At 43.1% G+C, this 57,671-nt stretch carries 49 protein-coding genes and 6 tRNA genes (2 of these 55 cut by a window edge); 42 read left to right on the top strand and 13 right to left on the bottom strand.

The window, feature by feature from the left end; all coding sequences use genetic code 11:
• The 19 genes from G6R11_RS20420 to G6R11_RS20510 all read left to right on the top strand — a co-directional run.
• Window positions 1-295, top strand: the final stretch of a protein-coding gene (locus tag G6R11_RS20420) for an efflux RND transporter periplasmic adaptor subunit (protein ID WP_163134953.1). It extends 1,007 nt beyond the left edge of the window; 295 of the gene's 1,302 nt are visible here — the last part of the coding sequence; its start codon lies beyond the left edge, outside the window; the stop codon is at window positions 293-295.
• Complete coding sequence (locus G6R11_RS20425; protein WP_163134954.1) at window positions 288-3,398, top strand: efflux RND transporter permease subunit; 3,111 nt, start codon at window positions 288-290, stop codon at window positions 3,396-3,398. Before G6R11_RS20420 ends, G6R11_RS20425 begins: the two co-directional genes overlap by 8 nt.
• A gap of 101 nt (window positions 3,399-3,499) precedes the next feature.
• Window positions 3,500-4,120: a Holliday junction branch migration protein RuvA gene (ruvA, locus tag G6R11_RS20430; protein WP_163134956.1), complete on the top strand. Its 621-nt coding sequence runs from the start codon at window positions 3,500-3,502 to the stop codon at window positions 4,118-4,120.
• Window positions 4,121-4,134: 14 nt separating this feature from the next.
• Complete coding sequence (ruvB, locus tag G6R11_RS20435; RefSeq protein ID WP_163134958.1) at window positions 4,135-5,142, top strand: Holliday junction branch migration DNA helicase RuvB; 1,008 nt, start codon at window positions 4,135-4,137, stop codon at window positions 5,140-5,142.
• 173 nt (window positions 5,143-5,315) lie between these two features.
• The gene (gene ybgC / locus G6R11_RS20440) at window positions 5,316-5,714 is read left to right on the top strand and encodes a tol-pal system-associated acyl-CoA thioesterase (RefSeq protein WP_163134960.1); all 399 of its coding nucleotides are present in this window, start codon (window positions 5,316-5,318) and stop codon (window positions 5,712-5,714) included.
• Complete coding sequence (gene tolQ, locus G6R11_RS20445) at window positions 5,704-6,387, top strand: protein TolQ (RefSeq protein WP_163134962.1); 684 nt, start codon at window positions 5,704-5,706, stop codon at window positions 6,385-6,387. The genes ybgC and tolQ overlap by 11 nt, the downstream gene beginning before the upstream one ends.
• A gap of 11 nt (window positions 6,388-6,398) precedes the next feature.
• Window positions 6,399-6,836 (top strand): protein TolR, encoded by a 438-nt coding sequence (tolR, locus tag G6R11_RS20450; protein WP_163134963.1) that lies wholly within the window; start codon window positions 6,399-6,401, stop codon window positions 6,834-6,836.
• 13 nt (window positions 6,837-6,849) lie between these two features.
• Window positions 6,850-7,842 carry a cell envelope integrity protein TolA gene (tolA, locus tag G6R11_RS20455; RefSeq protein ID WP_163134964.1) on the top strand — a complete coding sequence of 331 codons (993 nt, stop codon included), beginning with the start codon at window positions 6,850-6,852 and terminating at the stop codon, window positions 7,840-7,842.
• A 17-nt stretch (window positions 7,843-7,859) separates the two neighbouring features.
• Entirely contained in the window at window positions 7,860-9,212 is a 1,353-nt protein-coding gene (gene tolB, locus G6R11_RS20460) for a Tol-Pal system beta propeller repeat protein TolB (RefSeq protein ID WP_163134965.1), read from the top strand.
• A 30-nt stretch (window positions 9,213-9,242) separates the two neighbouring features.
• Complete coding sequence (gene pal, locus G6R11_RS20465; RefSeq protein ID WP_163134966.1) at window positions 9,243-9,806, top strand: peptidoglycan-associated lipoprotein Pal; 564 nt, start codon at window positions 9,243-9,245, stop codon at window positions 9,804-9,806.
• Between the two features lie 25 nt (window positions 9,807-9,831).
• Window positions 9,832-10,611 carry a tol-pal system protein YbgF gene (ybgF, locus tag G6R11_RS20470; protein ID WP_163134967.1) on the top strand — a complete coding sequence of 260 codons (780 nt, stop codon included), beginning with the start codon at window positions 9,832-9,834 and terminating at the stop codon, window positions 10,609-10,611.
• Between the two features lie 196 nt (window positions 10,612-10,807).
• Window positions 10,808-10,883 (top strand) — tRNA-Lys (locus G6R11_RS20475).
• A 29-nt stretch (window positions 10,884-10,912) separates the two neighbouring features.
• Window positions 10,913-10,988, top strand: a tRNA-Lys gene (locus tag G6R11_RS20480).
• Between the two features lie 19 nt (window positions 10,989-11,007).
• Window positions 11,008-11,083: transfer RNA gene (locus G6R11_RS20485), tRNA-Lys, on the top strand.
• 17 nt (window positions 11,084-11,100) lie between these two features.
• Window positions 11,101-11,176, top strand: a tRNA-Lys gene (locus G6R11_RS20490).
• Window positions 11,177-11,209: 33 nt separating this feature from the next.
• Window positions 11,210-11,285 (top strand) — tRNA-Lys (locus G6R11_RS20495).
• Window positions 11,286-11,311: 26 nt separating this feature from the next.
• A tRNA-Lys gene (locus tag G6R11_RS20500) sits at window positions 11,312-11,387 on the top strand.
• 109 nt (window positions 11,388-11,496) lie between these two features.
• Window positions 11,497-12,555 carry a quinolinate synthase NadA gene (gene nadA, locus G6R11_RS20505; RefSeq protein WP_163134969.1) on the top strand — a complete coding sequence of 353 codons (1,059 nt, stop codon included), beginning with the start codon at window positions 11,497-11,499 and terminating at the stop codon, window positions 12,553-12,555.
• A gap of 148 nt (window positions 12,556-12,703) precedes the next feature.
• Entirely contained in the window at window positions 12,704-13,753 is a 1,050-nt protein-coding gene (locus tag G6R11_RS20510; protein WP_163134971.1) for a GMP reductase, read from the top strand.
• Between the two features lie 54 nt (window positions 13,754-13,807).
• On the opposite strand, the gene G6R11_RS20515 is transcribed toward G6R11_RS20510, so the two are convergent.
• Together G6R11_RS20515 and gap are read right to left on the bottom strand one after the other, a co-directional pair.
• Window positions 13,808-14,656, bottom strand: coding sequence for a D-hexose-6-phosphate mutarotase (locus tag G6R11_RS20515; RefSeq protein ID WP_163134973.1), 849 nt, complete (start codon window positions 14,654-14,656; stop codon window positions 13,808-13,810).
• A 65-nt stretch (window positions 14,657-14,721) separates the two neighbouring features.
• The gene (gap, locus tag G6R11_RS20520) at window positions 14,722-15,717 is read right to left on the bottom strand and encodes a type I glyceraldehyde-3-phosphate dehydrogenase (RefSeq protein WP_016403289.1); all 996 of its coding nucleotides are present in this window, start codon (window positions 15,715-15,717) and stop codon (window positions 14,722-14,724) included.
• Between the two features lie 11 nt (window positions 15,718-15,728).
• Here gap and G6R11_RS20525 point away from each other — a divergent pair, with 11 nt between their 5' ends.
• The 5 genes from G6R11_RS20525 (at window position 15,729) to msrB (ending at window position 23,150) form a co-directional block, all read left to right on the top strand.
• A complete protein-coding gene (locus G6R11_RS20525) occupies window positions 15,729-15,953 on the top strand; it encodes a hypothetical protein (RefSeq protein WP_163134975.1) in 225 nt (74 codons plus the stop codon).
• A gap of 80 nt (window positions 15,954-16,033) precedes the next feature.
• The gene (malQ, locus tag G6R11_RS20530) at window positions 16,034-18,232 is read left to right on the top strand and encodes a 4-alpha-glucanotransferase (RefSeq protein WP_163134977.1); all 2,199 of its coding nucleotides are present in this window, start codon (window positions 16,034-16,036) and stop codon (window positions 18,230-18,232) included.
• 169 nt (window positions 18,233-18,401) lie between these two features.
• On the top strand, window positions 18,402-20,612 hold the full coding sequence (glgB, locus tag G6R11_RS20535; RefSeq protein ID WP_163134979.1) for a 1,4-alpha-glucan branching protein GlgB: 2,211 nt from the start codon (window positions 18,402-18,404) through the stop codon (window positions 20,610-20,612).
• 49 nt (window positions 20,613-20,661) lie between these two features.
• Window positions 20,662-22,761 (top strand): glycogen debranching protein GlgX, encoded by a 2,100-nt coding sequence (gene glgX / locus G6R11_RS20540; RefSeq protein WP_163134980.1) that lies wholly within the window; start codon window positions 20,662-20,664, stop codon window positions 22,759-22,761.
• Window positions 22,758-23,150, top strand: a complete 393-nt coding sequence (gene msrB / locus G6R11_RS20545) for a peptide-methionine (R)-S-oxide reductase MsrB (protein ID WP_163134982.1) — start codon at window positions 22,758-22,760, stop codon at window positions 23,148-23,150. The genes glgX and msrB overlap by 4 nt, the downstream gene beginning before the upstream one ends.
• A gap of 7 nt (window positions 23,151-23,157) precedes the next feature.
• Here msrB and G6R11_RS20550 read toward each other — a convergent pair whose 3' ends face one another.
• Window positions 23,158-23,985 (bottom strand): DUF2989 domain-containing protein, encoded by an 828-nt coding sequence (locus G6R11_RS20550; RefSeq protein WP_163134984.1) that lies wholly within the window; start codon window positions 23,983-23,985, stop codon window positions 23,158-23,160.
• Between the two features lie 168 nt (window positions 23,986-24,153).
• Here G6R11_RS20550 and G6R11_RS20555 point away from each other — a divergent pair, with 168 nt between their 5' ends.
• Window positions 24,154-24,435: a YeaC family protein gene (locus G6R11_RS20555; protein WP_163134986.1), complete on the top strand. Its 282-nt coding sequence runs from the start codon at window positions 24,154-24,156 to the stop codon at window positions 24,433-24,435.
• On the opposite strand, the gene ansA is transcribed toward G6R11_RS20555, so the two are convergent.
• Both ansA and sppA read right to left on the bottom strand, forming a co-directional pair.
• Window positions 24,432-25,442: an asparaginase gene (gene ansA, locus G6R11_RS20560; RefSeq protein WP_163134988.1), complete on the bottom strand. Its 1,011-nt coding sequence runs from the start codon at window positions 25,440-25,442 to the stop codon at window positions 24,432-24,434. The genes G6R11_RS20555 and ansA overlap by 4 nt on opposite strands.
• Window positions 25,443-25,525: 83 nt before the next feature.
• Complete coding sequence (sppA, locus tag G6R11_RS20565) at window positions 25,526-27,352, bottom strand: signal peptide peptidase SppA (protein ID WP_255494636.1); 1,827 nt, start codon at window positions 27,350-27,352, stop codon at window positions 25,526-25,528.
• A 156-nt stretch (window positions 27,353-27,508) separates the two neighbouring features.
• Between sppA and G6R11_RS20570 the strand changes: the two genes are divergently transcribed.
• The 3 genes from G6R11_RS20570 to G6R11_RS20580 all read left to right on the top strand — a co-directional run bounded on the left by G6R11_RS20570 (window position 27,509) and on the right by G6R11_RS20580 (window position 30,901).
• Window positions 27,509-29,530, top strand: coding sequence for an FAD-dependent oxidoreductase (locus G6R11_RS20570; protein WP_163134992.1), 2,022 nt, complete (start codon window positions 27,509-27,511; stop codon window positions 29,528-29,530).
• Window positions 29,531-29,740: 210 nt separating this feature from the next.
• Window positions 29,741-30,280, top strand: a complete 540-nt coding sequence (locus G6R11_RS20575; RefSeq protein ID WP_163134994.1) for an NAD(P)H nitroreductase — start codon at window positions 29,741-29,743, stop codon at window positions 30,278-30,280.
• Between the two features lie 6 nt (window positions 30,281-30,286).
• A complete protein-coding gene (locus tag G6R11_RS20580; RefSeq protein ID WP_163134996.1) occupies window positions 30,287-30,901 on the top strand; it encodes a DsbA family protein in 615 nt (204 codons plus the stop codon).
• Here the strand turns inward: G6R11_RS20580 and G6R11_RS20585 are convergent.
• The gene (locus G6R11_RS20585) at window positions 30,898-31,578 is read right to left on the bottom strand and encodes a DUF3334 family protein (protein ID WP_163134998.1); all 681 of its coding nucleotides are present in this window, start codon (window positions 31,576-31,578) and stop codon (window positions 30,898-30,900) included. The two genes, G6R11_RS20580 and G6R11_RS20585, sit on opposite strands and share 4 nt — an antisense overlap.
• A 191-nt stretch (window positions 31,579-31,769) precedes the next feature.
• Complete coding sequence (gene asnS, locus G6R11_RS20590) at window positions 31,770-33,170, bottom strand: asparagine--tRNA ligase (RefSeq protein WP_163135000.1); 1,401 nt, start codon at window positions 33,168-33,170, stop codon at window positions 31,770-31,772.
• A gap of 154 nt (window positions 33,171-33,324) precedes the next feature.
• On the opposite strand from asnS, the gene G6R11_RS20595 reads away from it, so the two are divergent.
• Window positions 33,325-33,696 (top strand): hypothetical protein, encoded by a 372-nt coding sequence (locus G6R11_RS20595; RefSeq protein WP_163135002.1) that lies wholly within the window; start codon window positions 33,325-33,327, stop codon window positions 33,694-33,696.
• Here the strand turns inward: G6R11_RS20595 and bioA are convergent.
• Window positions 33,686-34,957: an adenosylmethionine--8-amino-7-oxononanoate transaminase gene (gene bioA / locus G6R11_RS20600; RefSeq protein ID WP_163135004.1), complete on the bottom strand. Its 1,272-nt coding sequence runs from the start codon at window positions 34,955-34,957 to the stop codon at window positions 33,686-33,688. The two genes, G6R11_RS20595 and bioA, sit on opposite strands and share 11 nt — an antisense overlap.
• 97 nt (window positions 34,958-35,054) lie before the next feature.
• On the opposite strand from bioA, the gene bioB reads away from it, so the two are divergent.
• The 7 genes from bioB (at window position 35,055) to G6R11_RS20635 (ending at window position 43,356) form a co-directional block, all read left to right on the top strand.
• Window positions 35,055-36,107: a biotin synthase BioB gene (bioB, locus tag G6R11_RS20605; RefSeq protein ID WP_163135006.1), complete on the top strand. Its 1,053-nt coding sequence runs from the start codon at window positions 35,055-35,057 to the stop codon at window positions 36,105-36,107.
• Window positions 36,108-37,283: an 8-amino-7-oxononanoate synthase gene (gene bioF / locus G6R11_RS20610; RefSeq protein WP_163135008.1), complete on the top strand. Its 1,176-nt coding sequence runs from the start codon at window positions 36,108-36,110 to the stop codon at window positions 37,281-37,283. It abuts the gene before it with no gap.
• The gene (bioC, locus tag G6R11_RS20615; RefSeq protein ID WP_163135010.1) at window positions 37,270-38,046 is read left to right on the top strand and encodes a malonyl-ACP O-methyltransferase BioC; all 777 of its coding nucleotides are present in this window, start codon (window positions 37,270-37,272) and stop codon (window positions 38,044-38,046) included. The genes bioF and bioC overlap by 14 nt, the downstream gene beginning before the upstream one ends.
• Window positions 38,039-38,728 carry a dethiobiotin synthase gene (gene bioD / locus G6R11_RS20620; protein WP_205472986.1) on the top strand — a complete coding sequence of 230 codons (690 nt, stop codon included), beginning with the start codon at window positions 38,039-38,041 and terminating at the stop codon, window positions 38,726-38,728. Before bioC ends, bioD begins: the two co-directional genes overlap by 8 nt.
• A 90-nt stretch (window positions 38,729-38,818) precedes the next feature.
• Window positions 38,819-39,691 (top strand): protease HtpX, encoded by an 873-nt coding sequence (gene htpX / locus G6R11_RS20625; RefSeq protein ID WP_163135014.1) that lies wholly within the window; start codon window positions 38,819-38,821, stop codon window positions 39,689-39,691.
• Window positions 39,692-39,899: 208 nt separating this feature from the next.
• A complete protein-coding gene (locus G6R11_RS20630; protein ID WP_255494637.1) occupies window positions 39,900-40,877 on the top strand; it encodes an ABC transporter substrate-binding protein in 978 nt (325 codons plus the stop codon).
• A 16-nt stretch (window positions 40,878-40,893) separates the two neighbouring features.
• Window positions 40,894-43,356 carry a bifunctional diguanylate cyclase/phosphodiesterase gene (locus G6R11_RS20635; protein ID WP_163135018.1) on the top strand — a complete coding sequence of 821 codons (2,463 nt, stop codon included), beginning with the start codon at window positions 40,894-40,896 and terminating at the stop codon, window positions 43,354-43,356.
• A gap of 14 nt (window positions 43,357-43,370) precedes the next feature.
• Here the strand turns inward: G6R11_RS20635 and G6R11_RS20640 are convergent, their stop codons facing one another.
• A complete protein-coding gene (locus G6R11_RS20640; protein ID WP_163135020.1) occupies window positions 43,371-45,509 on the bottom strand; it encodes an FAD-dependent oxidoreductase in 2,139 nt (712 codons plus the stop codon).
• 52 nt (window positions 45,510-45,561) lie between these two features.
• The gene (gene mobB, locus G6R11_RS20645; RefSeq protein WP_163135022.1) at window positions 45,562-46,086 is read right to left on the bottom strand and encodes a molybdopterin-guanine dinucleotide biosynthesis protein B; all 525 of its coding nucleotides are present in this window, start codon (window positions 46,084-46,086) and stop codon (window positions 45,562-45,564) included.
• A gap of 113 nt (window positions 46,087-46,199) precedes the next feature.
• Here mobB and G6R11_RS20650 point away from each other — a divergent pair, with 113 nt between their 5' ends.
• The 4 genes from G6R11_RS20650 to G6R11_RS20665 all read left to right on the top strand — a co-directional run bounded on the left by G6R11_RS20650 (window position 46,200) and on the right by G6R11_RS20665 (window position 53,643).
• Window positions 46,200-47,900: an autotransporter assembly complex family protein gene (locus tag G6R11_RS20650; RefSeq protein WP_163135024.1), complete on the top strand. Its 1,701-nt coding sequence runs from the start codon at window positions 46,200-46,202 to the stop codon at window positions 47,898-47,900.
• The gene (locus tag G6R11_RS20655; protein WP_163135026.1) at window positions 47,897-51,685 is read left to right on the top strand and encodes a translocation/assembly module TamB domain-containing protein; all 3,789 of its coding nucleotides are present in this window, start codon (window positions 47,897-47,899) and stop codon (window positions 51,683-51,685) included. The genes G6R11_RS20650 and G6R11_RS20655 overlap by 4 nt, the downstream gene beginning before the upstream one ends.
• A 41-nt stretch (window positions 51,686-51,726) precedes the next feature.
• Window positions 51,727-52,059, top strand: a complete 333-nt coding sequence (nrtS, locus tag G6R11_RS20660) for a nitrate/nitrite transporter NrtS (RefSeq protein ID WP_163134870.1) — start codon at window positions 51,727-51,729, stop codon at window positions 52,057-52,059.
• Window positions 52,060-52,272: 213 nt separating this feature from the next.
• Window positions 52,273-53,643 carry a glycoside-pentoside-hexuronide (GPH):cation symporter gene (locus G6R11_RS20665; RefSeq protein ID WP_163135028.1) on the top strand — a complete coding sequence of 457 codons (1,371 nt, stop codon included), beginning with the start codon at window positions 52,273-52,275 and terminating at the stop codon, window positions 53,641-53,643.
• A 69-nt stretch (window positions 53,644-53,712) separates the two neighbouring features.
• Here the strand turns inward: G6R11_RS20665 and G6R11_RS20670 are convergent, their stop codons facing one another.
• Window positions 53,713-54,570, bottom strand: a complete 858-nt coding sequence (locus G6R11_RS20670) for a tetratricopeptide repeat protein (protein WP_163135030.1) — start codon at window positions 54,568-54,570, stop codon at window positions 53,713-53,715.
• 146 nt (window positions 54,571-54,716) lie between these two features.
• On the opposite strand from G6R11_RS20670, the gene G6R11_RS20675 reads away from it, so the two are divergent.
• Window positions 54,717-55,511, top strand: a complete 795-nt coding sequence (locus G6R11_RS20675) for a response regulator (protein WP_163135032.1) — start codon at window positions 54,717-54,719, stop codon at window positions 55,509-55,511.
• Window positions 55,512-55,523: 12 nt separating this feature from the next.
• Here the strand turns inward: G6R11_RS20675 and G6R11_RS20680 are convergent, their stop codons facing one another.
• Complete coding sequence (locus G6R11_RS20680; protein ID WP_205472988.1) at window positions 55,524-55,808, bottom strand: HlyU family transcriptional regulator; 285 nt, start codon at window positions 55,806-55,808, stop codon at window positions 55,524-55,526.
• Between the two features lie 257 nt (window positions 55,809-56,065).
• Between G6R11_RS20680 and G6R11_RS20685 the strand changes: the two genes are divergently transcribed.
• Window positions 56,066-57,334, top strand: coding sequence for a DNA recombination protein RmuC (locus tag G6R11_RS20685; RefSeq protein WP_240352517.1), 1,269 nt, complete (start codon window positions 56,066-56,068; stop codon window positions 57,332-57,334).
• A 2-nt stretch (window positions 57,335-57,336) separates the two neighbouring features.
• Here G6R11_RS20685 and malZ read toward each other — a convergent pair whose 3' ends face one another.
• A protein-coding gene (gene malZ / locus G6R11_RS20690) for a maltodextrin glucosidase (RefSeq protein WP_163135036.1) crosses the window boundary here: on the bottom strand, window positions 57,337-57,671 show its 3' end. The gene runs 1,501 nt beyond the window's last position; the window shows 335 of its 1,836 coding nt (coding positions 1,502-1,836); the start codon falls outside the window, past its right edge — the gene reads right to left on this strand; it ends in the stop codon at window positions 57,337-57,339.

The following is a 57,671-nucleotide window of genomic DNA, read 5'->3' on the forward strand; positions in this document are numbered from 1 at the left end:
CATGGACTTAGCGCAACAAATTCCTCTTACCAAAGGCATGTATGTTCAAGCCACTATAAAGGGTTATCCGCAGCAACACTTTGTAGTGCCAGAAAGGGCATTGCACGGCAGCAATATTTACCTAATGGACGGCGAAAATAAGCTGAACATTATTCCGGTGACAGTGATATTTAGAACCGAGCAGGGTGTAGCAATCAGTGGTGATATTAGCAGTGGTCAGCAGCTGATTCTTAATGATCTTATTCCAGCGGTAGAGGGAATGAGTCTGCGAGTAGAGGAAGCGCCAAATGCTTAATTTCTTTATTCGCCATCCTACTTTAGCAAACTTGGTTATGGTGAGCTTTTTACTACTTGGCTTTAGTAGTTTAGGTACTTTGAAGCGGGAAACTTTTCCTGAATTTACCAATCCCTTCATTATCGCAACTGTGGTTTATCCGGGTGCTTCACCCAGTGAAGTAGAAGAAAGCCTATGTATGCGTATGGAAGATGCTGTAGATGGCTTGTCGAGCATTGAAGAAACGCGTTGTGAAGCGGTTGAGGGGCTAGGTTCGTTAGTTGTAAAACTCGATGGTAACGCAGACGTAGGCCGAATGCTGGTTGATATTCAAACTGAAATCAATGCCATTAAGGATTTTCCAGAGCAAATTGAACCGCCAGTTGTTAAAGAAATGGACTGGGCAGAACCCGTTGTAGATATTGCTATTAGTGCACCTGCGACTTGGCCTGATTTGAAAGCCTACGCAGAGGAGTTAAAACATAGCCTAAAGGTTGATTACGGCGTAGCGATGGTGACTGTTAGTGGCTTCTCAGATCATCAGTTGCGCGTAGAATTAGACCATACCGCGCTACGAAGGTTAAACCTAAGCGTTAACGATGTAGCCAATACCATTAGCCAGCAAAACATTAATTTGCCGGCGGGGACCATAGAGCTTACAGATAAAAACTTATTGATTCGTTTTGATCAGCGTAAGCGCGATCCTCTTGCCTTAGCCAAAACGGTAATTGCATCAGATAACAATGGCAGCGTGGTGTACTTAGGAGATATCGCCAGCATCAGCGACAGGTTCGAATTAGATGAAGAGAAAATTCTATTCAACAATCTTCCTTCTGCAGTACTCAAAATTAGCAAAAATAAAGCCGATGATGCTTTAAGAATTAAACAATCGGTACAGCAGTTTGTCGACGACCAAAGGCTTATTACCCCTGAAGGTGTCAGTTTAACCCTCACCAATGACATGTCTTCGCTATTAAGCGATCGCTTAAACATGATGCTAAAGAATGGTTGGCAAGGGATTATCTTGGTGTTTTTGAGTATGTGGCTGTTTTTCTCGTTGCGATACTCTTTTTGGATAGCTGCAGGCTTACCAGTTGCCTTTATGGGTGGTTTGTTCCTGATGTCGGTATTTGGGCTGTCGATAAACATTATGACGCTGGTGGGCCTGCTTATGGCTATTGGCATCATGATGGATGATGCGATTGTTATTGCGGAATCGATTGCCGCTCATCTAGAGCGAGGGCTAAGCGCCGACCAAGCAGTGGTTAAAGGGGTTAAAAAAGCTGCGCCTGGGGTTATCTCGTCGTTCTTCACCACCATTTTTGTATTGGGCAGTTTAATGTGGCTAGACGGGCAAATGGGCGCGGTATTAAGCGTGGTGCCCATGGCTTTGTTATTGGTACTTTGTATTAGCTTGGTAGAAGCGTTTTTGATCCTGCCTAACCACCTTCGTCATACCTTGCAGCACCAAGGTATTGAAAGGCCCACAAGTGGCTTTAAAGCAAAATTTCTAGATGCTTTCGAAAGTTTTCGACTAAACAAACTTGTTCCAGCCGTTACCTTCGTAGTGAAGTGGCGTTACATCTCACTTGGTGCAACTTTGGGTTTGTTGCTGTTGTCGTTCTCTTTGGTGATTAGCGGATTAGTTAAATTCACCGCGTTTCCAGAATTAGACGGTGACATAGCAGAAGCCAGAATTATCCTACCGCCAGGCTCTAGTTTGAGCCAAACCGAAGCCTTGGTTACGGAAATTGTTAATGCAGCGCAGCTGGTTGGGGAAGAGTTCACCAACAATAACAACGAGCCGCAAACGCTGATCCACGATATAACCGCGCAATACAATTTTAATGCTGATGCCGGTGAGTCTGGCCCTCACGTGGCTACCGTGCGCCTAGATCTGCTTTCTGCAGAGGTCCGCAATAGTTACATAGAAGATTTCATCGCTGCTTGGCGGGAACAGGTAGGTGATCAAGCATTGCCTTTAGCTTTAGCCTTTACCCAACCGACAATGGGCCCAGCAGGGCGGGCGATTGAAGTGCGTTTACAACACTCTAATCTTGATACTTTAAAATCTGCATCGGTTGAGTTGCAGGCTTATCTAGGTAAGTTCCAAGGTGTGAACAGCATTCTAGATGACATGCGTCCGGGTAAAGAAGAGGTGGTAATTTCACTTCGAGGAGGGGCGGAGTCGTTTATGGTTAATGGCCAAATGGTGGCGGAACAATTACGTGCTTCTTACCAAGGAACCATTGCAGATGAGTTTCAGATTGGTCCAGAGAACATGCAAATTGATGTAAGGCTAAACAAGCAACAGTCGGGAAGCTTACAAGCATTAGCTAACTTTCCGATTGTACTGGCGGATGGCCAACAAGTACCTCTATCTTCCATCGCAAACATTGAATATCAACGTGCTTATGTTCGCATCCAACGCATTAATAGCCTGCGTACAGTAACTGTAATGGCAGATGTTGATACTAGGACTGCTAATACCAATGAAGTAATGCAATTGGTACAAAGGAGTTTTCTGCCAGAGCTTCAAAAGCAGTTTCCTGGTCTGCGTGTTGATTTTGAAGGAGAGGCTAAAGAAAGTGCCAAAGTAGGGGCTTCATTAAGTAAAAGCTTTGCCATTGGTATTTTTGGGGTGTTTGCTATTTTGAGCTTTCAATTTAGAAGCTACTTAGAACCTGTGGTCGTGCTTACAGTGATTCCCATGGCTCTAATAGGCGTATTGTGGGGCCACTTTTTGTTAGGCCATAACTTAAGCATGCCGTCTATTTTAGGTTTTATTTCCCTAGCGGGCATTGTTACCAATGATTCGATATTGCTGGTGCAGTATATCCGGCATCACTTGGATGAAGGTGACGACGTTTATCAGGCTGTTGTTAACGCGAGTAAAGAGCGTTTTAGAGCGGTGTTTTTAACCTCCTTAACCACTGCTGCTGGTTTACTGCCGCTTTTACTCGAAACCAGCTTACAGGCTCAAGTGGTGCAGCCTATTGTGGTATCGATAGTGTTTGGGATTATTGCATCTACCATGATGGTGTTGTTTATTATTCCAGCAGCTTATGCGGTACTAGCGGATTGGAACTTGGTCCATAAACATAAATCATTGCAGCAGGAGTAAGGCTTAAGCTCGTGACTCCTCACATAATTTAACTGTAAAAGACTGGATGTATATCCAGTCTTTAGGTTAAGCTAAGCGCAGTTAGTTTAGGAGTCTATGCAGTGATCGCTACCATTAAAGGTACCTTAGAAGAAAAAGTCCCACCGTTCGTTCTAATTGACGTAGCCGGAGTTGGCTACGAGATTCAATTACCCATGAACTGTTTTTATCAATTACCTGAACTGGGTGAGTCAGTGCGCTTATTAACTCACTTTATCGTGCGTGAAGATGCTCAGTTACTTTATGGCTTTCATGATAAAGCTTCTCGCTCATTATTTAGAGAATTGATAAAGGTAAATGGTATTGGTCCTAAAGTAGCCTTAGCCATTCTATCGGGCTTAAGCTGTGAGCAGTTTGTGTTTGCCGTAAAACATGAAGACTTATCAAGTTTGGTTAAAGTACCGGGCATTGGTAAAAAAACGGCGGAACGCTTATTGGTCGAAATGAAAGACCGCTTGAAAAACTGGAATGTAGAACTTCCAGAAACTCCAATTAGTGATAGTCTAAGTAGCCACGGCGATTTACCCTTACACGCAAGTGTAGATCCTAAAGATGAAGCTATCGCAGCACTAGAATCTTTGGGTTACAAAGGTAACCAAGCGGATAAGTTGGTGAAACAAGTGTGGACCAGTGGCATGAGCAGTGAAGAGCTGATCAGAGAAGCCTTAAAAGCGGCACTGTAACAAAGGTATTTTAGATGATTGAAGCTGACCGTTTAGTAGCAGCCACGCCAATAGTAGAAGAAGAGACGGTTGATCGTGCGATTCGACCTAAAAAGCTTGAAGATTACACCGGTCAACAAGCGGTTGTAGAGCAGCTGGAAATATTTATTGAAGCCGCTCGTCGTCGTGATGATGCTTTAGATCATCTACTTATATTTGGCCCTCCAGGCCTGGGTAAAACCACTTTAGCTAATATTGTGGCTAATGAGTTAGATGTAAATATTAAAACCACTTCTGGACCGGTGTTAGAAAAGGCCGGTGATTTGGCGGCGCTGTTAACTAATCTAGAGCCTGGCGATGTTTTGTTTATCGACGAAATCCATCGTTTAAGCGCTGTAGTAGAAGAAGTGCTTTACCCGGCTATGGAAGACTATCAGTTGGATATCATGATAGGCGAGGGCCCTGCAGCACGGTCAATTAAATTAGACTTACCTCCCTTTACTCTAATTGGTGCTACTACCCGCGCAGGTATGCTGACTTCGCCTTTACGAGACCGATTTGGCATTGTGCAACGCTTAGAGTTTTACAAAACTAAGGACTTGGCCGATATCGTCAAAAGAAGTGCCCATTATCTCAATTTAGACTTAGATGAAGAAGGCGCTTGGGAAGTGGCAAAACGTTCTCGAGGCACTCCGCGTATTGCAAATCGTTTGTTACGCAGAGTGCGCGATTTTGCCGATGTTAAGTTTGACGGAAAGGTAACTCAGCAAGTTGCTGCCCAAGCTCTTGATTTGTTGAGTGTAGACAGTGCTGGTTTTGACTACATGGATACTAAGTTGCTTAAAGCGATAACCGAGACTTTTGCTGGTGGGCCAGTAGGTTTAGATAATTTAGCCGCTGCAATTGGCGAAGATAAAGAAACCATTGAAGATGTACTAGAACCATTCTTAATTCAACAGGGTTTTTTGCAGCGTACTCCTCGCGGACGTATCGCTAGTGATAAAGCCTATTTACACCTCGGTTTAGACCTTCCTAAACGATAAAAATGCTGTCGTTTAATAACGACAGCATTGCTAAAAATTAGGCTTAAAGTGTTTAATTTTAAGCCGTTATCTCAGTTTTCTTTGTCAATTATCTAAATTAAGTGTTTAGAGTCTTAACCTTGGGCACCAGCCTGTGTATAGTAATTTGTAATTATATATTTGGGATAGGTGTAATGTCGGTTTTAGCTGTTCGGGTTTACTACGAAGATACCGATGCTGGCGGGGTTGTTTATCATGCCAACCACATAAAGTACTTCGAACGAGGCCGTACAGAGTGGCTTCGTGACTTAGGCTATGATCAAGATGTACTAATGAAACAAGATTTGTGTTTTGTGGTGCGCTCGCTAAATATTGACTACAAACTTCCTGCTTTATTCAATCAAATGCTCTCGGTGGAAACCACCATCGAAAAAATGAAGAGAGCCAGTTTGGTGTTTGAACAAACCATTAGAAATGCTGATCAACAAGTCATCGCCCACGGAACGGTCACTGTAGCTTGTGTCACATTGTCATCAATGAAGGCCACGGCCATTCCTGAAACATTAAAAGAGGATTTACTCGGTGCACTCTGATATGTCATTTATCGGCTTGTTTTGGCAGGCGAGTCTATTAGTTAAGTTTGTAATGTTATTGCTAGTGAGTATGTCTGTTTATTCGTGGGCAATGATCATTAACCGTAATCGAGTATTAAAAGCAGCTAAAACTGCCAGTGATGCTTTTGAGCAAAAGTTTTGGTCTGGTGTCGACCTTAACAAGCTTTATCAAGAGAGCAATGCCCGCGCAGACCACCTGCAAGGAATGGAGCAAATTTTCCATTCAGGCTTTCGTGAGTATGTGCGTTTACATAAATCCAGTGGCCGCAGCGCCGACGCGGTAATGGATGGTACGTATCGTAGTATGCGTGTGTCGTTATCTCGCGAAGTTGAATCTTTAGAAAACCAATTGCCTATGCTTGCTACCATTGGTTCGATTAGCCCATACATTGGCTTATTTGGCACCGTATGGGGGATTATGAATGCCTTTATCGCTCTAGGTGAAGTGCAGCAGGCCAGCTTAAACATGGTTGCTCCAGGTATTGCAGAAGCCCTAATTGCAACAGCGATGGGATTATTTGCAGCCATTCCAGCGGTAATTGCCTTTAACCGCTTTTCAACGGGTGTTGCCAAGCTTGAGCATGGTTACGCCAACTTCATGGAAGAATTCTCTAGCATTTTACACCGCCAAACTCATAGCGGTAGTAACTAAGAGGAGCTAGCGTGAATCATTATCAACGTCCTAAACGACGTTTAGTTGCCGAGATTAACGTAGTACCGTACATCGATGTGATGTTGGTATTACTGATCATCTTTATGGTAACAGCGCCGCTTATTACCCAAGGGGTAAAAGTTGACCTTCCGCAAGCCAGCGCAGAAGCAATGCCAGAAGACAGTAAGCCACCTTTAGTTGCCACCGTGACAGAAAGTGGCCAGTACTATCTAGATACTGGCGAAGATGACAACTCTGCTAATCAATCTCTTTCGGGTGATGACTTAAAAGCAGTGGTGATGGCGCATTTGCAATTAGATCCAGATTTACCGGTGGTTGTGCGTGGTGATAAAAACGTGCGCTACGAGCAAGTGATTAACTTGATGGTATTACTGCAAAGCGCCGGTGTGCCTTCTGTGGGTTTAATGACTCAGCCAGACGAAAATTAAAATAGGAATAGCATTGAAGTCGCCTTTTAGCTTATCCATTGTAATTTCAATACTGTTGCATGCAGTGCTATTTGTCGCCTTGGTTTGGTCGGTTGATTTTGAGCGCGTTAAATTAGAACCAACTCCTAGTGCTCCTATTATCAATGCTACTGCTGTAGATATTAACCAGGTGACAAAGCAAGTTGAACGGATTAAACAACAACAGAAAGATAAAACCAAACTAGAGCAACAACGGATTGCTAAAGCTGAAAAAGAAGCCGAGCAAGCGCGCAAAAAGCGTTTAGCCGAAGAAAAGCGCATTAAGCAGTTAGAGCTAGAAAAACGTCAACAAGAAGATGCTAAACGTAAAGCCGATGAGCAGGCGCGCCGTGCTAAAGAAAAACAAAAGCTTGAGCAACAAAAAGCCGCTAAAGCCGAAGCTGATCGTATAAAGAAAGAAGAACAACGCAAAGTAGCGGAAGCTGCTGCAGTAGCTGCTGAAGCTGAGCGAGTACGTAAACTTGAAGAGCAACGCAAAGCAGAACAAGCGGCTAAAGAAGCCGAAGAAGCTGCTCGTAAGGCTGAAGAGCTACGTAAACGTAAAGAAGAAGAAGCCCGAATTGCAAAAGAGAAAGCAGCCAAAGCGGAAGCAGAGCGCAAACGCCAAGCTGAAATTGCTCGCCAAGAGGCTGAGTTTGAACGCTCAATGCAGGCAGAAATGGCAGCAGAAGCAAACTCTCGTCGTCAAAGACAAGTACTGGGTGAAGTAGATAAATATAAAGCCATGATACTGTCTACCATTCAACGCAATTTGTTGACTGACCCAAGTATGCAAGGTAGAACATGTAGAATTGAAGTTAGCATGGCTCCTGGTGGTTTTGTTATTAATACCAAGGTATTAGAAAACGATGAAGCTGTATGCGCATCAGCGAAACGAGCTATATTGAAGGCGGGGTCGCTACCTGTATCAAAAGATCCAGAAGTATTTGCTGAGATGAAAACACTTACTTTAGTAATAACACTTTAAAAATAGGAATAGCGGTGATGATTAGAAAGTTTTTAGTGAGTGTGGGCTTAATGTTTGCATTTATGAACGTTGCTCAAGCTAACCTAGAAATTGTAATCACGGAAGGCGTAGACAGTGCACGGCCTGTTGGTGTTGTGCCATTTGTTTGGAAGGGACATGGAAACGTTCCGCTAGATTTAGCAAAAGTAGTGGCTGATGACTTACGTCGTTCGGGTAAATTTAACCCGGTGACCGTTAGCGAGATGCCGCAAACACCTCAAACAGCCGAACAAGTAGATTATGAAGCTTGGGCAGCCTTAGGGGTTGAGGCTGTATTAGTTGGTAATGTCGAAGCCTTAGACGGTGGAAAGTATAAGGTTAGCTATTCCTTAGTCGACGTCTTACGTGGACAAGTAACAGCGGGCAACAAGCAAGAGTTAAAAGATGGTCAATTAGTCACTAGTCAAGACCATGTGTTGTTAGACCGTTTTAAAAGTGTGGCTAAAGCGCAGCTTCGTCAAATGGCTCACCTAATATCAGATGGCGTTTACCAAGCCTTAACTGGTGAACGTGGCGCATTTTTAACCCGTATTGCCTACGTTGTTGTAAATAATGAAGCAAACTATCCTTATCAACTACGAATTGCTGACTATGATGGTCACAACGAAAAAACTTTGTTGCGCTCTCAAGAGCCGCTAATGTCTCCATCATGGTCTCCAGATGGTCGTCAGCTTGCTTATGTGAGCTTCGAAAACCGCACAGCGGAAATCTATATTCAAGATATATATACTTCGCAGCGTACCAAGCTAACTTCATTTAGCGGCATTAACGGCGCACCTGAGTGGTCACCTGATGGTAAACGTATTGCCTTAGTATTGTCTAAAGATGGCCAACCTGACATTTACGTAATCGATGTAGAAACCAAAAAATTACAGCGTATTACTAAAAATCGCCGCATTGATACCGAACCTACTTGGTTACCAGATGGTAATAGCGAGTTGCTATTTTCATCAGAGCGCGGCGGCAAACCGCAAATTTATAAAGTAAATCTCGACACTAAGAAGATTAACCGTGTGACATGGGAAGGCGAGATGAACCTAGGTGGCTCTGTTACTCCAGATGGCTCAGCCCTAGTTATGGTTAGCCGGGTTAACGGGCAATACCGAATCGCCCGACAAGATTTTGATACTGGCTACGTGCAAGTATTAACTAGGACTCAATTGGATGAGTCTCCTACCATTGCACCTAACGGCAGTATGATTATGTACAGTACGGTAGCAGGTGGGCGCCAAGTGTTAGCTTTGGTGTCTATGGACGGAAGATTTAAGGCAACTTTGCCAGCTAAAGAGGGCAGTGTAAGGGCCCCAGCTTGGTCACCCTTCTTAAACTAAAAAAAACTATGCGATCATAAGGAATCCATAATGCAATTCGAAAGAGTAGTAAAAACAGTATTTTTGGGACTAGCGTTTGCAGGCCTAGCAGCTTGTAGTTCAAACAACACTAGCGATAGTGATGTAAGCGAACAAGATAAAGCCGGTGGTGTAGTGATCGAAGATAGCAATACCGGTAGCGATCAAGAAAACTCAGGTGTTGAAGTTGGGGCTGTTGATCCAGTGCTTAGCGCTGAAGAAGAAGAGCGCCAAAAAGCTGCTGAACTTCGTCAAAGCCAAGTGGTATATTTTGAATTTGACCGTTCAGATATCCGTGACGAGTTTGCTGAAATCCTAGAAGCACACGCGAGCTACTTGCGTGACAATCCATCTGTAACAGTACTCATTGAAGGTCACACCGATGAAAAAGGTACGCCTGAGTACAACATTGCCTTAGGCGAGCGTCGTGGCAAGGCGGTATCAAAATACCTACAAAGCCTAGGTGTGTTGGCTTCACAAATCTCTATTGTTAGCTACGGCGAAGAAAAGCCAGTAGACAACTCTCATACTGATGCGGCTATGGCTAAGAATCGTCGCGCTGTGTTAGTTTATTAATACGCTTAATCGTGTAGAGTAATTTATGAAACTTAATATGATTACGGCTACTTCTGTAGCCGTTTTATTTTCAGCCCAAATTAATGCGGCAGCTCCTGTTGAAGAAGCGGGAACAAGCACTAGCACCACTGCAGTTGCCAATAGTTCGGTTGCTTTGTCATCGAGTAATTTGACTATGGAGCAACGTATCGAACGCTTAGAGCGTATGTTGCAGGCCCGTAATCAAGTTCAATTAGATTTGCAAAACCAAGTTGAAGATATGTCTGATAGCATGTCGACAATGGTAGGGCAGTTAGAACAAAGTAATTATCAGATTGAGCAAATGATTGAGCGCCAGCGTGAAATCTATCAAGAGTTAGATCGTCGTTTTGCTCAGTTACAAGCGTCTCCAGTTACCGCTAAGGCCAGCACTGAAGCAGCACCTGTAGCGGCTGGTGAAGACCAATCCTACGACGCAGCAGTTGCCTTAGTAATGCAAGATAAAGACTATGATGCAGCGATTCCTGCATTTCAAAGCTTTATTAAAGATTACCCAAAGTCTAGCTACGCCCCTAACGCGCATTATTGGCTAGGCCAGCTACAATATACTCGTGGGCAACGTGATCAAGCGTCTGAGCAGTTTAATAAAGTTGTTAACGACTACCCCGATTCTAATAAGGTTGCTGAGTCATTGTTAAAACTAGGTATCATTGCCCAGTTTCAAAATAACAATGCTGAAGCAAAAACCTTATTTACACGCGTAGTTAAAGAGCATCCAAACACTGCAGCAGCGGGCTTGGCGCAAACGCGTTTAGCTAAGTTGTAGTCTAAGTTTTAGCAAATAAAGTTCAGTAAATTCAAAATTCTGTACAAACAAGAAGCTGGTTGCTTATTTGCTGAACGCTTAGAAAAAAAGATTCAAATTACTGTTGCACAACAGTCTTAAATCCGTATCATAGGCCGCCGTTGAGTCAGGCCAATTGCGCAAGCAAATTGAAGCAGATTTAACCGAAGTTCAGAGCGGGTTGTTAGCTCAGTTGGTAGAGCAGTTGACTTTTAATCAATTGGTCGAAGGTTCAAATCCTTCACAACCCACCACTTTGACACTTCACTGTAATAGAATTTATGGGTTGTTAGCTCAGTTGGTAGAGCAGTTGACTTTTAATCAATTGGTCGAAGGTTCAAATCCTTCACAACCCACCACTTCTATTGCCACTTTAGTGGGTCGTTAGCTCAGTTGGTAGAGCAGTTGACTTTTAATCAATTGGTCGAAGGTTCAAATCCTTCACGACCCACCACTATTTTGAAACGTTATGGGTTGTTAGCTCAGTTGGTAGAGCAGTTGACTTTTAATCAATTGGTCGAAGGTTCAAATCCTTCACAACCCACCACTTCTTCGTTTCAGAATATGCATTAACAGTAATGGGTTGTTAGCTCAGTTGGTAGAGCAGTTGACTTTTAATCAATTGGTCGAAGGTTCAAATCCTTCACAACCCACCACTGCTGTTGTTGCGAATCTTATCTACGGGTTGTTAGCTCAGTTGGTAGAGCAGTTGACTTTTAATCAATTGGTCGAAGGTTCAAATCCTTCACAACCCACCATTTCCTGTTGTACTTCTCCAATATCTCATCTAATTCTTTAGTCCAATAGCTGCCATTAGCCTACATCGCAGTGTATAATACTCGAACTATTTTTATCTCAGATGTAGTTATGCAACAGCTCGAATATTTTAACGAATCAATTTACCCATTTCCTCCTAAGCCTGCTCCACTTAATGCCAAGCAACGTGCTGCGCATAAAGAGCGTATAAAGCAGCTGCTAATAGAGCAGGACGCGGTGTTGGTTGCTCATTATTATACTGACCCTGAGATCCAGGCACTTGCAGAGGAAACAGGGGGCTGTGTAGCCGATTCTTTAGAAATGGCTCGCTTTGGTAATAACCATCCGGCTAAAACACTGCTAGTAGCGGGTGTGCGCTTTATGGGTGAAACCGCTAAGATCTTAACTCCAGAAAAAAAGGTTATTATGCCTACTCTGGAAGCAACCTGTTCGCTAGACCTCGGGTGTCCTGAAAAAGAGTTTTCTGAGTTTTGCGATGCTCACCCAGATCACACCGTTGTGGTTTACGCCAATACCTCGGCTGCTGTTAAAGCCAGAGCTGATTGGGTGGTAACTTCAAGCATTGCGGTAGACGTGGTTGAACATCTGGATTCTGAAGGCCACAAAATAATCTGGGCTCCAGATAAGCACCTGGGTGGTTATGTGGCGAAGCAAACGGGTGCCGATATGCTGTTATGGCAGGGCGCTTGTATTGTCCACGACGAGTTTAAAGCTAAGGCTTTGCAGCAGCTTAAACAGCAATACCCTGATGCAGCTATATTGGTTCACCCTGAGTCTCCGGAAAGCGTTGTGGCGATGGCTGATGCCGTAGGCTCAACCAGTCAACTAATAGCATCTGCGCAAAGCCTACAGCATAAAAAGCTAATTGTTGCGACCGACAAGGGCATCTTCTACAAAATGCAGCAAGCTTGTCCAGACAAAGAGATGATAGAAGCTCCTACTGGCGGTAATGGCGCCACCTGTCGCTCATGTGCGCATTGCCCATGGATGGCGATGAATGGCTTGCAAGCGATTGAAGAGGCCTTAATCGATGCCAGCGGCAAAGAAGTATTTGTAGATGAAGCGCTAATAGATAAAGCATTAATACCCTTAAATCGTATGCTTGGTTTTGCTAAAAGCAACCAGATAAAGGTGAAAGGTAACGCTTAGATTTTATCGCTTTAAAAAGCCAGCACTTGTTGCTGGCTTTTTTGTACCTAAAGGTTTTCCACACGAAAAACACTATTAATGTTTTTGTTATCAATAATGGTTTGCTATACTTTTTGGGTTTTGTGCCTAATAACTAGCAGAGAAGTAGATGAGAGTTGAAACAGATATAAAGCTGGGTTTTAAAGACGTTTTGATCAAACCAAAGCGCTCGACCTTAAAGAGCCGTTCTCAGGTTGTACTTGATCGGAAGTTTACCTTTAAACATACAGGCAGTCAATGGGAAGGTGTACCTGTTATTGCGGCCAACATGGATACTGTAGGTACTTTTGGATTAGCCAAAGCCTTAGCCGAGCATCGAATGATGACTGCGGTTCATAAGCATTACACTATTGAGCAATGGGCACAGTTTTTAGCCAGCATGTCTGCTGATAAAATCAAATACTTGATGGTGAGTTGCGGCACATCGGATGCGGATTTCGAGAAAACCAAACAAATTTTGGCATTAAATAGTAACTTGCAATTTATATGTGTTGACGTTGCTAATGGTTATTCAGAGCACTTTGTCGGTTACGTACGTAAAATGCGTGAACAGTTTACTGATAAAGTTATCGTAGCGGGTAACGTTGTAACGGGTGAAATGGTTGAAGAGTTAATTCTGAGTGGCGCAGACATCGTTAAAGTTGGTATTGGCCCAGGCAGCGTATGTACAACACGTGTAAAAACTGGCGTTGGTTACCCACAACTTTCTGCGATTATTGAGTGTGCCGATGCCGCACATGGCCTTGGTGGTCAAATTGTTGGAGACGGTGGCTGTACTCAAGCAGGCGACGTTGCAAAAGCGTTTGGTGGTGGTGCTGATTTCGTTATGCTGGGCGGCATGTTAGCTGCTCACGAAGAAAATGGCGGTGAAGTTGTAGAAGAAAATGGAAGCAAGTTCATGAAATTCTACGGAATGAGCTCTCAAACCGCTATGGACAAACACACTGGCGGTGTTGCGGAATACCGTGCGTCGGAAGGTAAAACAGTATTACTGCCGTATAAAGGCAGCGTACAACTTACCGTGCAAGATATTCTTGGCGGCGTTCGCTCAGCATGTACTTATGTGGGTGCGTCTGAGCTTAAAGAGCTGACTAAACGCACTACCTTTATCCGTGTGCAAGAGCAAGAAAACCAAGTGTTTGGCATTACCAAAGTGTAGTGCTTATAAGCGATAAAATTAAAAGCCCTAGGTGTAATGCCTAGGGCTTTTTTGTTAAGAAATAATTTGTTGTAGGCAATGAGATTGCTTTGGGGCCAAACAGACGGGCGATTGAGTAATGGCCGTTTCTACACAAATAAACTGGCTATAGTCGCTAACATCATCCATTTTGTTGGCTAATTCCTCTCCAGGGTTCCAAACAACCACGCTGTCATTACCGCTGTGATGAATGTTTAAGGAATGCTCACCATTAGAGATTACGTTGTTAGCTGCTGACTGTAGGTAGATACGATCAGTCTCTTTGCTAAGCTTAAAGCCCTCAGATTCAACATAGACTTTTTGGCTCAATGCATCAAAGTATTGGGTGCCAAGTGATCCGATGTGTAGTTTTTTTACATCTGTAATGAAATAACTGTGCAAGGCGCCAGTAAATTCAAACTCATGTTGGCTATTATTTTTGGTTTCCAATTCGATATGGAGCTGATTGCTGAAGGTAAACGAGCAAGTTAATGCAATGCCTGGAACAGAGCTATGGTTTAGGCTTAGACGAACGGAGCAGCTATCCTCGCGGGTAATGGTTTCATCTAAAGACCAAAGGCTAGTTCTGGCAAAACCGTGCTTAGGAAGGCTTTCATCGCCTAGGTTGCCAAAGCGCGGCCAACAGATAGGGACTCCACCTCTAATGGCTTTTCCTCGTGTAAACTGACTATCATCACTTAACCAAAGTGTTTCTTTACCTGGGTTAGGGCGGTAGGAGACAAGGTGCGCACCTTGCTTGGCGATGAGTGCTTTCGCTTTGGGATGATCAATCCAATAAAATACCATGCCTTCGGCATTGCTAACTTCAAACACCGCGTTATTTATTTGCTTAACTACTTTTAGCTTCAGCTTTTCTAAGATCATGATTTTTACCTATAAAAAAAGCGACCCTAAGGTCGCTTTATTATTCTAGCTAGTAGCTACATTTCTTATTTAGAGATGTGAGCGATTAGGTCTAGAACTTTGTTTGAGTAACCGATTTCGTTGTCGTACCAAGATACAACTTTAACGAATTTGTCAGTTAGTGCTACACCAGCTTTTGCATCAAATACAGAAGTTTGAGTTTCGCCGATGAAGTCTTGAGAAACAACTTGGTCTTCAGTGTAACCAAGAACGCCAGCCATTTCGCCTGCAGAAGCAGCTTTCATAGCAGCACAGATTTCTTCGTAGCTAGCAGCTTCTTTAAGGTTAACTGTTAGGTCAACTACAGAAACGTTAGCAGTAGGTACGCGGAAAGCCATACCAGTTAGTTTGCCGTTTAGCTCAGGAAGTACAACACCTACAGCTTTAGCAGCACCAGTTGAAGAAGGGATGATGTTTTGAGAAGCACCACGACCACCGCGCCAGTCTTTAGCAGAAGGACCGTCAACAGTTTTTTGAGTAGCAGTAGTAGCGTGAACAGTAGTCATAAGACCAGATTCAATGCCCCACTTGTCGTTTAGTACTTTAGCGATAGGCGCTAAACAGTTAGTAGTACAAGAAGCGTTAGAAACGATATCTTGACCAGCGTAAGACTCTTGGTTTACGCCCATTACGAACATAGGAGTAGCGTCTTTAGAAGGACCAGTTAGAACTACTTTCTTAGCGCCAGCAGTGATGTGCTTACGAGCAGTCTCGTCAGTTAGGAAGATACCAGTTGCTTCAGCAACTACATCAACACTAATTGCGTCCCACTTAAGGTCTTCTGGGTTACGCTCAGCAGTAACGCGTACAACGTTACCGTTTACTACCAAGTTACCGTCAACTACTTCTACGCTGCCGTTGAAGCGACCGTGAGTTGAGTCATACTTAAGCATGTAAGCCATGTATTCAACGTCGATTAAGTCGTTGATGCCTACTACTTCAATGTCGCTGCGCTCAACAGAAGCACGGAATACGAAACGTCCAATACGGCCAAAACCGTTAATACCAACTTTAATTGTCATAGTGATACCTAATGTTCCAAGTGTTAACAGATGTAGAAATTGGTTGTAAACTTACAACATTTTTAAAAATGGTCAAGTTCAATCGCCAATTAATTTGCGCGATATCAATTAATGGTTTAAAAATGAGCAAGCTAACATTTGCAGGAAGAAGTATTAGCTTAGAAGTAAAAAAAAACAATCAATATCACTCAATCTCAGATAAAATTAATTTAGCGAAATTTGTGCTAGATCGATAAATCAAGCGTTAGGATGAGTACAATACACGCGCTAAAAAAACAATAATTAGTTAGATAAAAGCAATAACTCGGGAAATGTTATGTCAGATCAAATCATTGAACAGTTGGTAAAGCTTCGCGGCATTGAAACCAGCTACGTAGATGCTTGGGGAAATCCGGCGCAAGTCGTACCTGAAAGCAAATCGAAACTGTTAAGAGCGTTAGGTTACCCTGTAGACGATGCAGAGCAATTAGCACAACGCTATGAAGAAGACGTACTAAATTACTGGCAAAAAGTGATGCCAGTAGTGAAAGTTGTACGTGTAGCTTCTGAATATCCTTTAGAGATCCGTGTTCCTATCGAGTTAGCTAATAAAGCATTTACTTGGAAGTTAAAAACAGAGCAGGGTGAAGAATTTAAAGGGCAGATTACTCCAGTAGATGGTGAGTTAATCGAAGCCCACGCTATTAATGATGTTGAGTATCAAGCTTACATTGTTAACTTAAGCATAGAGTTACCTATTGGTTACCATAGCTTGAGCATCTCTCTAAAAGGCGGTCGTAAAGTATTAGCAGAAACGCGTTACATCGTTGCTCCTAAAGCTGCTTACATTCAGCCGCAGATTGCGAACGGCAAGAAAGTATGGGGCCCAAGTGTACAGTTGTACTGCCTACGCACAGAAACAAACTGGGGTATCGGCGACTTCTCTGATCTACAGGTACTAGTTAAAAACATTGCCGATCGCGGTGGTGATTTTGTAGGTCTAAACCCGATTCATTCTTTATATCCAGCCAACCCAGAAGCCGCTAGCCCATACAGCCCTTCTTCACGTCGTTGGTTGAACATCGTTTACATTGATGTTGCAGCCATCACCGAGTTTGCTAACTCAGACGCAGCAGCCTTAGTGGCTAGTGGTGCTTTCCAAAACCGTTTGGAACAGTTACGCAGCAGCGAGTGGGTAGACTACACCGGTGTAACTGAAGCTAAGCTTGAAGCACTTAAACTTGTATTCAAGCAGTTCCAAACTATTCAGAAAGGTCGTACTAAACGTGCTAACGCTTTCCGTACCTTCGTTAAAGAAGGCGGTGAAAGCTTACAAGCACAGGCCACCTACGATGCGCTACAAGCTCATTTGTACGATAGCATTGGTAATGCTTGGGGCTGGCCAGCATGGCCTGACGAGTACAAAGAGTACCACCTACCAGCAGTTGCTGAGTGGGTAAAAGCGAATCAAGAAGCGGTAGATTTCTACTTATGGCTACAGTGGATTGCCGACGAGCAGTTAGCTGCAGTAGACGCTGTTGCAAAAGAATCGGGCATGGCAATGGGCCTTTACCGCGATTTGGCAGTAGGCGTGAGCGAAGGCAGTGTTGAGATTTGGGCAAACGGTGATTTGTACTCTCTTGATGCAAGTGTTGGTGCTCCGCCAGATATTCTTGGCCCACTTGGTCAAAAGTGGGGCTTGCCTCCAATGGACCCTGCTGTATTAGAAGAGCAACAATACCAACCAATGGTTGATTTGTTCCGTTCTAACATGCGCTCATGTGGTTCTTTACGTATCGACCACGCAATGGCTTTATTGCGCTTGTGGTTAGTGCCGGTTGAAGATTCAGCGGATAAAGGTGCTTACCTTTACTACCCAATTCAAGACTTGCTAGGTATTTTGGCGCTTGAAAGTCACCGTAACCAGTGTTTAATCATTGGTGAAGACTTAGGTACTGTTCCAGACGGCATCTTTGAAGTTCTTCAAGAAAACGGTGTTCACTCTTACCGTATCTTCTTCTTCGAACAAGCGGAAGACGGTGGCTTTATTTCACCAGCGCATTACCCAGAGCAAGCAATGTCTGCGGTAACTACCCACGATATGCCAACCTTACGCGGTTTCTGGCATTGTGATGATTTAGCGCTTGGTCGTGAATTAGGCATTTACCCAGACGAAGAAGTACTACAAAGTCTTTACCAAGATCGTCATGAGAACAAGCAAAAGCTGCTAGATACCTTGCACGGTCACCAAAGCATCCCAGACTACATCTCACGCGATGTAAACTGGGTAGGAATGGACAAAGGCCTTAACTACGGTATTCAAGTACACATGGCAAAAGGTAGCTGTAACTTGTTATCTGTTCAGTTAGAAGACTGGATGGAAATGGACAAGCCAGTTAACGTTCCGGGTACTTCAAGTGAATATCCTAACTGGCGTCGTAAGTTAACTTGGAACTTAAGTGACTTATTTAACAACCACGACGTACAGCACTTAATGCATTCACTAACAGACGCTCGCAATAAAGTTAGCAAGTAAGATTGATGCATTTATAAACAAGCGCTCTTCGGAGCGCTTTTTTTTACCTATGAAAATGTTTTCTATCTCACTTTACTACTGATTAATTGAGAAAAGCTCGAAGAGTTGCGCTAACCTAAGCATTAATGACCAAATCCCCTTATTCTCAGGACGTTAAGGTAAGTAAATAATGAAACAATCTTTGTCTTCTCAGGTTTCTAAATTAGTTCAACAATTGTCCAGCGTGCGTTTAGGTGAGCCTTTTAATGCTCTAGGTTTAAACGCAAAAGCCAAAGGTAAAGGCTTAGTGTTAAGGGCTTGGCAACCTGATGCAAAAGCGATAACTGTGATGTCGCTAAATGGCGAAGTTTTGGGAACAATGGGCCAGTTATCTCCGCAAGGTCTTTTCGAATTAGAGTTTGATGCTGAAGAACATTTCTCTTACCAGTTAGAAGTTGAATACGCCGACAGCAAACTAACAGTAATAGACCCTTATCAGTTTACCGATGTAGCCTACGATGGCTTAGCCACTATGACTCACGCGCCGCAAAACCTTTATCAGGTATTAGGTGCACAGGTTAAAACCATTGAAGTGGATGGTGTACAAATAAAGGGTGTGCGCTTTGGCGTATATGCTCCTAGTGCATCAAGTGTTAGTTTAATTGGTGATTTTAACCATTGGGATGGTCGACGCCTGCCGATGCAGCGTTCTTTGGATGGTCATTGGGTACTATTTGTGCCGGGCTTAGATTCGGGAACAAAGTACAAGTATGAGTTAAAGGATCGTCACGGTCATTCCTTACCACATAAAACTGATCCAGTAGGCTTTAGTTCAGAACAATACCCATCTTTTGCCTCAGTGGTTTGGGATCATGACCAATACCAATGGAACGACGAAGAGTGGATACGTTCACAAAATAACGATAAACGTCATCAACCAATGAGCGTTTATGAAGTGCACTTAGGTTCTTGGCGTCGCAAGATTGAAGACACTGGGAATAACTACCTAAGCTACCGTGAGTTAGCGGTTGAGTTAGTGCAATATGTAAAAGAAATGGGCTACACCCATATAGAAGTATTGCCAGTTTCTGAGTTCCCATTTGATGGTTCTTGGGGCTACCAGCCTATCGGTTTGTTCGCGCCTACTAGCAGATTTGGTAATCCTGATGATTTCAAGTTCTTAGTCGATCAATGTCACCAGAATGGCATAGGCGTTATTGTTGATTGGGTTCCAGCCCACTTCCCAAGTGACTCACACGGTTTAGCACAATTCGACGGCACTCATTTATATGAGTATGAAGATCCGCGCCGTGGGTGGCACAACGATTGGAATTCATACATCTATGACTTTGGCCGCGATAATGTACGTCAATTCCTAGTAGCAAGTGCCTTAATTTGGCTAGACAAATTCCATGTTGATGGCTTACGTGTAGATGCAGTAGCGTCAATGCTTTACTGGGACTACTCTCGAGAAGAAGGCGAGTGGGTACCAAACGTTGATGGCGGAAATCATAACTACGAAGCCATTAGTTTACTTAAATGGTTTAACGAAGAGGTCTACCGTCAATATCCACATGCGATGACTATTGCTGAAGAATCTACGGCATTTGCCGGTGTTTCTCGCCCAACATTTACTGGTGGTTTAGGCTTTGGTTTCAAGTGGAACATGGGATGGATGCATGACTCATTAGACTACATGCAAAAAGACCCAGCGTTTAGAAAGTACCACCACAACGAAATTACCTTTGCCATGGTTTATAACTATGACGAAAATTTTGTTTTACCGATCTCGCATGATGAAGTAGTGCACGGTAAAGGCTCGTTACTAGGCAAAATGCCAGGCGACGAGTGGCAGCAAGCTGCTAACCTGCGAGCGTATACCGCGTTTATGTATGCGCACCCAGGTAAAAAGCTAAACTTTATGGGGAATGAAATAGCTCAAGCAAGTGAGTGGAATCATGACTCAAGCCTTGAGTGGAACGTGCTGGAGTATCCAAAACACAAAGGGCAGCAAGAGTTAGTTAAGCAACTAAACAAAGTTTACCGCGAACACCCAGCAATGTTTGAAGGTGATTATGATACTCAAGGTTTTGAGTGGATTGATCACGATGATTGGGAAAAAAGCGTGTTGGTATTCCAACGTAACGCCTTAAATAGCCAACAAAAAGTGATTGTAGTGAGCAACTTCACTCCAGTTCCTCGCGATAACTATCGTTTAGCAGTGCCAGAGCAGGGGCGTTACCGTATCATTTTGAACTCAGATTCAGAAATGTACTGGGGCGGTAACTACGATGCTGGTATTGAATTTCAATCTGAGGCTGTTGCTAGCCACGGGCGCGAAAATTCTGTGATTTTAAACTTGCCACCGCTATCAACATTGTATTTAATCAAAGTAGATTAAATACATTGTTTATAACCCCTCGCTGGAGCGAGGGGTTAATAAGGTTTGCATGTCTACAAGAAGTCAATTAAAGCCTTTGCCTTTTAGCCTGAGCCAGTTTCAGGTTTCCCCTGGAAGGGACTATCCTCTCGGCGCTACTCTCGACGAAAACGGATGTAATTTTGCCATTCATGCTGGTGATGCTAAGCATATTGAATTGTGCTTATTCGACGAGCATGAAAATGAGGTCGCGCGGTTAGTGTTACCTGGTAAGCAAGGCGGTATTCGTTTTGGCTACGTAAAGGGTATTAAGGTCAATCAATATTATGGCTATCGTGTTTTTGGTGCTTATCAACCGGAACATGGTAGTTGGTTTGACCCAAGAAAACTCATTTTAGATCCCTACGCAAAGGCTATTTCTCGCCCATTAATATGGGATAGCAAAGCCTACCAAGAAGATAACGCAGACTTAATACCAAAGTGTATTGTGTGTGATGACTATTTTGATTGGCAGGGTGTGGCTAAACCAAATGTTGAACGCCAAGATATGGTGCTTTACGAAACTCACGTTCGAGGGTTTAGTAAACTCAATACGCAAGTAGCCGAGCAACACCGCGGTAGCTATTTAGGTATATCAGATTCTGCCAGCATTAAGCACTTAAAAGCTTTAGGCATTACCTCTGTACAACTCTTGCCTACGGCAGCGTTTATGTCTGAGCCTCGTTTAAAAGGCCTGGGTTTAAGTAATTATTGGGGATATAACTCAATATTATTTATGGCGCCTGAACCTCGCTACGCAAAATCTAACGCCTTAAAAGAATTCAAAACCATGGTGCGAGAACTACATCGCAATGGGATTGAAGTGATCTTAGATGTTGTGTTTAACCATACTGCAGAGTCGGGCGATGATGGACCAACCCTGTGTTATAGGGGGCTAGACAATAAACATTACTATCTGTTTGAACAAATTGGTGACAGCCCAGATTATAGCCAATACGCCAACAATACTGGCTGCGGTAACAGTGTTAGTTTAGACCATCCGGTTAGCCTGAGATTAGTGCTCGATAGCCTGCGCTATTGGGTTGACGAAATGCAAGTAGATGGCTTTAGGTTTGATCTAGCCGTAAGCCTAGGTAGAGAGAATAATCATTACACGAGCCAGGCGGCATTTTTCAAAGCAGTAGCTCAAGACCCTATTTTGTCACGCGCCAAGATGATTGCAGAACCATGGGACATTGGACCTAACGGTTACCAACTGGGTCACTTTCCGGAACGTTGGATGGAATGTAATGACCGGTTTAGAGACACCAGCCGCGGCTTCTGGAAAGGAGAGCATGGCTTGCTAGGTGAAATGGCTACCCGAATTATGGGGTCACGAGACCTATTTTTATCCAGTCGCCGCAGTATTCATACCAGTGTTAACTATATTTGTTACCACGATGGCTTCACTTTAGAAGACTTAGTTAGTTATGAGCAGCGTCATAACCATGCCAATGGCGAAGAAAACCGTGATGGCCATGGTCATAATATTTCTGCTAACTACGGTGAAGAAGGTCGGACAAAAGACAAAAAGATACTAGCGCTACGCCGTAAACAAAAACGAAATCTGCTCGCAACATTGATGCTTTCTCAAGGAGTACCGCACTTTTTAGGTGGTGATGAGTTAAGTCGAACTCAGTTGGGCAACAACAATGCGTATTGTCAGAACAATGAATTAAGCTGGTTTGATTGGGAGCTAGACCGCGATCAACAGCAGTTTCTAAATTTTTGTCAGCAGTTGATGGGACTACGTAAACGCTCGCGTGTTTTCCACTATTTGCAGTTAGAGAATGACAGCTATGAGAAATGTCATTCACAATTACATGGGGTTCGCTGGTATCGTCATGATGGCGAAAACATGCACCAGGAAGATTGGCACCAATCACACGGCTGGGCTGTAGCTGTTGAAGTACGCAACCTTAGGGAGTCAAAAGAGCGCTGGTTGTGGATTATTAATGCCAGCTCCCACGATATTGACTTTGTTGTACCAGCGGTTGAAGGTAGAGCGATTTGGTGTCAACAGATGGATACCGCACATGAGCAAGCCATATTTGAAAAGAAACTTCGTGGCGTAAGTAGTGTCAAAATTAAAGCAAAATCAATGTTGTTGTTGGAACAAGTAAAATCGTGAGTAAAATTGTAAAAGACGAACAAGAGTGGCATGCCTTACTCGGTGAAATGGCCTTTCAAGTGACCCGAAAAGGGGCAACTGAACGGCCATTTTCTGGGACTTTGTTACACAATAAGCAACAAGGTGTATATCATTGCGTTTGCTGTAATCAGGCTCTGTTTAGTTCTGAATCAAAATTTGATTCAGGTTGTGGCTGGCCGAGCTTTGATAAAATAGCAGAGAGCAGGGTGGTTACTTTTGTGAGAGATCAAAGCCATAATATGGAGCGCATTGAGGTGCGCTGTAGCCAATGTGATGCCCATTTAGGCCATGTGTTTAATGATGGCCCTACAGAAACTGGCGAACGCTACTGTATTAATTCAGTAGCGCTGGATTTTACAGCAGAATAAATTCTCTCTATAAGCGGTATTGTCTTTTATCGATTTGCTTAAAGATAATACCGGCTTCTTCTTTCAATACCTTTTGCTGCTGTTCTGATAACTTCAATTTGTGAATCAATCCTGAATAGTCTTGCTTACTATGGTCTTTAAACAAGGCTGCTACCTGAGCCCACAAATAAGCGTGACGGTAATCTTTGAGCGTCATGTATTGAGAGGTAATTGCCTCGGCATATTTAGCGGGTATGGTTTCTTCTTCTGCATATAGCTTAAAGGTATTTTGCAGTATGTTGATGGTCTTCTTTGCATCTTTGCCACTGTAGTATATGGCCAAAGTCCATTGTAAGTCAGGGTGTTGGAGCTGGCCTGAACCCTCAAGAGCAAGAAAGCGTTCTTTAGCACCTTCGTCTCGGAATTGTGTCCAATGATACATAGACAAGAAAGGGTAGCTTGATTCTTTCGTTTCCGCTTCTAAGCGCTCAAGTTCTTCAAGTGACGTTAATAAACCAATGACTCGTTGGGTTTTACGAGATTTGTCGTATTTTGGTTCAATACTGGCAGCTAGTTCTATACAAAAATTGTAGTCACGATAGTTTTTAATCAGTTGGTATTGATTGATTTCATTCGCTTCATTCATTTCGTTAAAACGACTAATGATCACGCCATTTCGCTCTTTTTTACACCAGCCATCGCGATTTAAATCTTCACATAATTCTGGGTTACTTTTACAAATGCTTTTAACCGAGCGACTACCAAAGCCGAATAAATCAAATCCTGTATCGCAACCACTTAGTACTAAAGGTAATACTAAAAACAAGCTATAGCCGAATGGCTTTACTAAAGACAAATCATTTCCCTGAATTCAATTTAAACAATGCTTTAAACGGCCTAGACTACCACAATTATTTTCCATATAGCTTCTCCTAATTTGTCCTAACAATCTAAGTGCTCAGAATATAGCTTGGCAGTGCAGCGTCGGTTTGTTAGTGTTTCCATAACATTATAGGAGTGATAAATGGATGTAGATAAATTGTTGGCGGCAATTAGCCCAGAGATATACCAAAACATGCTAACTGCTGTTGAAACGGGTCGCTGGCCGGATGGAAAGCAACTCAGTGATGAACAGCGAGATCATACCCAGCAAATGGTTATTTTGTATCAATCTAAACACAACCATCAGCCCCAACATTTTACCGTGGGAACCGATGGTGAGTTAGTGATGAAATCCAAACAAGAGTTAAAACGTCAGTACAAAGAAGATCAAACTATTATTAGTGTTCCGCAAAACGATAGTTAGATAGTAATCTCGCCCCTAATATCTTGACTCAGCAAGTCCCGAATTCTCTGGCTAGGTAGATTTTTACTTAGTAAGTAATGCAATTTAGCCAGTGCCGCTTCGGTTGTCATATCGCCACCACTTACCACACCAGCTTTTGCTAATGCATTGCCTGTTGCATAGCCGCCCATGTTCACTTTACCGGTCAAGCATTGGCTTAGGTTAATAACGATAATGCCTCTATCACTAGCGTTTTGTAACTGCTCTAACATTGATTGGTGTTGAGGAGCATTGCCCACGCCGTAACTTAATAGTATTAGCGCTTTAACCGGTTGGAGTAGCAAATTTCCAATGACTTCAGCTGAAATACCTGGGTAGAGGCTAACCACTCCTATAGGTTGAGGCACAATCGGACTGATTTGCAGTGCACTAATACCGGTTGGTCTAACTTGCCCGGTGACAACTTCAATATCGATCCCTGCCTTTAGTAAAGGCGGGAAGTTAGGTGACATAAAAGCATCGAAGCCATCTGCATGGGCTTTGGTGCTGCGGTTACCACGCAACAGCTTGTTGTTAAAGAATAAGCATACTTCATGAACCGGGTAGTAGGCGGCAAGGTATAAAGCATTAAGTAGGTTAGTTTGTCCATCTGACCGCAACTCACTAAGTGGAATTTGCGAACCTGTAACAATCACTGGTTTACTTAAGTTTTCTAGCATGAAGGACAGAGCTGACGCAGTGTAAGCCATAGTGTCGGTGCCGTGCAGTACTACAAAGCCATCGTATTTTTCGTAGTTAGCTTGAATGTCCTCAGCAATCAGTTGCCAATGCTGTGGATTCATATCGGCGGAGTCTATAAGAGGAGAAAACTCATGTACCGTGAATTCAGGCATTTCATCGCGCTTGAACTCAGGCATTGCTTCGAGACAATCGCTCATGAAACCGGCAACGGGAACGTAGCCTCTTTCGCTACGTTGCATACCTATGGTGCCGCCAGTATAGGCGATATATATTGATTTTCGATTCATCAGACTATAATTCAAAGAGTTTTTGAAATTATAGTCTGATGTTTCCCTAAAGTAATTAGCCGTTTATCTTTATTTGGCTTTGCTTAGTATTGTTCGCACACCGCACAAAAACTGTATTGGCCGAGTGGGTCGCTAAACTTTTCGATTTCTGGTGCTTGTTCCGCGAACTGGCTGATTAGCTGCCAATTTGGGATATTCTTCGCAAGCGCTGCATTTAGCTGGCTATCAAAAAACTGAGCGATTAGGCGCTCCCTTGGATTAAGTGGTGGGCTTAAGGTTGTAACCTGGTAGCTCTCAAGCTGGTTTAGTTCAGCGGCATATTCAATGGCATCATTCAAATCACCCAGTTGGTCAACCAAGCCATTGTTTAAGGCATCTTGTCCAGTCCAGATTCGACCTTCCGCGATGTTTTCCATATCCGCCATTTCTATGCCTCGGCCTGTGGAAACCAAAGATAAGAAGTCGTGGTAGCCGTGCTCTACATTCAGTTGAATGATTTCTGCAAGTTCCTCTGGCAAAGCTTGAAATGGGCTGATTTCGGCAAGAGGGCTAGTCGCATAGCCGTCGCTGTTGATTCCCAGCTTTGCTAAGGCATTTTCTAGGGTGGCAAACATGCCAAAAATACCAATTGAACCGGTAATCGTTGTAGGGCTAGCAAAAATCTGATCAGCCGTTGAGGATATCCAGTAACCGCCACTAGCGGCAACGCTGCCCATAGACACAACTACAGGAATACCTTTTTCTTGAAGTTGCTGTAATTTGTCACGGATAAGCTCAGAAGCAAATGCGCTACCGCCAGGGCTATCTACACGCATAACTAGTGCTTTTATTTGCTCATCGTCTAATGCTTGATTGAGTTGAGCCAACACAGTGTCGGCAGCAATTACTTTTTCTTGTCCTCTGCCGCCTACAATGGCGCCTTGTGCCACAATCAATGCAATTTTGTTTTCACTTGTCGCTTCTTCAGGCAAGCTGTGAAGGTATTCGGCATAGTGTCGCGCTTGGTAACTATCTCCGTCATTATTCTCACCAAAAGTATCAATTAGTATTTGCTTCGCTTCAGCGCGAGTCGCTAGCTGATCAACCAAGCCAAATTTCTCTGCGTAACGTGCGCCATCACCATCAACGGATTTTAATCGCTCCAACAAAGCACTAGGCTCTGGCATTAAGTGTTGAGCCACTAATTGACGGTTATTCGCCACTGTATCTAGATAAGCAGACCACAGTTGGTCCATCCAGCGAGCTAAATCTTGTTTGGCCTCTTCTGACATATCGTTACGTAGATAAGGTTCTACAAAAGACTTATGAGTACCTACGCGGAATACATGAGTAGTAATATCAAGCTTGTCGATGGCATCCTTAAAGAACAAGCGGCGCGAATTCATACCACGCATGAGTACTGCCCCTTTAGGGTTTAGTAGTAGCTGGTCGGCATAACTCGCTAAGTAGTATTGGTGTTGATCATAGTAATCGGAATAAGCAATAACCGGTTTATCGCTGTCTTTAAACCTTTCTAAGGCTTTACCAATAATAGCTAGCTTGGTTTGGCTAGTATTTGGCATTGCGCCAAGCTCTAATACTAGACCGGTAATGTTGCTATCTATTCTTGCTTCATCAATGGCCTTAACTACATTGTGCAAGTCTATTTCTTTTTCCGTGGTGTTTCCGAGCAGTTCGTTACTTAATTCTGCCATTGGGTTTACCCGCTGGCGCTGCTCAACAATTTGGCCATCAAGTACCAGTCTAAGCGCTGCAGCACTTGGTGGTGCCTCAGGTTCTTGACTCACACTGCTTAACGCAATGATGACCATCACAACCATAAACAATAGAAACAAATTAACTAATAGAGAGCGTATGAAATTTAACGTACGCCAGAAAAAGCGAAATATGTTCTTAATTAATTTAAACACTGTGGGTCACTTAATAATGTCAACAATAACTAAACGTTACCATAGTCATATAAAACAGGCACCTGCAAATATTTAAACAAATGTTTGAAACAAAGGTTTGGTTTGTATACTCTATTAACAGTTTCATAACATCAACCATGGATTGAGGTTACACAGATGACCAAGTACCCACATTTATTAGCGCCATTAGATCTCGGTTTTACTCAATTACAAAGCCGGGTATTAATGGGGTCAATGCATACTGGTTTAGAAGAAGAGAAGGGTGGTTTTGAAAAGCTGGCTGCATTTTATGCCTTAAGAGCAAAAGGTGGGGTTGGCTTAATAGTTACTGGCGGCATTGCGCCAAACTTTAGAGGCCGTTTAGCACCAAACGGTTGCCAATTAAGTTTTCCTTGGCAAGTCAAAAAACATCGAACCATTACCGATGCGGTGCATAAAGAGGGTGGGAAAATTGCTCTACAAATATTGCATGCGGGACGCTACGGTTACCATCCGTTTAATGTAAGCGCCAGTAAAATAAAAGCGCCCATTTCGCCATTTAAGCCCAAGGCGATGAGCGAGAGGCAAATCAAAAACACCATCAAGGATTTTGCTAACAGTGCAAAGTTGGCGAAACGCGCCGGTTATGACGGCGTAGAGATTATGGGCTCTGAAGGCTATTTAATTAACCAATTTATTTGTGCAAGAACCAACCAAAGAACAGATGCTTGGGGTGGTAGTTATCAAAACCGAATTAAACTGCCGCTCGAAATTGTTAAGAAAACTCGCGCCTTGGTTGGTGAAGATTTCATCATTGTGTTTCGTTTATCAATGCTAGATTTGGTAGAGAAAGGCAGTACGTACGAAGAAGTGGTTACCTTGGCAAAAGCGCTAGAGAAAGCTGGCGTTACAATTCTCAACACCGGTATTGGCTGGCATGAAGCTAGGGTGCCTACCATTGCTACCAGCGTTCCACGGGCTGCATTTGCCTGGGTGACAGAAAAAATCAAACAACACGTTAGCATCCCTATGGTAGCGGTTAACCGAATCAACACACCGGATGTGGCCGAAAACATCTTACGTTCTGGGCAAGCAGATATGGTGTCTATGGCAAGACCCTTATTGGCTGACCCAATGTTTGTAGAAAAGGCTAAAAATAACCAAGCCGCGCTTATCAATACTTGTATTGGATGTAACCAAGCCTGTTTAGATCATGTATTTAAACAGCAGCGAGCTAGTTGTTTAGTTAACCCACAAGCTTGTTACGAAACAGAGCTTACTTTTGATAAAAAAGCCGCAAGCAAGACTATTGCGGTAGTTGGTGCGGGACCAGCAGGATTAGCATTTTCTTGTTATGCAGCAGAGCGAGGACATAAGGTCACTATTTATGATCAAGGCTCACAAATAGGCGGGCAGTTTAACTACGCAAAACAAATACCGGGCAAGGAAGAGTTTTACGAAACGCTACGATACTTCTCTAATCGGATAAAACAGTTAGGCATTAGCGTTAAATTAGAAACCAAAGTAGATGCTCCCACGTTAGCTGCTTTAGATGTGGATGAAGTTGTGATTGCTACGGGGATTTCTCCGCGAACTCCACCTATCGAAGGAATTGAGCATAGCAAAGTTTATAACTACTTAGATGTATTAAGAGATCATAAAGAAGTTGGGGGTAAAGTCGCTATTATTGGCGCTGGCGGAATTGGTTTTGACGTGGCTGAGTATTTGGTAGAGCAGAAGCCTTCGTTATCAACCAACGTAGGCCGATGGCTGGACAATTGGGGCATTGATAGCAGCATGGCAGAAGCTGGCGGACTAAAAGAGCACAATAATCATCCAGCGATGCGCAAAGTTTATTTGTGCCAACGTAAGGCTAGTAAAGTGGGTAAAAATCTAGGTAAAACTACCGGTTGGATCCATCGAGAAACCTTGAAGAAAAACCAAGTTGAAATGCTTGCTGGTGTTGAGTACAAAAAGGTTGATGATCAAGGCTTACATATTTCGGTAAACGGCAAGGATTCAGTTCTTGAGGTAGACCACGTAGTGGTGTGTGCTGGTCAAGAGCCGCTAAGAGTATTGCATGATGATCTAACAGCCCTTGGGGTAAACTCTCACCTTATAGGCGGCGCAGATGTTGCTGCCGAGTTAGACGCTAAACGCGCTATTCGCCAAGGGGCTGAACTAGCCGCGCTTATTTAGTCTAAGCCATTGCTGAACTAAAGCAGCTGTTTGTTTTGGGTTTTGTTTAACCCAGTCTTGCAGTTGTTTTAGTTGTTTCTGACGTATTTTGCTTAAATGTTGATGCCGCTCTAAAACCATTTCAAAAGCACCTAAACCTACGATTACACTGCTTTACTTTTAACACAAATGGCGCACAATGGCGCTATATTTACGTGGTTAAGGAAAACAATGAAAGCCTTAGATTTATTACTAAATCGTCACTCGTGCGCACGTTTAGCCGCACCCGCACCTGAAGGTGCTGAGTTAGAAACCATATGGAATGCCGGACTTAGAGCACCCGACCATGGAGGTCTAAGCCCTTGGCGATTTATTCATGTTAGTGGTGAAGGCTTATCAAAACTAGCCGGAATTTTTGAACAAGCGGCCTTAGCAGAAGAAGGTGATGCTGAAAAAGCTAAAACCATGCCGTTTCGCGCGCCCTTAATCACCATAGTTGTAGCTTCACCTAAAACTCACTCTAAAGTACCCGAAATTGAACAGGTGTTATCAGCTGGTTGCGCGGTTCATGCGATGCAAATGGCGGCTTACGCCCAAGGATATAACGGTATTTGGCGTACTGGCCCTATGGCTTACAGCTCGATTGTAAATCATGAATTAGGCTTAGCTGAACATGAGTCAATTGTTGGTTATTTGTATCTGGGTAGCCCGCAAACCAAAGTATCAAAAACTCGCGAACTTCCATTTAAAGATTATGTAAGTTGGTTGTGAGGCATTATGACGGCAGCGCGTTTATATTACGTTCATGATCCAATGTGTGCATGGTGTTGGGGTTACAAACCTACCTTAGAGACACTAGAACGTTTGCTGCCTAGCCATATATCGCTAGTTTATCTTTTGGGTGGCCTAGCCGCTGATTCTGATATTGAAATGCCTGAAGAAATGCAGGCATTTATTCAACATAATTGGCAGAAGATAGCCTCAATGTTAGGTACACAGTTCAATTTTGATTTTTGGCAAATTAACCAGCCGAGGCGCTCTACTTATCCAGCTAATCGAGCAGTTCTTGCAGCGAAACAGCAGCGTGCTGAGAAAGCGATGATAGTTGCTATTCAACAGGCCTATTATTTGGAGGCGAAAAATCCTTCAAATTTGTCTGTGTTGTCCGGCTTGGCTGAGGACTTAGATTTAGATCTAGAAAAATTTAAGGCAGACATTGGCAGTGCGAAACTCAATGCTGATTTATTAAATGAAATTCAGTTTTCTCGAAGTATGCCCATCCAAGGTTTCCCATCTTTAGTCTTAAAGAAGGATGGTCACTATCATTCGGTAGCTTTAGATTATAAAAATGCCCAAGTTAGCCTTGAGCATATTCATCAGTTACTGGCTTAGATACCTAGCTCGTCAAGTAAATCTTGATCAATGGTTTGCGCAACGTCTTTAGGCTCTTGCTCTGCTTTCTTCTGTGAAGCGGCTTGCTCAATAAGATCATCTGGATCAACATCGTCTTCTGTTTCAAACTCATGAAGTTTAATAAACTCAGTTTTGTCCATGGCTAGCTCAAGGTAGAAGATGTTGTTCTTGGCTGTGGTGAAGGTAACTCGTCTCGCTTGAGGGCGGTCCAAGTTAGTATCAATTGAGATTAATACTTGTTTGTTTAAGGCTAACATTTTGGGTTGATTTTGAGTGAGCGAGGTTTGTAACTCTTTACCTACCACACCAGTAAAGTAACCCACCATCTGATTCATTAATTCACCCATAACATTACCCACTTCGTCGGCGGTATGTTGCTGAGCGAGTTCTGACTCTGGAATGCCCATGTGTAGCATGTAATTGCGGTATATTTCCATTGCCGCATCTGCTGTAAAGTTAATCACCACTAAACCCGAGAAGCCACCATCAAACAGTACAAAACAGCCAATGTCGGGCTTTAAGCAGGTTTTGTTTATCTTTTGCACCATGGCGGAGTATTTAATATCACTGGCGGTTGCTTTACTTAATACGTTTGTTACTGAATTACACAAAGTAAGCAATACGTCTTCGGTGGTAACAACTTTTAATTTTTTCATGTAAATCCTTTTTAACTTCTTTGCGGCAATGCCGTAGTCATGGGTTTAAGTATGGATGAGGAATACAGTGCTGTATAGCTTTGATTGCTATGGTATATGCGACAAAGAGTTTGATTGTGAGGGTGATCTAGAAATAAAAAAGCCTCAACAAAATTGAGGCTTCTTTCAACTATTCAATAAAACACTAACTATTAGTATTCAGCGTTTTTAGGTGCGCGAGGGAACGGTATTACGTCGCGAATGTTCGTCATGCCGGTCACGTAAGAGACTAAACGCTCAAACCCTAAACCAAAGCCAGAGTGGGGCACTGTGCCGTAGCGGCGTAGGTCGCGATACCAAGAGTAATCATCTTTATCTAGGTCTAGCTCTAACAACCGAGCATCAAGCACGTCTAAACGCTCTTCACGCTGGCTACCGCCAATAATTTCACCAATACCTGGTGCAAGCACATCCATCGCTGCAACGGTTTTTCCGTCTTCATTTTGGCGCATGTAAAACGCTTTAATATCTTTAGGGTAGTTTTTAACAACTACTGGCGCTTTAAAGTGCTCTTCAGCTAAGTAACGCTCGTGCTCTGAAGACATATCAATGCCCCATTCAACGTCGTACTCAAACTGTTTGCCGCTATCTTTTAAAATTTGAATGGCATCGGTGTAATCAACCTGAGCGAAATCTGCGCTAACAAAGCTTTCTAAACGACTAATCGCTTCCTTGTTAATGCGTTGAGCGAAGAAATTCATGTCATCCATGCGCTCATCAAGAACCGCTTTGAATACATACTTAAGCATGTCTTCAGCTAATTTTGCTACGTCTTCTAAATCAGCAAAGGCAACTTCTGGTTCTACCATCCAAAACTCGGCTAAGTGGCGACTCGTATTAGAGTTTTCAGCACGGAAGGTTGGGCCAAAAGTATAGACTTTAGACAATGCACAGGCGTAGGTTTCAGCATTTAGCTGGCCAGAAACGGTCAAGAATGTTTCTTTACCGAAGAAATCTTGCTGGTAATCTATTTCACCTTTGTCACCAAGCGGCAAGTTATTCATGTCTAAGGTTGATACACGGAACATTTCGCCAGCGCCTTCGGTGTCGCTGCCCGTGATAATTGGCGTGCTTACCCAAACATAACCTTGTTCATGGTAAAAACGGTGAATTGCTTGAGATAAACAGTTGCGCACACGAGTAACCGCGCCAATTACATTGGTACGAGGACGTAGGTGGGCGTGTTCACGTAAATACTCAATGCTGTGGCGTTTTGCCGACATTGGGTAGCTGTCTGGGTTTTCGACCCAACCAACAACTTCAACCTGGGTTGCTTGAATTTCAAATGATTGGCCTTTACCTGGTGATTCTACAACTTCACCAGTGACTACAACCGAACAACCGGCAGTTAGCTTAACGATATCATTCTCATAATTGGCTAGGGTATTAGGTGCCACGGCTTGAACGGCGTCGAAACATGAACCGTCATGAATGGCTAAGAAAGAAAGACCTGCTTTTGAATCGCGACGAGTGCGGATCCAACCCTTAATAGTTACTTGTTGACCAACGCTGAACTTACCGTTCATTACGTCTGTCACTGAGGAATGCGTCATAGCAAAAAACTGCTCCGATTTGATAGTGCTAATATTGTAAGGTGACCAATGTTACTTCTTAGGGCTAAAGACTCAAGTAAAAATTGATAAAACTCGGGAAATCGATAACTTATGTTAAGGAAATACGCGAGTTGGAATAAAGGTGAGTGAGTAAATGCGGCAAAACAGAAAAGAACGTAGAAAAGGGCCAGACGGTTTACAACGCTTGTTTGTGATTATTTCCCTGTTAGCGTGGACCATGTTTATTTGTTCTTTGGTGGTTTATCACTACGCAAGGCCGGAAATTGCTTATAGTGCTTTTCAAACAAGCGATGGCCAAGGTTATCGAGATCACTGGATTGAAGACTTAAGACAAGTATTTGTATTACTGCTCTGGGCTTGTTGCGGCATTACTTTAGCGGGGATTTTTGTTAATTGGAGCCGTTCTCGCCGCAAAACAGACTATTTCAAGATGAACATGGGTCTGTTAGCAGCGATTGTGATAGCGATTTTGTTATTCTATTACCTTAAATTATTTAGTGCTTAGACAGAACGGTATGAATGGCGCTAGTTAGCTTTTGTAATTGTTTATCGGAGATGGTGTAGGGCGGCATGATGTATACCAATTTACCAAAGGGTCTTATCCATACTCCTAACTCAACAAACTTTGCTTGAATATCGGCTAAATTTACTGCTTTTTTAGTTTCAACAACGCCTATTGCACCTAACACTCTAACGTCGGCGACGGCATCTAACGCCAAGCATGCCTCAAGCTGGGCCTTGAGTGACTGTTCTATGCTCAGTACCTTAGTTTGCCAATCTGAAGCAATCAGCAAATCTATACTGGCGTTAGCTACTGAGCAGGCCAATGGATTGCCCATAAAAGTAGGTCCATGCATAAATACGCCAGCCTCTCCGCTACAAATGGTATCTGCTATCGACTTGCTGGTTAAGGTAGCTGCTAGGCTCATATAGCCACCAGTTAGGCCTTTACCTAAGCACAAGATGTCAGGTTCTATTTGAGCATGCTCACAGGCAAACAACTTCCCGGTGCGGCCGAATCCAGTGGCAATCTCATCAGCAATTAATAGAAGCTGATATTTGTCACACAGCTGTCGAAGCTGCTTCAAATACTCTGGGTGATAGATACGCATTCCACCCGCGCCTTGAACGACGGGCTCAATAATAACAGCGGCAATTGATTGGTGGTGCTTTTCCAGCAATTGTTGCATTGGTTTGATATCTTGCGGATCCCAGCTTTGCTCAAATCGAGTTTGCGGTGCATCGCAAAATAGATGCTCTGGTAAGAACCCTTGGTAGAGCTGATGCATTCCTCCATTAGGATCACACACTGACATAGCACCAAAGGTATCACCATGGTAACCATTTCTCACCGTGGCAAACTTGGCGCGTTTTTCACCTTTGGCATGCCAGTACTGCAGGGCCATTTTGAGTGCCACTTCTACCGCTACCGAGCCGGAGTCACTAATAAATACTTGCTGCAAATTGTGGGGTGTTAAATCAACTAACTTCTTTGCGAGCTCTACTGCAGGTTGATGAGTCAACCCTCCAAACATCACATGTGACATATTGGATAGTTGTTGGTGGGCCGCATCATCAAGCTCTTTAACACCATAGCCGTGAATACACGCCCACCAAGAGGCCATGCCGTCTACCAAACGTTCACCATTTTCTAGGACGATTTCGCAGCCTTCTGCAGCAGCAACTGGATAGCAGGGCAAGGGATTAACAGACGAGGTATAGGGATGCCATAGGTGTTGCTGGTCGTAATCTAAATCTATGCTCATTTATTAACCGTTAGTAAAGTGTTGGGTTTTTTGAAGTTGACAGCGGCTTAACTGTCGCTAGACTAGCGGATTATTATTTCTAAAGAAAGCTTCACAAATGACTCAAGCACTCCGCCACGATTGGACCGTACAGGAAGTAAACGATTTGTTTGCTTTACCGTTTAACGATTTGTTGTTTCAGGCTCAATGCGCTCATCGCGCTAATTTTGACCCGAATCAAGTACAGGTTTCCACCTTGTTGTCGATTAAAACTGGTGCCTGTCCAGAGGATTGTAAGTATTGCCCGCAAAGTGCTCACCATAAAACCGACCTTAAAACAGAGCGTTTGTTAGAAGTTGAACACGTGCTAACTGAAGCTAAAAAAGCTAAGGCTAATGGCTCAACCCGTTTTTGTATGGGAGCGGCTTGGAAAAACCCTAAACAACGCGATATGCCGTACTTGGTTAAGATGGTCGAAGGCGTTAAAGAAATGGGTATGGAAACCTGTATGACTTTGGGCATGCTTGAGAAGCAGCAAGCCGAAGAACTGGCAGTTGCCGGTTTAGATTATTACAACCATAACCTTGATACCTCGCGCGAGTATTACCAAGAAATTATTACTACACGTACTTACGACCAACGCTTAGACACCTTAGATAACGTGCGCTCAGCAGGTATGAAGGTGTGCTCTGGCGGTATTATGGGCATGGGTGAAACCGCAACAGATAGAAGTGGCTTGTTGGTTCAACTGGCTAATCTTCCACGTCACCCTGAAAGTGTGCCGATTAACATGCTAGTTAAAGTGAAGGGCACTTTACTAGAAGGTGTTGATGATATGGATCAGTTTGAGTTCATTCGATGTATTGCGGTAGCTCGAATCATGATGCCGCGCTCTCACGTGCGTCTATCTGCTGGTCGTGAAGAAATGAATGAACAAGTTCAAGCGCTTTGTTTTATGGCGGGTGCAAACTCTATATTTTATGGATGTAAGCTCTTAACAACGCCTAACCCTGATGAAAACCAAGACATGCAGTTGTTTAAAAAGCTCGGGATCCGCCCAGAGCCAGCAGCGCTTAAAAATGGCACTGAAGAACAAGAAGAAGACCTCTACAAAACCTTAGTTAAACAACAGCAGAAGAATAGCCCATCTCAGTTTTATGACGCTTCATAAATGGCCTTTGAATTTGTTAAAGAACAAGTAGAGCAACGCAAGCAACAGCAGTTGTTTCGTCAGAGGCGTTGCCAATCGAGCGCTCAAGGTCGTTTGATTGACATTGAAGAGCAACGCTTTGTTAATTTTTCAAGTAACGATTACCTTGGTTTATCTCACCATGCCAAAGTAATTGAAGCCTGGAAAAAAGGTGCTGAGCGTTACGGTGTGGGAAGTGGTGGTTCGCCACTGGTTACTGGATTTCAACAAGCCCATTATGAGCTTGAAGAAACGCTATGTGATTGGCAGGGGCGAGAAGGGGCTTTGTTGTTTAATAGCGGTTTCTCCGCTAACCAAAGCGTGGTCAAGGCTTTGCTCTCCAAAAATGATGTATTAATCCAAGATAAACTTAATCATGCATCTTTAATGGAAGCAGGCGTGTTGTGTGATGCCAGCTTCATGCGTTTTAAGCATAACTCTGTGCCGCAACTGGCTAAAAAGTTAGCTAGCCAAAATAGAGCTAACTGCTTGGTGATCACCGAAGGTGTATTTAGCATGGACGGTGATCAAGCGCCATTAAAGGCTATCAGCGATCTATGTAAACAACACAAGTCGTGGTTAATGGTAGATGACGCCCACGGAGTGGGGTGTTTAGGAGAACAAGGCGCTGGTTCGTTAAATCACCAAGGCCTTAGTCCCGATGATGTGCAGATCCAGATGATAACCTTTGGCAAAGCTTTGGGGGTTTCCGGTGCAGCCATTCTGTGTGACCAAGAGCTTAAAGACTACCTTATTAACTTTGATAAAAGCTATGTTTACTCCACTGCAATGCCGGCTGCACAAGCTTGCGCTATCACAGAATCTATTAAGGTGCTGCAAAGAGAGCCTGAACTACAACAAAAGCTAGTAAGTAATATAACGTTGTTTAAAGGCTTAGCTAAGGAAAACGGTATAGCGCTCACTGATTCTAATACAGCTATACAACCGATAATTGTTGGTCAGGCTGAAAAAGCCTTGCTAATGGCTCAATCCCTGCAAAACAAGGGCTTTTGGGTATCGGGTATTCGGCCACCAACGGTACCAGCGAACACTGCTCGGTTGCGGGTTACCTTAAGTAGCCATCATCAAGAACAAGATATTGTTGGTCTTATAAAAGCCATTTCTGAAGTAAACAAAGATAACTATGATCATCGATAAACAGCAGGTTGCTCGTCATTTTTCCAAAGCTGCTGACTCATATAATGACTACGCCGAACTACAACGCAACATCGGCCACCAACTGCTGAGCTACTTGCCAGCTCAAGACTATTCGTTGGCTGTCGATTTGGGCTGTGGAACTGGATACTTTGCTACAGCCCTAAAAGCTCAAGTGGATAAGGTAATTGCTTTAGACCTGTCTTTAGCTATGGCAAACAAAGCTAAGCATTCTGCCAAACCATTTGCTGCAATGGTGAGTGATGCAGAGCAGCTAGCACTAGCAGATAGCAGCGTTGACTTGGTCTATTCAAGCTTGGCTTTACAATGGTGTAACGACCTTACTATAGCCTTGAGGGAAATTAAACGCGTGCTTAAGCCTAATGGCATTTTGTTATTTTCTACCCTTAATCAAGGCACTTTATTTGAGCTAGAAGATGCCTGGGCAGATGTAGACAAGCATCGTCATGTAAATCGATTTCTTACCAATGCAGAGATTGAAGAAGCTGCCAATAATGCGGGTTTTGCCGATACCGAGTTTTATCAGGAAAAACGAACACTTTGGTATGAGCATGCCTTTCTGTTGTTAGCTGACTTAAAAGGAATTGGCGCTAATTATGTAGTTGGCGGTGAACCTAAGGCCACAAATCGCAGTCAACTTAAAACCATGGCTAAAAACTACAAGGCTAAATACAGTTCGGCAGATAAAAACAACTGCATTAGTGCAACATATAAGGTGAGCTACGGAGTATTAATCAATGCTTAAGTCCATTTTTGTCACCGGTACAGATACCGAAGTGGGTAAAACAGTAGTGAGTTGTGGCTTGGTGAAAGCCTTGCAAGGCAAATTTTCTATCGTTAATGGATATAAACCAATAGCAGCAGGAACAGAAATTTTTGCTTTAGGTGAAGGCAATGAAGACGCCTTCGCGCTGATGGGTGTAAATTCCAGTGAACTTAGCTATTCAGACGTTAATCCCGTCATGTTAAAACATGCCATTGCCCCCCACATAGCTGCAAATATAGAAAACACGCCTGTTAATACTGAGCTAATGACCAGTGGCTTACAAAACCTCTCCAGTAAATCTGACTTCGTTGTTGTTGAAGGAGCAGGGGGGTGGCATGTTCCTCTTAATGATAGTGGATTGATGATGTCTAACTGGGTTGCAGAACAACAAATTCCAGTCGTATTAGTTGTTGGCGTTAAGTTGGGATGTCTTAACCATGCCTTGCTTACAGTTGAAGCTATAAAAGCCAGTGGTTGTAAGTTGGTGGCTTGGGTTGCTAATAATTTAAATGAAACTTCAGATATATCAAAACTGAATATCCGCTATTTGCAAGCTGCCATTGAAGCGCCTTGTATTGCTGAACTTCCCTATAACACCAGCCTTGATGCGGATTTGGCGGCTGAATGTTTTGAACTTGATGCGCTAATCAGCAAAATCTAAAACCTTCGCCAGGTTCAAGCCATTGAAATTTGTGAGCTATACCCCATATATTAAGGTAGTTGGGTTATTCCATCATAATTGAGGAAGACGATGAAACGTATATTGTTGTTTTTGGGCACTAACTTAGCGGTAGTTTTGGTGCTTGGCATAGTGATGAACATAGTGTTCTCTGCTCTGGGAATTTCAACCCAAAGCATGGGCGGTTTATTGATATTCTGTGCCATATTCGGCTTCGGTGGCTCTATCATTTCTTTGCTTATTTCCAAATGGATGGCAAAACGATCTACCGGCGCTCAAGTTATTACTACTCCAAGAAACCAAACCGAAGCTTGGCTAGTTGATACTGTTGCTCGACAAGCTAAAGCAGCGGGCATTGGTATGCCCGAGGTTGCCATTTACAATGCCCCAGATATGAATGCTTTTGCTACTGGAGCTAAGCGAGATGACGCCTTAGTCGCGGTAAGTACCGGACTGTTGGATAGCATGAGCCGTGATGAAGTGGAAGCGGTACTCGCCCATGAAGTTAGTCATATTGCCAATGGCGACATGGTTACTCTTACCTTAATTCAGGGTGTAGTGAATACCTTTGTAATGTTCCTTGCTCGCATTATTGCAAACGTTATTAGTTCAGCAATGAGCAACAATAACGAAAACGGTCAAGGTATGGGCACCTTTGCTTATATAGCTACCGTGTTTGTGCTAGAAATGGTATTTGGCATTCTTGCGAGTATTATCGTCATGTGGTTTTCGCGTCAGCGCGAATACCGAGCAGATGAAGGTTCTGCCAAGCTAGTGGGCAAAGACAAGATGATTAATGCTCTGCAACGTTTAAGTGGAAGTAGGGAGCCAGAAATGGAGGGCTCTATGATGGCCTTTGGCATTAACGGTAAGCGCGCCATGAGCGAGCTGTTTTTAAGCCACCCACCTCTTGAAAAGCGCATTGCCGCCTTGCGAGCGCGTTAAGCTCGGCAAATAGACCAAAAACTTTAATAAAAGTGCCGTTTCGTCGGCACTTTTTTGATCTTGCGCTTAATTTTTGAGCGTAAACTTTTAAGTTTGTAATATCCTCTTAATTTTTTAAACTGTTTGCTTTCCTTTTGCGCCCGGCACAAGCAGAATGGTTAGCTAGTTTTAGTTGTATACTCAGGAAGAGTTAAGAACTATCAGGGATATGAAATTTACCTTTTTATCAATCAAACTAAGTAAGATTGGGTTACTGTTTCTTTTAAGTAGTTTCTTACTTGCATGCCAAAGCCAAACTCAAGCTCTTCGTGTAGCTGTGTCTCCTTGGTTGGGCTTTGAACCTATATTCCTGTCTAAGCAGCTTTCCTTCGAAGGCTCGAATACTTACACCGTTAATGAGCTCACTACCCCCAGCCATGTAATGCATGCACTTAAAAGTGGTCAAGTGGATGCTGGTTTCCTTAGTCTTACCGAAACAATCAGTTTATTAGCAGAGCGAGTTGATCTAACGGTTGTCGCAGTAATTGACCGCAGTGTTGGCGGCGATGCTTTGGTTACACGTCAAGACATCAACAGTATTGAACAATTAAAGGGCGAGCGTATTGGCTACGAGAGCCTATCGGTAGCCTCGCTGGTGATGGACGATTGGCTACAAGATACCAAGGTTAATGCAGATGATTTTGTTCTAGTCGAAGCCAAACTGGATGAGCAACTAGCGCTATTTCGTAAAGGCGAAATTAGCGCGGTGATGACCTCGGGTCCAATTCAAAGCCGTTTGGTAGATAACTTATCTGCCAACGTATTGTATAAAAGTGCTGCGCAAGGCCAGCCTTATTACCGAGTGATGGTGGTCAGAACTGAAGTGCTGCAAAAAAAGCGAAATAGCATTTCGCAATTATTGAAAAACTTTTATAAAGCAAACACTTGGTTAGAAGAGCATTCGCGAGAAGGTTACAAATTAATTGCTAAACGAACCCAACTCTACAGTAAAGAGGTTCGTCAAGCGTATGGAAATATTCAAATGCTTAATGCTCAGCAGAGCATTGCACTTTTCTCTGGTAATTTTATTTTAGGACTTGCGCAAGAAAAAGCGCAACGTATGGCTGAGTTGGAATTGATCCACCGGGCTCCTGATTTGTCGCGACGTTTTACCAGCGAGTGGTTATTGGAGTTAAACGGTGTATAGGTTTAAGCGGATTTCATTGAGTGTAGTAATACCTATTTTAGCCTTGGTATTATTAGTTATTGCTCAGAGTTTATTGTTGTTAGGCACGCTGCATGAGCAACGCACTAAGATGGCAGAACATGCTAGCCAACGTTTGTTGCATATTGGCTATCAATTACAACAAAGCCTTTCCGACAGCTTGTCTCGTCATCAATGGGATATAGCGGAACGCCAACTAACCTTAGTGGCTTTAAATCAACAACTAGATTCACTGCAAGTTATCGATCCTCAGGGCTTGGTCCAAATATCTAACAAACGCGCAGAAAAGAGTTTGTTTGCTGCTGATAACGCCAACTACTTCAATACCGAGTTATTTAACCAGGTTAAAACCAAACGCTCTCCAGTATCTCAAGTTTTACCAGAGCATTGGCAAGTGAACCTTTATCTTCCTTTAGATATGGGACCGAGAGAAGACAGCCTGCGCAGAGCTGAGCAAGGTGCAATATTTGTTAGTTATAACCTGCAAAATACTTGGCTAGTTAAGCGCCAAATGATTATTGATGAAGCGATAAAAACCTTCATTTATATGTCGGTGGCTATGTTATTGCTGGTATTAATGCTTAACCGGCTTTTAGTAGCGCCAATCAACAAGCTAGCGGGGCGTACTAAGCAAATTCAAACTCATCGCAACGCCAATATTGTGGCAAAAAGCCAAGGCGAGATTGGAGCCTTAGAGCATGCCATTGGTAAGATGGCCAGTGGCATTCATAGTAGTTTTGCTCAACTGCAGCGTAGTGAGCAGCGTTGGCAGTTTGCCTTAAGTGGCTCTGGAGATGGTATTTGGGATTGGAACCTAATAACCAACTCTGTGTATTACTCGCCGCAATGGAAAGCCATGCTGGGTTATAAAGATAGCGAAATAGGTGAAAAGATTGAAGAGTGGGAGTCTAGGATCCATCCTGAAGACTTAGACAAAACCCTCAATGAATTGCGTAAGCATCTTAAAAAGAAAAATAAAGTGTACGAGTCGATGCACCGTGTTAAGCATAAAGACGGCCACTACCTGTGGGTATTGTCTCGTGGCATGGTAGTGGAGCGCAGCGAGCGTGGTTTGCCTTCTCGAGTGATTAGCACCCAGACAAATATATCGGAAGTTCGTTCTGCTCAAGAGTTAGTGCGTTTTCAGTCTTCTCATGACGACATTACACGTTTGTCTAATCGTAGAAAGCTGCTTGAGAACTTAGATCTAGAAATTGAAAGAGGGCGCAAGTCTAATAAAATTGGCGCGCTTATCTATCTCGATATTGACCACTTTAAAAATGTTAACGATATGCTTGGTCATGCCGCGGGTGACTTACTGCTGCGATTAATTGCTCACCGTCTTAGAGAGGGACGAACTAGTGCCGAAACTGTTGCCCGTCTTGGTGGTGACGAGTTTGCTCTGTTAGTGCCTAATCTATCTAGCGACCGTGAAGAAGCTAAGCAACTTGCCGCTAATATGGCTGAGCATTTAGGCCGTGTTATTCACAAAGAGTTTGTGATCAAGGGTAATCAGATATCTTTGAACCTCACCACCGGTGTTGCGCTGTTTCCTAATCACGATAACAATGCCACTGAGATTTTACGCCAAGCTGATATCGCGCTTTACCACGGTAAAGATAATGAACGCTCAAGTGTTCATGTTTTCTCTGACCAAATGGCCGATGAGATCCAAGAGCGTCACCAACTAACCAAGATGATGAGAGAAGCGCTCGAAAACGAAGATATGGTGGCGTACTTCCAACCTCGTTATAACGATAACTTTGAGATGGTTGGAGCCGAAACCCTATTGCGTTGGTTTGATACTAAACTTGGTTGGATTTCACCTGGTCGCTTTATTCCTTTAGCAGAAGAAACAGGTTTAATCCTTACAATTGGTCAATGGGTAATGCGAAGTGCCTGCGAGACCTTAAAAACTTGGGAAGAGCGCGGCTTACCAGAAAACTTTAAAACTTTGTCGATTAACGTAAGCCCTAACCAGTTCCACCGCGATTCCTTTGTCCAAGAGACCTTGGCTACCATTCAAGAAGCGGGCTGTGACCCTAAACTTATTGAGTTAGAGATTACCGAAGGCGTGTTGGTAGATAACGTTCAAGATACTGTGGAAAAAATCCAAGCCTTAAGGGACATCGGTGTTCGCTTCTCAGTAGATGATTTCGGTACAGGTTATTCATCGCTGGCTTACTTAAACAAGTTACCGATTAACTGTTTGAAGATTGATAAGTCTTTTGTGAGCGAATTACAAAGTGGTGGTAGCGAATGTGCAATTATTACCACCATTATCTCTATGGCAGAGAACTTAGATTTAGAAGTTATTGCTGAAGGTGTAGAGACAGAATACCAATTAGAGTTTTTGAAATACCGTCGTTGTACTGTGTATCAAGGCTTCTATTTTAGTGAAGCGCTAGAGCCTGAAATCTTTGAAGAACGTTTGTTCATTGGTCAGGCTGAGACAGCCTGACCAATGACGTTTACCTAAGCTTTCCTGGTCCAAGTGTGGAACTTTTCTAGGTAAGACAATACTTTTTGGGGAGCGTGATTGCGCTTCCATTCCCCAGCGACATATTTGTTGGCTTCCATCATGGTTGGGTAAGCGTGTATGGTGCCAAGGATTTTGTTTAAACCTAAGCCATGTTTCATTGCTAGGGTAAACTCTGCCAGAAGCTCACCTGCATGTTCTCCAACTATGGTTGCACCAAGTATTTTATCTTTACCGGGAACGGTAAGCACTTTGATAAAGCCTTTGGTTGCACCTTCTGCGATGGCGCGATCTAGCTCTTCTAGTTCAAATTTAGTTACTTCGTAACTGATATCTTGTTGCTTGGCATCCTGCTCATTTAAGCCTACTTTCGCTACTTCTGGATAGGTATAAGTGGCAGCCGGTATTACCGAGTAGTCAGCTTTGAACTTTTTGAAACGGCCAAACAAGGCATTTACTGCTGCGTACCATGCTTGGTGTGCGGCAAAGTGAGTGAATTGATAAGGACCTGCTACGTCGCCTACGGCATAAATATTGGGGAAGTTAGTTTGCAGGTGTTCGTTTACCGCGATGGTGCCACGCTCAGAGTTCTCAATGCCCAGCTCTTCAAGGCCAAAACCTTTGGTATTGGCAACGCGCCCTAGTGCCAGAATAACTTTATCAAATACAAGTTCTTTTTCCTGATCGCCTTTGATAAGTTTGACTCTTTGCAGGCCGTTTTCTTTATGGAAGCTAATTGCTTTCCAGCCCAATAATAAATTGATGCCTTCATGGGTAAACTGTTCTTCTAGAAGTTTACTCACTTCTAGATCTTCCCTTATTAACAGGTGGTCGGCCATTTCAATTTGAGTCACCTCTGAGCCCAGTCTAGCAAAGCTTTGAGTTAGTTCACAGCCGATAGGACCGCCGCCCAATACCAACAGCTTTTCTGGTAGCTCCTTTATTTGCCAAAGAGTATCTGAGGTTAAATAGTCAACATCTTGAAGGCCTGGAATCGCAGGTACTAGTGGTCTTGCGCCAGTGGCTACAACGATGTTTTGAGTAGTAACTTTTTTGCCATCTATTTCTACTTCCCAAGGGCTGATGATTTTAGCGGTGCCTTGCACACAATTTACGCCCAGCTTGGTATAGCGCTCTACTGAGTCATGAGGTTCTACCTGTTGAATAACGTTATGTACGCGCTCCATTACCTTGCTAAAATTGGCTTGTGCTTTCACTTTTTCATAACCAAGCTTTTCTGCGTTGTTGGCTTCATAGGCAAACTTAGCACTTCGAATTAAGGCTTTGGAGGGAACACAGCCGGTGTTTAAACAATCACCGCCCATTAAGTGTTTTTCTACTAAAGTCACTTTAGCTTTAACTGCTGCTGCTATGTAGGAGCTTACTAAGCCACCAGCGCCGGCACCAATCACTAACATGTTGTTATCGAAAGAAGTTGGTTTGGTGTATGCCGCATACACTTTGCGTTTCTTAATGCTATTTAGGATTGCTTTGCTGATGTAGGGAAGGATTCCCAGTAGAGTGAAAGCAATTAGCAAAGATGGCGAAAGTATACCCGCTAAGCTGTCTAGCTTAGCTAACTCGGTACCAGCATTTACATAAACTACAGTTGCTGGGAACATGCCGATTTGGCTAACCCAGTAAAAGGTTTTAAGTGGTAGCTTGGTTAAGGCCATAACCAAGTTGATTAAAAAGAACGGAAATACCGGAATCAGCCTCAGGCTTAATAGGTAAAAAGCGCCTTCTTTCTCTATGCCTTTATTAATGCTTTTTAGTTTTTCAGCATAACGTTGTTCTAAGCTGTCTCTAACGAGGTAGCGCGCAACGATGAAAGCTAAGCTAGCACCAATAGTGCTGGCAAAAGACACCATGATGACGCCATTCACTACGCCAAATAATGCACCAGCAAGCAGGGTAAGCAGGGCTGCGCCAGGGATAGAAAATGCGGTTACAAATACGTAAAGGAAGAAATAAGCCACAATAGATACTAAGAAGTGATTTTCTACAGTTGCTTGTAAATCTGCTTGGCTTTGTTTGATGGTTTCGAAGTTTAGCCATTGGCCTAAATCGAACCAAAGGATGAGACCGACAATAACAGCTAGCACCGCTACAACAATCAGTTTACTTGGTTTCATATATTGTTCTCAAAATAGTAGTGACAGTTTATAGACCGATAAGCTTATGATTCTATTTCACAAATTTTACCTTGTTAGTATAGGCTAATATAAAATCCCTGATTTGCTTGGGCTTATTTAGATCTAATAGGGGTAAATCTGTTTCAAGCTTATCGGGCGTAGCTATAGCGATGATTTGCTGATCCGTTGGATGCAATACGGGCTTAGCATTAAGCTTGCGGTATATTTCTATCTTAGTCACGTTATTGTGACGATAGCCCTCTACTATTACCAAATCACAATGAGACCAGTTCACCCAATTTAGTTGTTCATCGAGTTCGTCATGTTGCTGCTGAACGCTAAAATGATAGCGCTTGTTTGGGCAAGCAAGAATTACTTGGTCTGCCCCTGCTTCTACAAATTGGTGGCTGTCTTTACCGTGCTTATCAAGTTCTAGCTTGTGATGACTGTGTTTGACGACCACGACTCGTAATCCTTGCTCCTTGAGCAACGGAATCAGTTGGCTTAGTAAGGTTGTTTTCCCGCTACCACTATAGCCTGCTAAAGCAATAATTGGTTTTGGCCAGTTTTTAGCCATTTTCTCTCCCTGTTAACTATTTTTTACCAATTTAACAAAGCCTAAGCAGATAAGTAGTTTTAAACTTTAAAAAAAACATTAAACTGAGCGCTTAAAGGATTATCTAAGGATTTGTGCATTTGTTTTTTCGCTTGTGGCCGATGTTGCTTGTTTTGTTTACCACTTCGGTAGCAGCGATAGATTTTGATTACCAGGGTATTTCTGGCGAATCTAAGGACAATGTTAAAGTCTATTTAGAAGCTCAAACCTTTCCCGACAATAGCAGTGCCCGCCGTATTATTAGCGCGAGTAGTGAACAAACTAAACGTGCCTTGCGCGCCCTTGGTTACTATCAAAGTCAAATCAATATTACCGAAACTGGCGAAAAAAGCTTTCTAGTTGATGTAGAGCTTGGAGAACGCCTGCGGGTGAATAAGTTCGAATTTGAGTTTGTTGGCGCAGCTAACCAAGACAGCCGTTACACTGGAGCTGTCGCACGAAGTGGTTTAGCTGAAGGTCAAGTATTTACTCACGCTGCTTACGATAACCTTAAATCAGAATTTAATCGCTTAGCTTCTCGCTATGGTTATTTCGATGCGGTTTATCATAAAGCAGAAGTCAAAATTAGTATTGTTAACAATACCGCCGACATCTATCTCAGTTACGATTCTGGCGACCGATATCGCTTTGGTGACATTATATTTACCAACCCCGAATTGCCTCGCACTATGTTTGCTAATTTAGCTGAGTTTAGCTCACAAGATCACTATGATTCTCAAAAAGTAGGTGAGTTTAATCAGCGCTTAGGCGAAACCGACTATTTTCAAGTGATTTCTGTTAGACCAGACATTGGCAATCGTCATGATGGTGACATCGATTTATTGGTTGGCTTACAATTAAAACCCCGCGATACCTTTGAAGTGGGTGGGGGTATCACCACGGATATTGGCCCAAGAATACGTTTAAAGTGGACTCGTCCTTGGGTAAACGACAACGGTCATAGTATCGCCTTTGAAATTGAGGCTGCAGAGCCTAAGCAAAGTGCCTTGTTTGTTTACCGGATCCCAATTGATAACCCAGTGGATGATTACGTTGATATTCAAGCTGGTTATATTCGTGAAAAAACCAACGACACCGAAAGTGAAAAAACCATTGTGTCTACTACGCGGCAATGGCGTTTAGACAACGATTGGAAGCCCTCGCTGTTCCTTAAGTGGCAACACGAAGAATATCGACAAGCAGACCAATACTCAGTTTCTAATTTGGTGTTGCCGGGTGCAAACTTTGCGCGGCTGCGCACCCGCGGAGGTTTAGACCCTTATTGGGGAGATAACCTTCAAGCAAGCGTAGAAGTAGGTCACCCATATTGGGGCTCCGATGTAGAAATGTTACGTCTTGCTACTTTAGGAAAATGGCTACGCTCCTATCAAAGCCACCGCATTTTACTTCGGGCCGATTTGGGCGGCATATTGGTAGATGACATTACCGATGTTCCTGCATCGATGCGTTTTTTCGCTGGTGGTGACCAAAGTATTCGTGGTTACGATTATAAAACGATCAGTCCAAAGAATGACGATGGCCAATTAATTGGTGGTAAATACCTTACAGTTGGTAGCGTAGAGTATAACTACCAGTTCGCTGAGAAATGGCGTTGGGCTACCTTTGTTGATGCCGGCACTGCCACCAATGACTTCTCCGAGCCTGTTTCCGTGGGTGTTGGAATGGGTATTCGTTGGTTAACCTTGATTGGGCCATTACGTTTAGATTTCGCTAAGGGCCTACAGAATGAGTCTGACCCTTGGCGCATCCACTTTTCATTGGGGCCTGATTTATGATTTTTCGGGCGGTGAAATATACCCTTATCTCGATAAGCGCTTTGTTGTTTTGCTTAGTTTTTGCCTTATCGTTTACGCCTAGCACTCAATGGATACTAACTAAAGTAAGCGATTTTGTTGATGGCTTAAGCATCGTTGAACCTGATGGCAATTTATATAGTGGAATTAGTGCACAATACCTAAGTTGGCAACAGGCTGGGCTGTCTGTAGAACTAGAAGAACTCGATTTTACTCTGGATTGGGTGTGCATTAGCCAAACTCAACTCTGTGTTGAGAAACTTATTAGCTCTAAGCTCTCGGTAATGGTTGATACAGTTGCAATGGCAGAAGCATCAGCTGATGAACCTACAATCGAAGAGCCAGAAGAAAGTACTGGGCCTTGGCAGCCTCCGTTTCCATTCGTACTAAGTCTTCTAGATGTAAACGAGGCCTCGATTATTATTGATGGCATCGATATTTCATGGCAAAAAATAGTCGCCCAAGCAAACTGGGTGCAACAGACAATTCAAGTAGAACGACTACATTTAGAGAACTGGCAAGTTAGTTTACCAGCAGCTCCAGATAAAGCAGACAAACCAAAGGCTGCCGCAAAACCTGTTCAAGATTTACTGCCGCTGAACATAGACGTCCCACAAATTACTATGCCTTACAAAGTGGATGTAGCTGATCTGCAACTAACCAAAGGTAAGTTAATTCTCGATTCCCAAGAGCTTGTCTTTCCTGTGGCTAGGCTGAAGGGCGTCTTAGGTTTTGCTGACATAAAATTAAACGAACTCTATGCAGAAAGCCCTTGGGGTAATCTTCAATTAAGCGGTAGCCAAGCTTTCCAAGGTCGTTATTTATCAAAGCTAGAAGGCTCATGGGACATGCCTTTAGGTGAACAGCAGTTAATTACCAACTTTAGATTATTAGGCGATGGTGACGACCTAGATGTCGAGCTAAATACCGCTGGCTTAGTAGATAGTCAATTAGATGTTCAAGTTGCTTGGCTTCAAACTAACTTACCTTTTGAAATAAACGCTGATTTAGCCAAAGCGTTTACCTTAGTAGAAGAACAGTTAAGCTTAACAAGCCTTAGTTTACGCACTAGTGGCGACTTGTCTGGTTATCAGTTACAACTGCAAAGTGACTTAGCTGGAATTCAAGATCTTTGGTTGAACGCTCAGCTAACAGGTGACCTTAATCAACTACAAGAATTTGCTATTCAAGGTGAATTGCTAGAAAAGCTTGTCATTAATCAGTCTGAAGAGAAGCAAGATCTTGATTCAAGTGAGTTAGACGAAACCGATCTTCAGCAAGAAAACAGAAATGTTGTGGGTGGTTTTCAGTTTACTGGCGACGCAGCTTGGCAACCCAAACTTAGCGCTCAAGTAAATGCGAATATTGACAACTTACAACTGAGTCATTGGTTAGATTTAGGTGAGGACATGGCCTTACCTGATTTAGATGGTGAACTGATTGCTAAAATTGACGAACAAGTTTGGTCACTGGAAAAAGCAAATATAAGCGGAGAGTGGTTAGCGCTACCTCTAAGCATAACGGCTACCGCGAATGGCGACTTAGCTAAGCAAAGCAACCAACTAAAGGCGCTAATTAGCTTAGCCAATACCCAAATTGATAGCAGTGTGAACTTAGACGCCGAGACCGTTCAGCTTAATGCAAATCTAACGGCTAGTCAGTTAGGTGAACTACCTTGGTTAGAGAACGGAGAAGCTAACGCGGTAATTAATGTTGATGGAGAGCTTTCTCAACCTAAATTTAATTGGCAAATCCAGGCGGGGCAAATCAAAAATAGAGAGCTTTCACTAGACACGCTAACCAGCACCGGTAATTTACGTTTAGATGAAAGCTTTACCGGTAAACTTGAGCTTGCTCTTGCAAACCTAAAAGTAGCAGGGGAGTTGGTTAACGAAGCGTCTATCCAGTATCTAAGTGAAAACCAGAGCCAAGAATTAAGTCTCGCAGTAGAGCAAAGCGAACGTAATCTTCATTTAGATTTACAAGGTGAGGGCACTTTAAGTTCTTGGCAGGGGCAATTAGCAAAGGCCGATTTTACCGCGGAGTTAGGCACGTGGTATTTATCTAACCCCATAGCGCTGTCTTATGAAGAAACGGTAGCTAGCATCGGAGAACATTGTTGGTCTCGAGATAGTAGCGAGCTGTGTTTACTCGAGCCCTTCTCAACAGACGGTAACAGTAAGCTAGATTTACGAATAAAAGACTTCGATTTTACGGTTATGAATCACTTGATGCCTGAAGGAACAGAATTAGTAGGCCAAGCATCGGCAGATATAAATGCGCAGTTTAATCAATGGAATCCAGAAACCGCCAAGCTTTCAATACGTTTAAGTCCAGGACACGTTTCTCAAAAAACCGAACTTGAAGAAGTTAAGTTAAGTTACAAAATTTTAGATGTAGATGCCGATTTGTCGGGCGAAAAATTAAACTGGCAAGCTTTGTTTGAGTCTGATGAGCTGGGCGCTTTGCGTACATCTGGCGTCACTTCTATCGATAAAGACGGGCAAATAGACGGCAAACTAGATATCGACAACATTCGCCTCTCTCCATTACTGCCTTTTGTTACGGTGCTAGATAATTTAGAGGGCCGTATTGACGGCGAAGTAGTGGTTAAAGGTAAGGTGATATCACCGAAGTTAGATGGTGAAATCAATTTAACTGAAGGCTACGTTTCCGGACCCGATGTTCCTTTAAGCATTGAACAGCTAGAAACCAAGGTGCTGTTAGACAACCAAAAAGCCAGCATTGATGGCAAATTTAATAGTGAAGGTAGAACCGCTCAGTGGCACGGCCAGTTTGCTTGGCCAAACAATAAGCTTGAAGGCGAGTTAGACATTAATGCTAAGTTGTTACCAATTATTGTTGATCCCTACGCTACCTTGGCGGTATCTCCAGATATTAAGATTAAACTGGTTGATGATCTTGTCGATGTTGGCGGAACCATTGCAGTAGAAGAAGGCGCAATTAAAGTTAAGTCCTTGCCAGAATCCGCAGTATCAGAATCTTCAGATGCCATTGTGATAGAAGAACAAGGCGAAACGGTTGCTTCGCAACGAACGAAAATAGATGTAACAGTGACTTTGGCCGAGGTGATAACTCTGGAGGCTCTTGGTCTAAACACCAACCTAAAAGGCCATTTAAACCTAAAACAGCAACCCAGTGAGCCGCTATTGGCTGACGGTCGAATTGAGTTGGTTGATGGTAAGTTTAGAGCTTATGGGCAAAACCTTCTTATTGAGAAAGGTTGGATCATGTTTACCGGTCCTTTAGAACAGCCCTATTTAGATATTGAAGCGGTACGCAACCCTGATACTATCTCAGATGATGTTACCGTAGGGGTACAAGTAGTTGGGTTGGCTGATGCGCCGCAGGTGAGTTTATTTTCAGAGCCCTCAATGTCGCAAAATGAAATGTTGTCATACTTACTTCGTGGCCGCGCTTTGAGTGATAGCGAACAAGATGACAATGCTTTATCGTCTATGTTACTAAGCGCGGGTATTGGCAGAGCTGAGGGCTTAGTTGGTAATGTAGGTAGTACCCTTGGCCTTAATGATTTGTCTTTGAGTACTGCCGGCTCTGGCAGCTCTACTCAAGTAGAGGTGAGTGCCTATGTGTTACCTGGCGTTCAGGTAAGGTACGGGATGGGAGTGTTTGACCCTGTTAACGAGTTAACCATTAAGTATGAGATTCTGCCAAAATTGTTTATTGAAGCATTCTCGGGTTTAAACAGTGCTTTAGATGTTTATTACGAGTTTTACTTGGAATAAGAGAACCTGTCGCTCAGTTAATTGGGACAAGAAGAAAAGTTATGAATAAACCAATCTTTACCAGAGCACTAATTGTTGCTGCCATCGTGGGCTCAGTGCTTAACTTAATTAATCAATGGGACATCATAAACGGGGCTAACCCGAGATGGGGTGCTTTACTATTTACCTATTGTGTACCCTTGTTAGTGTCTTATTTTAGCGGCGTGATGGCCAATGGTAATAAATCAACTAGCGGTAACGAGGAAGGCATAAACGAGCAGCTTCTCTCAGCGGTATTAGACTTAGAAAAATCATTAGAGCAAGTTGAAAGACTTCCCGCTATCACTAGACAACACTTGCTAAGCATTAAGACTCTGTTAAAAACTAAAGCTTAAACCAACAAACAACTTACTAAGCTGCGCCGTTGATTAACATTCAATCATTTCCTTTCTATATAAATACGTTTTTCATTCAGTTTTATATGTTGCGCATGAGCCAGATCTCACATATTGAATATCGTAAAACATAAAAACTATAAAATAATAGCCTGCAACAGGTGCTTAAATCAAAATCGTTGTTGAAAAATACAAAATGGTTTCGGAGATCAAATGAGCACAATTAACCTAACGGTTAAGGAAAAAGTAGCCTACGGCTTGGGCGACATGGGATGTAACTTTGTATGGCAAACAGTAATGCTATTTTTAGCTTACTATTACACCGACGTATATGGCTTATCACCGGTTCATATGGGAACAATGTTCCTGTTAGTTCGTTTTATTGATGCTGTTACTGACCCCATAATGGGATCGCTGGTAGATAGAACTCGGACTAAACACGGTCAGTTCAGACCGTATATTTTATGGATGGCGATTCCATTTGGTATAGCGTGCATGGTGACATTCTATACACCTGATTTAGGCTCCACTGGCAAAGTTATTTACGCCTATGCTTCGTACATTCTGCTCACCCTAATGTATACCGCGATAAACGTACCTTATTGTGCCATGGCTAACGCTATGACAAACGACCCTAAACAGCGCGTATCATTGCAGTCTTATCGTTTTGCCTTAAGTACGGCTGGTGGATTAGTAGTCGCGTTAGTTGCACTTCCTTTGGTTAAATATATAGGGCAGGGCGACGAACAAAAAGGTTATTTAGGTGCCATGGTTATCATGGGTATCGGCGCAATGTTGTTGTTCTTTTACTGCTTTGCCAATACCAAAGAGCATTACACAACCGAACTTAGCACTAGCAAACGCAGTTCTGCCTTAAGTGATGTTAAATTACTTTGGAAAAACGTGCAGTGGCGGGTGCTGTTTATCTTAAACATCGTATTGCTTACCGGTGTTGTATTAAAAGCGGCTTCAACCATGTACTACGTAAACACGGTAATGGGACGCGCCGACCTAGCAACGATGATGATGGTGGCGGGCATGTTGGCTAATATCGTTGGCGCCATGGCTTCTTCACCAGTGCTTGGTCGCTTCGACAAAATTAAAACTTATAAAATGCTGATTGGTATTTCAGGTGTTTTATCTGCAGCAATGTTCTTTATTGAACCAAGCAATGTGGTCATGGTGTTTGTTGTAATGATTGTGTTGAGCGTCGTTCAAATGAGCACTACGCCTTTGCTATGGAGCATGATGAGCGATGTGGTTGATTATGAAAAATCACGCAGTGGTCGTTCGTTAAGCGGTATGGTTTTTTCTACCAACTTATTCGCTATTAAAGCTGGTATTGCGATTGGTGGGGCAATGGTAGGTTGGATTCTTGCTGGAGCTGGCTATGTAGGTGGTGCAGAGCTGCAATCTACTCAGGCAACAACTTGGATTAACTTACTGTATACCTTTATCCCAGGGCTGTTCTTCTTCTCATTGGTATTTGTTATGCACTTCTACCGATTAGATGCGAATACCTTAAAACTTGCTAAGCAGCAAACTGCCGAGCAACAAAGCAAACTCGCTTCTCAAGCTATATAAAGAACCCGAGGGTTTAAAACGAAAAAGCCAACATCGAAGATGTTGGCTTTTTTATAAGCGACGATTTTTCTAGTATAAGAGACTGAAGTATTTTCGGCGGTATTGTGAAGATAGAGGATCGCCATTTAGCGTGGCTAACATATCTAAAAAGTTCTTCTTAATTTGCCCGTCTAAGCACTCTAGGTCTCGTTGTAGAATTGCTAAAAGTAGGTCTAGCGCTTCTTGGTTACGTCCAGCCTGGGAATACTGAATAGCCAAGCTTAAACGCAACTCAGGGCTGTCTTCACTGGTGTCCAATTTGCTTTCTAATGCTTTAATTTCTGGACTCTCAGCCGCGGCCTTTAATAATTCAAGTTGGCTGGTTAACTCGTGAAAGTCAGCTTGCTGATCTTCCAGTGGCAAAGCGTTCAACAGTGTTTCAGCTTCATCAGCAATTTGATTGTTAAGTAAAGCTCGAATCAATACTAAGATAATGTCGTTACGCTGTGGCGCAAGCCTGTGAGCCTCACGAATGACGGTTAAGGCTTCTGCCGATTGATCTGCGGCTAACAAGGCTTGAGCTTGGTTAAACAATTGTTCTTCTGGTGGTGGAAGGTGGCGAACAATAGTTTCGGTGATTTGTTCAGGAGACGGAACTTCTGCAAAACCATCTACCGGGCGACCTTCTTTTAAAATAACCACTGCAGGGGCTTGGGCTACGCCTAATTGCTGGGCAAGCGGGGCTAACTCATCCATATTTACTCGCGCTAAGGTAAAGCTGCCGCCAGTTTGTTGGTGAATTTGTTGTAAAAGTGAAAATAGCGCTTCGCACTGCGGGCTAGACGGCGACCAAAAATGCACCACTACAGGTAGGCTCATTGAGCCTTCAATTAACACTTGTTGGGCGTTCTCAAAACTAATATCGATGACAGACGTTGTGGGCTGCATAGCGTTTTCCGTTGGTTGTTTAGCCTTAATTTGGTGACTAAAAGCATGTTTTTCAAGTAAGAATGCTAGATTAGCAAATTAGCGATAAAAATGGATAGCTTAAAGCGGTACTATGAGCATTCCTATTGTTAGTGAAACAGGATGTTATGGATACACTTTCGTTAGCTGATCTTACGATCTTATTAGTAGAACCTTCAAATATGCAGCGCAACATTATTCGTACGCGTTTGCACGAAGCTGGTATCGATAATTTTTTAATGGCAGAAAACTGCGAGCAAGCCTTGGAGCTAGCGATTAAAACCGCTCCAGATTTAGTGGTTAGCTCAATGTATTTTAGTGATGGTACCGCGACCGATTTAGTCCAGCAGCTGCGCGCCAATGATTTAAGTCGCGATGTTGCCTTCATGTTGATTTCTAGTGAGGCCTGTCACCACACCTTAGACGCTATTAAGCAGGCTGGGGTTATAGCTATTTTACCCAAACCCTTCGAGTTCACTCATTTGCTCGCAGCACTTCAAGCCACTATTAGCTACATTGAACCTGATAATGAAGTACTAGATAACTTGGATTTTTCTGATAAAACCGTGTTAGTGGTTGATGATAGCCAAACCGCTCGTCGCCATATCTCAAAGGTTTTAGAGAATATAGGTTTAACTAAACTAATATTGGCAGAAAACGGGCAAGAAGCCCTATCGTTAATGGTTAACAATCAAGTCGACTTGGTGATCACCGATTACAACATGCCAATAATGGATGGAGCGGCTCTTATCGAAGCATTGCGCCAGCACCCAACCTTTTGTGAGATCCCCGCGCTAATGGTGACTTCAGAAAACAATTGCGCCAAGCTTGATGGTGTTAGGCAAAGTGGTGTGTCGGCCTTAGTGGATAAGCCTTTTGATATTGATGCCGTAAAACAAGTGCTAACCCGTTTATTTGATTAGCACTTTGCTAGCTTAATCGAAGATTTGATCGCCCATTTGATCAATAAAAGTCTTACATTTATGCATTGCTAGCTCAGCAGCATCGTCTGAGCTGGCACAAGTATCAGAGCGGATAAACATGTGCTCTTTTAATTCATCATTAATCGTTTTAGTAATTTGAGCCGCCACGCGATATTGGCCATTAGCGGATTGTGGTTGAGGCGTAATAGTGAACTCATTGTAGGTTTCAGCCGGATAGCTCTTGGGGGTTACGGGCGCAGATTGAAACATTTTCTTTAATGCTGAAAAGATACTCATCTTAATGATTTTCCTAAATTTAAACTAAAACATGCACGACAGCTTTAAGTTTAATGAGCTGCATACTGTATGATGCATGATAACGAGCAATTCAACCTAATCACAATGGAATTACTGTGAACTTAGAGACTATTTTTTCTCATTTCAACCAAATCAGTGCTGCTGTTACTTTTTCTGTAGTTTTCTTGTTAGTTGTTAGCCTATTCGTAATAAACATAAAAAGCAGAAGGTTTTCTAAGAAGGCTGAAGAGCTTGCTGTGCTCCAGCAGCAACATGAAGGCGTCATTGCTGCGCACAATGTTGAGAAACAACAACTACAGCAACACGTTCATGACAAAGACATTTCGTTGGCAGAATTACATACCGAATTGCAGCACTTGCGTGAAGTACAACAGCAGTTTGATACCAGCCAACAGTTATTACAACGCGAACAGCAGCGTTGTGCTTTGCTTCAGCAAAAAGACCTTAGCTTACAAGAGCGCATCACGTACTTAGAGCAAAGTGAAGAACGGGTTAACAAGCAATTTGAGCTTTTGGCTAACCGTATATTTAAAGAAAAAGGCCAAGAACTACAGCAGCAAAGTAAGCAAAGTATTGAATCTGTTCTGCAGCCTTTGCAGCAACAACTGGACGGCTTTAAGCAGCAGGTTCAACAAAGCTATGAAAATGAAGCCAAGCAACGCCATTCTTTAAAAGATCAAATAGTAACTCTGCAAACACTTAACCAACAAATAAGTGAAGATGCAGTTAAGTTAACCAAGGCCCTAAAAGGCGACAATAAACAACAAGGTGATTGGGGAGAGCTTATTTTAGAGCAAATCCTACAATCTTCAGGCTTACGTGAAGGGCACGAATACCACACTCAAGTGGTGGGTGTTAATCAACATGGCCAAACCATTAAGCCTGATGTTGTGGTTAAGCTGCCTGATAACAAATCGGTGATTGTAGATTCAAAAGTAAACCTTGTGGCTTATGAACGTTATTACAATAGTGAGGATGACGAAGCACAACAACTGGCGCTAAAAGAGCATGCTAAGAGTTTGCGCCAGCAGATTGTCGGCTTAGCTAAAAAAGATTACCACACCTTGTACCAGCTTCCATCGCTAGACTACGTATTGCTGTTTATTCCCATTGAAGGGGCTTATCTTAGCGCCTTGGAGCAAGATCCTTCGTTGATTAATTTTGCTCTGGAATCCAATATTCTCATGGTAAGCCCGAGTAGTTTAATGGTTGCCTTAAGAACCATACAAAACCTTTGGCGAACAGAGCACCAACAGCAAAATGCTCAGGTGATTGCACAGCGGGCCGGTAAACTGTTCGACAAGTTTGTGGCATTTACCGAAGACTTAAAAAGCCACGGTCAGCAGCTACAACGTTCTAGTGATAGTTATCAAAGTGCAATGAATAAGTTAAGCACTGGCAAGGGCAACTTAGTTCGCCAAGCTCAACAACTAAAAGACTTGCAGGTAAGCTCTAGCAAGTCTTTAGATGCGAAACTACTGACAGATAGCCAGTATGAGGAATAAGCCTATTGGCTAGTTAATACCATGGAAGACTGTGCGGCTAGCGATAGCGCCAGTTTTCCATTGTCGTCGACAAGCAACTCTTCGCCAGTTTCAAACTTCTTGTAAGGAACACTCTCTTGTAGCTGGGATAAGTCTAAGTCTATTTGTTGAGACTCACCGCGGTTAATCACCACAATACTGTGTTGCTCAGGCACCCAGCGCATAAATACCCATACATCGTCGCTCTCAAGCAAACTTATCAGATCCCCTTGTTGCAATTCGCTGCGTTGTTTACGTAAAGCAATTAGCTGCTGATAATGGGTTAGCAACGCTTGATTCCATTGCTCTTTGTCCCACG

Origin of the sequence: Agarivorans sp. Alg241-V36 (assembly GCF_900537085.1) — a bacterium.
Taxonomy (GTDB): domain Bacteria; phylum Pseudomonadota; class Gammaproteobacteria; order Enterobacterales; family Celerinatantimonadaceae; genus Agarivorans.

Excerpts from the sequence above, each read along its gene's own strand:
- ybgC (WP_163134960.1), top strand. The coding sequence starts at position 5,316 with ATGTCGGTTTTAGCTGTTCGGGTTTACTACGAAGATACCGATGCTGGC.
- G6R11_RS20655 (WP_163135026.1), top strand. The coding sequence starts at position 47,897 with ATGATTTTTCGGGCGGTGAAATATACCCTTATCTCGATAAGCGCTTTG.
- glgX (WP_163134980.1), top strand. The coding sequence starts at position 20,662 with ATGTCTACAAGAAGTCAATTAAAGCCTTTGCCTTTTAGCCTGAGCCAG.
- asnS (WP_163135000.1), bottom strand. The coding sequence starts at position 33,170 with ATGACGCATTCCTCAGTGACAGACGTAATGAACGGTAAGTTCAGCGTT.
- G6R11_RS20680 (WP_205472988.1), bottom strand. The coding sequence starts at position 55,808 with ATGAGTATCTTTTCAGCATTAAAGAAAATGTTTCAATCTGCGCCCGTA.
- G6R11_RS20675 (WP_163135032.1), top strand. The coding sequence starts at position 54,717 with ATGGATACACTTTCGTTAGCTGATCTTACGATCTTATTAGTAGAACCT.
- G6R11_RS20595 (WP_163135002.1), top strand. The coding sequence starts at position 33,325 with ATGCGGCAAAACAGAAAAGAACGTAGAAAAGGGCCAGACGGTTTACAA.
- ybgF (WP_163134967.1), top strand. The coding sequence starts at position 9,832 with ATGAAACTTAATATGATTACGGCTACTTCTGTAGCCGTTTTATTTTCA.
- G6R11_RS20515 (WP_163134973.1), bottom strand. The coding sequence starts at position 14,656 with ATGATCTTAGAAAAGCTGAAGCTAAAAGTAGTTAAGCAAATAAATAAC.
- ruvB (WP_163134958.1), top strand. The coding sequence starts at position 4,135 with ATGATTGAAGCTGACCGTTTAGTAGCAGCCACGCCAATAGTAGAAGAA.
- bioC (WP_163135010.1), top strand. The coding sequence starts at position 37,270 with ATGATCATCGATAAACAGCAGGTTGCTCGTCATTTTTCCAAAGCTGCT.
- nadA (WP_163134969.1), top strand. The coding sequence starts at position 11,497 with ATGCAACAGCTCGAATATTTTAACGAATCAATTTACCCATTTCCTCCT.
- bioA (WP_163135004.1), bottom strand. The coding sequence starts at position 34,957 with ATGAGCATAGATTTAGATTACGACCAGCAACACCTATGGCATCCCTAT.
- G6R11_RS20555 (WP_163134986.1), top strand. The coding sequence starts at position 24,154 with ATGGATGTAGATAAATTGTTGGCGGCAATTAGCCCAGAGATATACCAA.
- G6R11_RS20575 (WP_163134994.1), top strand. The coding sequence starts at position 29,741 with ATGAAAGCCTTAGATTTATTACTAAATCGTCACTCGTGCGCACGTTTA.
- bioF (WP_163135008.1), top strand. The coding sequence starts at position 36,108 with ATGGCCTTTGAATTTGTTAAAGAACAAGTAGAGCAACGCAAGCAACAG.
- ansA (WP_163134988.1), bottom strand. The coding sequence starts at position 25,442 with ATGAATCGAAAATCAATATATATCGCCTATACTGGCGGCACCATAGGT.
- htpX (WP_163135014.1), top strand. The coding sequence starts at position 38,819 with ATGAAACGTATATTGTTGTTTTTGGGCACTAACTTAGCGGTAGTTTTG.
- malQ (WP_163134977.1), top strand. The coding sequence starts at position 16,034 with ATGTCAGATCAAATCATTGAACAGTTGGTAAAGCTTCGCGGCATTGAA.
- G6R11_RS20665 (WP_163135028.1), top strand. The coding sequence starts at position 52,273 with ATGAGCACAATTAACCTAACGGTTAAGGAAAAAGTAGCCTACGGCTTG.
- nrtS (WP_163134870.1), top strand. The coding sequence starts at position 51,727 with ATGAATAAACCAATCTTTACCAGAGCACTAATTGTTGCTGCCATCGTG.
- pal (WP_163134966.1), top strand. The coding sequence starts at position 9,243 with ATGCAATTCGAAAGAGTAGTAAAAACAGTATTTTTGGGACTAGCGTTT.
- G6R11_RS20670 (WP_163135030.1), bottom strand. The coding sequence starts at position 54,570 with ATGCAGCCCACAACGTCTGTCATCGATATTAGTTTTGAGAACGCCCAA.
- G6R11_RS20425 (WP_163134954.1), top strand. The coding sequence starts at position 288 with ATGCTTAATTTCTTTATTCGCCATCCTACTTTAGCAAACTTGGTTATG.
- mobB (WP_163135022.1), bottom strand. The coding sequence starts at position 46,086 with ATGGCTAAAAACTGGCCAAAACCAATTATTGCTTTAGCAGGCTATAGT.
- G6R11_RS20525 (WP_163134975.1), top strand. The coding sequence starts at position 15,729 with ATGTTCCAAGTGTTAACAGATGTAGAAATTGGTTGTAAACTTACAACA.
- G6R11_RS20640 (WP_163135020.1), bottom strand. The coding sequence starts at position 45,509 with ATGAAACCAAGTAAACTGATTGTTGTAGCGGTGCTAGCTGTTATTGTC.
- G6R11_RS20585 (WP_163134998.1), bottom strand. The coding sequence starts at position 31,578 with ATGAAAAAATTAAAAGTTGTTACCACCGAAGACGTATTGCTTACTTTG.
- G6R11_RS20580 (WP_163134996.1), top strand. The coding sequence starts at position 30,287 with ATGACGGCAGCGCGTTTATATTACGTTCATGATCCAATGTGTGCATGG.
- tolB (WP_163134965.1), top strand. The coding sequence starts at position 7,860 with ATGATTAGAAAGTTTTTAGTGAGTGTGGGCTTAATGTTTGCATTTATG.
- bioB (WP_163135006.1), top strand. The coding sequence starts at position 35,055 with ATGACTCAAGCACTCCGCCACGATTGGACCGTACAGGAAGTAAACGAT.
- G6R11_RS20510 (WP_163134971.1), top strand. The coding sequence starts at position 12,704 with ATGAGAGTTGAAACAGATATAAAGCTGGGTTTTAAAGACGTTTTGATC.
- gap (WP_016403289.1), bottom strand. The coding sequence starts at position 15,717 with ATGACAATTAAAGTTGGTATTAACGGTTTTGGCCGTATTGGACGTTTC.
- G6R11_RS20570 (WP_163134992.1), top strand. The coding sequence starts at position 27,509 with ATGACCAAGTACCCACATTTATTAGCGCCATTAGATCTCGGTTTTACT.
- G6R11_RS20630 (WP_255494637.1), top strand. The coding sequence starts at position 39,900 with ATGAAATTTACCTTTTTATCAATCAAACTAAGTAAGATTGGGTTACTG.
- glgB (WP_163134979.1), top strand. The coding sequence starts at position 18,402 with ATGAAACAATCTTTGTCTTCTCAGGTTTCTAAATTAGTTCAACAATTG.
- bioD (WP_205472986.1), top strand. The coding sequence starts at position 38,039 with ATGCTTAAGTCCATTTTTGTCACCGGTACAGATACCGAAGTGGGTAAA.